Annotated in this window: 40 protein-coding genes (1 of these 40 only partly in view); 36 read left to right on the forward strand and 4 right to left on the reverse strand. The window is 30.6% G+C overall.

The features are described 5' to 3' along the window. Window positions 1–204: 204 nt before the first annotated feature. Entirely contained in the window at window positions 205–684 is a 480-nt protein-coding gene (locus B5D16_RS06280) for an S-ribosylhomocysteine lyase (RefSeq protein ID WP_078766128.1), read from the reverse strand. A gap of 176 nt (window positions 685–860) precedes the next feature. On the opposite strand from B5D16_RS06280, the gene B5D16_RS06285 reads away from it, so the two are divergent. From B5D16_RS06285 to B5D16_RS06305, 5 genes are all read left to right on the forward strand, one after another. Next, entirely contained in the window at window positions 861–1,787 is a 927-nt protein-coding gene (locus B5D16_RS06285) for an N-acetylmuramoyl-L-alanine amidase family protein (RefSeq protein WP_159444309.1), read from the forward strand. Between the two features lie 150 nt (window positions 1,788–1,937). Next, window positions 1,938–2,366, forward strand: coding sequence for a GNAT family N-acetyltransferase (locus B5D16_RS06290; RefSeq protein ID WP_078766130.1), 429 nt, complete (start codon window positions 1,938–1,940; stop codon window positions 2,364–2,366). A 60-nt stretch (window positions 2,367–2,426) separates the two neighbouring features. Beyond that, complete coding sequence (locus B5D16_RS06295) at window positions 2,427–4,343, forward strand: DNA gyrase/topoisomerase IV subunit B (RefSeq protein WP_078766131.1); 1,917 nt, start codon at window positions 2,427–2,429, stop codon at window positions 4,341–4,343. 107 nt (window positions 4,344–4,450) lie between these two features. Next, complete coding sequence (locus tag B5D16_RS06300) at window positions 4,451–6,853, forward strand: DNA gyrase/topoisomerase IV subunit A (RefSeq protein WP_078766132.1); 2,403 nt, start codon at window positions 4,451–4,453, stop codon at window positions 6,851–6,853. Window positions 6,854–6,986: 133 nt separating this feature from the next. Continuing rightward, on the forward strand, window positions 6,987–9,632 hold the full coding sequence (locus tag B5D16_RS06305; RefSeq protein ID WP_078766133.1) for an Ig-like domain-containing protein: 2,646 nt from the start codon (window positions 6,987–6,989) through the stop codon (window positions 9,630–9,632). A 60-nt stretch (window positions 9,633–9,692) separates the two neighbouring features. Here the strand turns inward: B5D16_RS06305 and B5D16_RS06310 are convergent, their stop codons facing one another. Next, window positions 9,693–10,469, reverse strand: a complete 777-nt coding sequence (locus tag B5D16_RS06310) for an HAD family hydrolase (RefSeq protein WP_159444310.1) — start codon at window positions 10,467–10,469, stop codon at window positions 9,693–9,695. Between the two features lie 150 nt (window positions 10,470–10,619). Between B5D16_RS06310 and B5D16_RS06315 the strand changes: the two genes are divergently transcribed. The 15 genes from B5D16_RS06315 (at window position 10,620) to B5D16_RS06385 (ending at window position 32,082) form a co-directional block, all read left to right on the forward strand. Continuing rightward, complete coding sequence (locus B5D16_RS06315) at window positions 10,620–11,159, forward strand: ECF transporter S component (RefSeq protein WP_159444311.1); 540 nt, start codon at window positions 10,620–10,622, stop codon at window positions 11,157–11,159. Window positions 11,160–11,208: 49 nt separating this feature from the next. Beyond that, window positions 11,209–14,175 carry a YfhO family protein gene (locus B5D16_RS06320; protein ID WP_078766136.1) on the forward strand — a complete coding sequence of 989 codons (2,967 nt, stop codon included), beginning with the start codon at window positions 11,209–11,211 and terminating at the stop codon, window positions 14,173–14,175. 437 nt (window positions 14,176–14,612) lie between these two features. Further along, window positions 14,613–15,701, forward strand: a complete 1,089-nt coding sequence (locus B5D16_RS06325) for a hypothetical protein (protein WP_159444312.1) — start codon at window positions 14,613–14,615, stop codon at window positions 15,699–15,701. 279 nt (window positions 15,702–15,980) lie between these two features. Beyond that, the gene (gene argJ / locus B5D16_RS06330; protein WP_078766138.1) at window positions 15,981–17,225 is read left to right on the forward strand and encodes a bifunctional glutamate N-acetyltransferase/amino-acid acetyltransferase ArgJ; all 1,245 of its coding nucleotides are present in this window, start codon (window positions 15,981–15,983) and stop codon (window positions 17,223–17,225) included. A 131-nt stretch (window positions 17,226–17,356) separates the two neighbouring features. Further along, window positions 17,357–18,283, forward strand: a complete 927-nt coding sequence (gene argB, locus B5D16_RS06335; protein WP_078766139.1) for an acetylglutamate kinase — start codon at window positions 17,357–17,359, stop codon at window positions 18,281–18,283. 241 nt (window positions 18,284–18,524) lie between these two features. Beyond that, window positions 18,525–19,709 carry an aspartate aminotransferase family protein gene (locus B5D16_RS06340; RefSeq protein WP_078766140.1) on the forward strand — a complete coding sequence of 395 codons (1,185 nt, stop codon included), beginning with the start codon at window positions 18,525–18,527 and terminating at the stop codon, window positions 19,707–19,709. A 72-nt stretch (window positions 19,710–19,781) separates the two neighbouring features. After that, window positions 19,782–21,035: a sugar ABC transporter substrate-binding protein gene (locus tag B5D16_RS06345; protein ID WP_078766141.1), complete on the forward strand. Its 1,254-nt coding sequence runs from the start codon at window positions 19,782–19,784 to the stop codon at window positions 21,033–21,035. A 108-nt stretch (window positions 21,036–21,143) separates the two neighbouring features. After that, window positions 21,144–21,770 (forward strand): ComEA family DNA-binding protein, encoded by a 627-nt coding sequence (locus B5D16_RS06350; protein WP_078766142.1) that lies wholly within the window; start codon window positions 21,144–21,146, stop codon window positions 21,768–21,770. A 12-nt stretch (window positions 21,771–21,782) separates the two neighbouring features. Further along, the gene (locus tag B5D16_RS06355; protein ID WP_078766143.1) at window positions 21,783–22,472 is read left to right on the forward strand and encodes a response regulator transcription factor; all 690 of its coding nucleotides are present in this window, start codon (window positions 21,783–21,785) and stop codon (window positions 22,470–22,472) included. Window positions 22,473–22,546: 74 nt separating this feature from the next. Further along, window positions 22,547–24,010 carry a sensor histidine kinase gene (locus tag B5D16_RS06360; RefSeq protein WP_159444313.1) on the forward strand — a complete coding sequence of 488 codons (1,464 nt, stop codon included), beginning with the start codon at window positions 22,547–22,549 and terminating at the stop codon, window positions 24,008–24,010. Beyond that, window positions 23,991–24,938 carry a GerMN domain-containing protein gene (locus B5D16_RS06365; protein ID WP_159444314.1) on the forward strand — a complete coding sequence of 316 codons (948 nt, stop codon included), beginning with the start codon at window positions 23,991–23,993 and terminating at the stop codon, window positions 24,936–24,938. The genes B5D16_RS06360 and B5D16_RS06365 overlap by 20 nt, the downstream gene beginning before the upstream one ends. 137 nt (window positions 24,939–25,075) lie before the next feature. Next, window positions 25,076–27,229 (forward strand): ComEC/Rec2 family competence protein, encoded by a 2,154-nt coding sequence (locus B5D16_RS06370; protein ID WP_159444315.1) that lies wholly within the window; start codon window positions 25,076–25,078, stop codon window positions 27,227–27,229. A gap of 89 nt (window positions 27,230–27,318) precedes the next feature. Beyond that, entirely contained in the window at window positions 27,319–28,293 is a 975-nt protein-coding gene (holA, locus tag B5D16_RS06375; RefSeq protein WP_159444316.1) for a DNA polymerase III subunit delta, read from the forward strand. Between the two features lie 41 nt (window positions 28,294–28,334). Next, window positions 28,335–29,954, forward strand: a complete 1,620-nt coding sequence (locus B5D16_RS06380; protein ID WP_078766148.1) for a hypothetical protein — start codon at window positions 28,335–28,337, stop codon at window positions 29,952–29,954. Window positions 29,955–30,222: 268 nt separating this feature from the next. Beyond that, entirely contained in the window at window positions 30,223–32,082 is a 1,860-nt protein-coding gene (locus tag B5D16_RS06385; protein ID WP_078766149.1) for a pilus assembly protein TadG-related protein, read from the forward strand. A gap of 68 nt (window positions 32,083–32,150) precedes the next feature. On the opposite strand, the gene B5D16_RS06390 is transcribed toward B5D16_RS06385, so the two are convergent. Continuing rightward, window positions 32,151–33,665: a hypothetical protein gene (locus tag B5D16_RS06390; RefSeq protein WP_143405063.1), complete on the reverse strand. Its 1,515-nt coding sequence runs from the start codon at window positions 33,663–33,665 to the stop codon at window positions 32,151–32,153. 10 nt (window positions 33,666–33,675) lie between these two features. Continuing rightward, window positions 33,676–35,175: a hypothetical protein gene (locus tag B5D16_RS06395; RefSeq protein WP_078766151.1), complete on the reverse strand. Its 1,500-nt coding sequence runs from the start codon at window positions 35,173–35,175 to the stop codon at window positions 33,676–33,678. A 178-nt stretch (window positions 35,176–35,353) separates the two neighbouring features. Between B5D16_RS06395 and B5D16_RS06400 the strand changes: the two genes are divergently transcribed. The 16 genes from B5D16_RS06400 to lepA form a co-directional block, all read left to right on the forward strand. Next, window positions 35,354–36,922 (forward strand): FAD-dependent oxidoreductase, encoded by a 1,569-nt coding sequence (locus B5D16_RS06400; RefSeq protein ID WP_200803952.1) that lies wholly within the window; start codon window positions 35,354–35,356, stop codon window positions 36,920–36,922. Continuing rightward, window positions 36,909–38,348, forward strand: coding sequence for a hypothetical protein (locus tag B5D16_RS06405; protein ID WP_159444317.1), 1,440 nt, complete (start codon window positions 36,909–36,911; stop codon window positions 38,346–38,348). Before B5D16_RS06400 ends, B5D16_RS06405 begins: the two co-directional genes overlap by 14 nt. Continuing rightward, window positions 38,341–39,897, forward strand: a complete 1,557-nt coding sequence (locus B5D16_RS06410) for a sulfatase-like hydrolase/transferase (protein ID WP_143405064.1) — start codon at window positions 38,341–38,343, stop codon at window positions 39,895–39,897. Before B5D16_RS06405 ends, B5D16_RS06410 begins: the two co-directional genes overlap by 8 nt. Before the next feature lie 43 nt (window positions 39,898–39,940). Next, window positions 39,941–41,068 (forward strand): 2-aminoethylphosphonate aminotransferase, encoded by a 1,128-nt coding sequence (locus B5D16_RS06415; RefSeq protein ID WP_078766155.1) that lies wholly within the window; start codon window positions 39,941–39,943, stop codon window positions 41,066–41,068. Window positions 41,069–41,161: 93 nt separating this feature from the next. Next, window positions 41,162–42,679, forward strand: coding sequence for an alkaline phosphatase family protein (locus B5D16_RS06420; protein WP_078766156.1), 1,518 nt, complete (start codon window positions 41,162–41,164; stop codon window positions 42,677–42,679). Between the two features lie 15 nt (window positions 42,680–42,694). After that, window positions 42,695–43,990 carry a phosphoenolpyruvate mutase gene (aepX, locus tag B5D16_RS06425; protein ID WP_078766157.1) on the forward strand — a complete coding sequence of 432 codons (1,296 nt, stop codon included), beginning with the start codon at window positions 42,695–42,697 and terminating at the stop codon, window positions 43,988–43,990. Between the two features lie 11 nt (window positions 43,991–44,001). Beyond that, window positions 44,002–44,697 (forward strand): sugar phosphate nucleotidyltransferase, encoded by a 696-nt coding sequence (locus tag B5D16_RS06430; protein WP_200803951.1) that lies wholly within the window; start codon window positions 44,002–44,004, stop codon window positions 44,695–44,697. A gap of 24 nt (window positions 44,698–44,721) precedes the next feature. Further along, window positions 44,722–45,843, forward strand: coding sequence for a phosphonopyruvate decarboxylase (aepY, locus tag B5D16_RS06435; RefSeq protein WP_078766158.1), 1,122 nt, complete (start codon window positions 44,722–44,724; stop codon window positions 45,841–45,843). Window positions 45,844–45,867: 24 nt separating this feature from the next. Next, window positions 45,868–47,991 carry a membrane protein insertase YidC gene (yidC, locus tag B5D16_RS06440; protein WP_078766159.1) on the forward strand — a complete coding sequence of 708 codons (2,124 nt, stop codon included), beginning with the start codon at window positions 45,868–45,870 and terminating at the stop codon, window positions 47,989–47,991. Between the two features lie 17 nt (window positions 47,992–48,008). Then, the gene (locus B5D16_RS06445; RefSeq protein WP_078766160.1) at window positions 48,009–48,203 is read left to right on the forward strand and encodes a hypothetical protein; all 195 of its coding nucleotides are present in this window, start codon (window positions 48,009–48,011) and stop codon (window positions 48,201–48,203) included. A gap of 125 nt (window positions 48,204–48,328) precedes the next feature. Beyond that, complete coding sequence (gene dut / locus B5D16_RS06450) at window positions 48,329–48,772, forward strand: dUTP diphosphatase (protein WP_078766161.1); 444 nt, start codon at window positions 48,329–48,331, stop codon at window positions 48,770–48,772. After that, entirely contained in the window at window positions 48,750–50,660 is a 1,911-nt protein-coding gene (locus tag B5D16_RS06455; RefSeq protein ID WP_078766162.1) for an LTA synthase family protein, read from the forward strand. The genes dut and B5D16_RS06455 overlap by 23 nt, the downstream gene beginning before the upstream one ends. 145 nt (window positions 50,661–50,805) lie before the next feature. Next, window positions 50,806–55,551, forward strand: a complete 4,746-nt coding sequence (locus B5D16_RS06460) for a leucine-rich repeat protein (RefSeq protein WP_078766163.1) — start codon at window positions 50,806–50,808, stop codon at window positions 55,549–55,551. Between the two features lie 229 nt (window positions 55,552–55,780). After that, window positions 55,781–56,044, forward strand: a complete 264-nt coding sequence (gene rpsT / locus B5D16_RS06465) for a 30S ribosomal protein S20 (protein WP_078766164.1) — start codon at window positions 55,781–55,783, stop codon at window positions 56,042–56,044. A gap of 98 nt (window positions 56,045–56,142) precedes the next feature. After that, window positions 56,143–57,060, forward strand: a complete 918-nt coding sequence (locus B5D16_RS06470) for an acyltransferase family protein (protein ID WP_078766165.1) — start codon at window positions 56,143–56,145, stop codon at window positions 57,058–57,060. A 13-nt stretch (window positions 57,061–57,073) separates the two neighbouring features. Next, a protein-coding gene (gene lepA / locus B5D16_RS06475) for a translation elongation factor 4 (protein ID WP_078766166.1) crosses the window boundary here: on the forward strand, window positions 57,074–57,671 show its start. 1,217 nt of this gene lie beyond the right edge of the window; the window shows 598 of its 1,815 coding nt (coding positions 1–598); its start codon is at window positions 57,074–57,076; the stop codon falls past the right edge of the window.

Here is a 57,671-nt window from a genome sequence, read left to right on the forward strand (position 1 = left end):
ATAACAAACCACGACTTACTCGCTAAGTGCTGAGACCCGCAACGGTCCTCTATAGAAAATATCAAATCCGCCAGTGGGTGGATTATTTGCTTTGAAGAGACGAATCTGTGAAGTACCACTTATGTAGTCGTTGGGTTCGTCTAACATCTTGATGATTAGTCGTAGGTTGTGTTTGTTGCTTGTCTGTATTTGTAGATTGCTGTTCTATTCTGGGTAGACGAGGTGGTCGTCGGTTATGTTTGTTAGGACGTTGTCGAGGTATTTCTTGGCGAGATAGTTTGCCATTGGGAGATTCTGGTCTAAGTAGTTGCCACATTCGATTGGGCTTGCTCCTGGGATGTCTCCGGTGTATGTTGATATGAATTTAAACATATCTGTTAGAAGCGGAACAATGTTTTTAGATTCTATATCACCTGCGATGATTAAGTAAAATCCTGTTCTACAGCCCATTGGACCAAAGTATACGATTTTATCTTTATATTCATTATGGTTTCTTAAATATGTAGCGCCAAGATGTTCTATGGTGTGCATCTCGGCAGTATTCATAACTGGTTCCATATTCGGTCTAGTCATTCTGATATCAAATGTTGTAAGAATCTGACCGTTATAATTATCTTTTCTTGATACATAGACTCCGGGAAGGAGCTTTGTGTGATCGATAGTAAAACTTGCTATTTTATCCATTTGTTAATCCTCCGAGTAATTTTTTGATAATAATAAATATAGCATTTAATGGTGGATTGGTCAATTAAGAGGGAACGAATGTTAACATTTACTTAAAAGTACTTAAAACCCTTTGACCATTGGGCAATATTGGTGTATTATATCTGTTGTGAGATTAATTTAATATGGAGGACATTATGCCAAATAAAGAAAAAATGTCTCCTGAAGAACTAAGACGATACAGAAGACGTGTTGAGCAAAGAAGAAGAGAACGTCTAAGAGTTAGGAGAAATAGACAGATTCTTGGCGGTTTCTTAATTATCATAGGGGTGTTAGTTGTTGTATTTGGTGTTAAAACTATAGGAAAGCATTTACCAAAGAAGAGTAAAAGTAATAAAACTAAAGTTGTTCAGACTACAAAACATTATGAAACTCAGAGAATAGAAACAACCGAGAAGACATCGTACAAAGTAAATGATAAATATTCAAAATTAAAAACAGATAAATTAACTGTGTGCATTGATCCGGGTCATGGCGGTAAGGACAAGGGACATGAAAATGGTGATGTTGTTGAAAGCAAACAGATGCTTGAAATGGCAAAACAGGTGTCGGATGATTTGAGTGCATATGGAGTTAATGTTGTTTTAACTAGAGAAGATGATTCGTTTTTGTATTTAAATCCAAGGTCTCAGGTTGCTAATGATAATAAGGCAGATGTTTTCGTTTCGCTTCATAGAAATGAAGATACTGCAAGTGGTGATACATCAGGAATAGAATTATATATTGACAAGGATGCTGATAAAGATACAACAAGATTAGCTACGGCTCTTTATAAGAGGATAAAGAAGGTATCTGGTATGGATATTTCAAAGACAAAGTATGGTTCTAAAGTTGATGAGGATACAAACTATGTTGTAATAGATGGTGTAACAATGCCTGCTTGTCTTATTTATTTTGGATATGTTAGTAATTCCTCTGATAACCAGGCATTTGCTAAGAATATGAGTAAGTATTCAAGCGCTGTAACAGAAGGTATACTTACATATTTATTAAAAAAACAGGAAGAAGAAAATACAATAAAGGAAACAGAAGAAGAAACATATGATGAGTCTTTGTTACCTTAAAAAAAACACAGGTTTATGCCTGTGTTTTTTTATATTCGGTACACATAGGAAACTCTTATGAGTTTGCATTAAACCACAATATATTGTATAATATATGATTAGGTATAACAAAATGGACTTGAAGAAATAAATCTAAAGGCGGATGTATTTATGATAACTTATAAAGTTAATGCACTTACCTTAGAGACTTATCTATTTTTAAGAGAAGAGGTTAGGTTTAAGAATTTAAGCATTAAGCAAGCACAGATGGCAATAGATAATTGCTTGTTTAATGTCGTAGCGTTTGATGGAGATATGCCAGTTGGTATGGGGCGCGTTGTTGGTGATGGGGCAGTTATATGTTATATACAGGATTTAGTTGTGATTCCGGGTTATCAGAAATTCGGGATTGGAGGTAATTTGCTGGATAAATGCGTTTCGTACGTTGAAAGCATTACGCTTGAAGGTACGGAGATGATGCTTGCACTTATGTGTGCTAAAGGTCGAGAGGGCTTTTATCTTAAGCATAACTTTATTGCAAGACCAACAGAAAATCTTGGACCGGGTATGATTAAATATATTTCAAAGAAAGAAGAATAAACATTTAGCAAACATAGATATAAAAAAGAAAGGAAGATCGGGAAGCCGATTTTGATTATTATGGCAACGAAAACTAAGGAATATGATGAAAGTAGTATATCGATACTTGAAGGATTAGAGGCAGTTAGAAAAAGACCAGGTATGTACATTGGTAGTGTATCAACTAAAGGTCTTAACCATTTGGTATATGAAATAGTTGATAACTCAGTTGATGAGCATTTGGCAGGTCATTGTAGTGAGATAACAGTAACACTTGAAAAAGATGGTACAGCTACAATTACAGATAATGGTCGAGGAATTCCTACAGGTATTCACGAAAAAGCTGGGATCCCCGCTGTTGAAGTTGTATTTACAATTCTTCATGCAGGTGGTAAGTTCGGTGATGGCGGATATAAAATTTCTGGTGGTCTTCACGGTGTAGGTGCATCTGTAGTTAATGCTTTATCAGAGTGGTTAAAGGTAACAATTAAGCGTGATGGTAAGGTGTATGAACAAAATTACGCACGTGGAAAGGTTATGTCAAAACTTAAGGAAGTTGGAACATGCAGAAAGAATGATACTGGTACATCTGTAACATTCTTTCCTGATGGAGAGATATTTGAAAAGACATATTTTAAGGCTAGTTCCATAAAGAGTCGTTTACATGAGACAGCTTATCTTAATCCAAATCTTACAATAACTTTTGAAAATAAAAGAGTTGGAGAAGAGGAAAAGGTTGTATTTCATGAAGAAGAAGGAATTAGTGCCTATGTAAAAGCTCTTAATAAGGAAAAAGAACCAGTACATGATGTTGTGTACTTTAAGAGAGCAAGTGAAGGTATGGAACTTGAAGTTGCATTTCAGTTTACAACAGACTTTCAGGAAAACATCATAGGTTTCTGTAATAATATTTGTACACAGGAAGGTGGTACACATATTACAGGTTTTAAGAGTAAGTTTACTTCTGTTATAAATCAGTATGCAAGAGAACTTGGCATATTAAAGGAAAAGGATAATAACTTTACTGGTGCTGATGTTCGTAATGGTATGACAGCGATTGTTGCAATTAAACATCCTGCTCCAAGATTTGAAGGTCAGACAAAGACTAAGCTTGATAATCCAGATGCGGGTAGAGTAACATCAGAAATTGTTGGTGAAGAAACAGTTCTTTATTTTGATAAAAACCTTGATAACTTAAAGGCAGTTATAGCCTGTGCTGAAAAATCAGCTAAGATTAGAAAAGCAGAGGAGAAGGTTAAGACAAATCTTCTTACAAAGCAGAAGTTTTCTATTGATAGTAATGGAAAACTAGCTAACTGCGAAAGTAGAAAGCCAGAAGAGTGTGAAGTTTTCATAGTCGAAGGTGATTCCGCTGGTGGTTCTGCAAAAACAGCAAGAAATAGAAAAACACAGGCTATACTTCCGATTAGAGGTAAGATACTTAATGTTGAAAAGGCTACAATAGATAAGGTTTTAGCAAATGCTGAAATTAAAACCATGATTAACACATTTGGTTGTGGTTTTTCAGAAGGATATGGTAATGATTTTGATATTAGCAAACTTCGTTATAATAAGATTATTATTATGACAGATGCTGATGTCGATGGTGCGCATATTGCGACACTTTTACTAACATTCTTCTATAGATTTATGCCAGATCTTATTAACTATGGGCATGTATATTTGGCAACACCACCACTTTATAAGGTAGTACCTAAAAAGGGTGAGGGTGAATATCTTTATGATGATAAAGCGCTTGAAAAGTATAGAAAGAATCATTCAGGATTTACATTACAAAGATACAAAGGTTTAGGTGAAATGGATGCAGACCAACTTTGGGAAACAACACTTAATCCAGAAACAAGAATATTAAAACAGGTTGAAATAGAAGATGCCATGATGGCAAGTGATGTAACAGGTATGCTTATGGGTAGTGATGTTGCACCACGAAGAGAATTTATTTATACACACGCAAATGATGCGGAGTTAGATGTGTAATGTCATAAGGAGGGGCCCGCTTGTGGGAGAAACCTTGTGACCAGTGCACGCCCATTGTCGAAGACAATTATAAATGCGTGCACACAATACAAATGTAAGGAGTAATTATGTCAGAACAGATAGTAAGAACAGAATATTCTGAAGTAATGCAGAAATCATATATAGACTATGCTATGAGTACTATTTGTGCTAGAGCAATTCCTGATGTAAGGGATGGACTTAAGCCAGTACAAAGACGAGTGCTTTATGCCATGGAGCAGTTAGGTCTAAATCATAATAAGCCTCATAGAAAGTCTGCTCGTATCGTTGGTGATGCTATGGGTAAATATCATCCACATGGTGATAGCTCAATTTATGATGCACTTGTTGTATTATCTCAGGACTTTAAGAAAGGCATGGCTTTAGTTGATGGCCACGGAAACTTCGGTTCAATCGAAGGTGATGGCGCAGCAGCCATGCGTTATACAGAAGCTAAATTAAAGAAATTTACACAGGATGTATATTTAGCAGATTTAGATAAGGATGTTGTAGACTTTGTACCTAACTTTGATGAAACAGAGAAGGAACCTGCAGTATTACCTGTACGTATTCCGAACATTTTAATTAATGGTGCGGAAGGTATCGCAGTAGGTATGACTACAAGTATTCCAACACATAACCTTGCTGAAGTAATTGATGCTATGATTGCATATATGGGCAAGGAAAAAATTACAGTGGAAGAACTTATGGAATACGTTCCAGGCCCAGATTTTCCGACAGGTGGTATTGTAGTTAATAAAGATGAATTATTAGAAATATATCAAACTGGAACAGGCAAAATTAAACTTCGTGGTAAGGTTGAATTTGAACCAGCAAAAAAGAAGAGTGGTAAGGATAAGTTAGTTATTACAGAAATTCCATATACCATGATTGGAGCAAATATTTCTAAATTCATTTCTGATGTTGTGGATCTTGTTGAAAGCAAGAAGACAAGCGACATAACTGATATAACAAATGAATCCTCAAAAGAAGGTATCAGAATTGTTCTTGAATTAAAGAAAGGTGCAGATGTAGAAAAGATTAAGAATCTTTTATATAAAAAGACAAAACTCGAGGATACATTTGGTGTTAATATGTTAGGTATTGCTGATGGTAAACCAGAGCAGCTTAACTTAAAGAGTATACTTGCTTATAATATTGAATTCCAGTATGAAATTTTGACTCGTAAATATACAACACTTCTTGAAAAGGCTTATGAACAGAAGGAAGTTAAGGAAGGTCTTATTAGAGCTTGTAACATTATTGATTTAATTATTGAAATTATTAGAGGAAGCAATAATTTAAAACAGGCTAAGGAATGTTTGATTTCTGGTAATACTGAAGGGATTAAGTTTAAGAATCCGGAGTCAGAGATTTTAGCATCTAACTTAAACTTTACAGAAAGACAGGCTCAGGCTATCTTAGAACTTAGATTATATAAATTAATTGGACTTGAAATCTTAGCACTTCAAAAAGAATTTGAAGAATTAGTTGAAAAGATTTCTGAATATGAAGATATTCTTCATAGCAGAAAGTCAATGGCTAAAGTATTAAAGAAAGATTTATTAGCAATTAAGAAAGAATATGCACTTCCAAGAAAAACAGAAATAACTAATGCTAAAGCAGCAGAAGTAGTTGTTGAAGAGATTAAGGAACAGGAAGTAATCTTTGTAATGGATAAATTTGGATATGCAAAATTACTTGAAGTTTCTGCTTATGATAGAAATAAGGAAAGTGTTGATGCTGAGAATACACATGTATTTAGCTGTATGAATACGGATAAAATTGTTATTTTTACAGATAATGGTAATATGCATCAGATAAAAGTATTAAAGATTCCATCAAAGAGACCTAAGGATAAGGGTGTACCTATTGATAATCTTGGTAACTATAGTAGTGCTGGTGAATCAATTGTAGGAATCTATGCATATAATAATATTAAAGATAATAAGTTGTTATTTACTACTAAGATGGGAATAATGAAGCTTGTTGATGCATCAGAATTTGATGTTAACAGAAGTACAATTTCAGCAACTAAGTTACAGGATGATGATTTATTAGTTAGTGTAAATGCAACTAGAATTACAACTAAGGTTGTAGAAGTTCCTGAAACAGATGAAGGAGATATTCCTCTTATTTTATCAGGTGGATCGGATGATGGATTTGATGAACAGTTAGGTCTTGATTTCGAGGCTATGGGTTATGGTGATATTGATATAGCACCTAAAGAAGAAACACAGTATACAAGAGAAATCTTAGTACTTCAGACACATGAGGGGTATTACTTAAGATTCCCACTTAAGGATGTTCCGGAAAAGAAGAAGAATGCCATCGGTGTTAAAGGAATAAAGCTTACTGAGGGTGATTATGTAAGAACAGTATTTCTTTTGGATGTTGGAGATAATAAGATTGTACAGTATAAAGGTAAAAAGGTAGAACTTCGTAAACTTAATATTGCAAAACGTGGTGGTAGAGGTTCTAAAGGAAAGTAGAAAAAAGACGTAAAAAGGATGAGTGTAGGATAAATACAACCTAGAAAGTGTATTTATATAAGTGTATAGTATTGTGATTTTTGTATAGTATTGTAATAAGAAAATAAGTAAAAATTATTTCAGGAGAATAAAAATGCGGAAAAAGATAATTAAAAAAGCTATGGCTATTTCATTGAGTTTAGCCATATCAGTGGGGCTTATAAATCCCCCTACAGAGTATTTAAACAATAATCTAAGTGTTTATGCAGATGATTTTGAGAATAGTATTAGTGCTTTTCCAGATAGCTATAAACCATATCTTAGAAATTTACACAAACAACATCCTAATTGGACATATACGGCTTTTAATACTGGGCTAGATTTTAATACAGCAGTTGTTGCTGAGACATCAAATAATAGAAGTTTGGTTGAGAATGAATACTCAGATTATTTAAAAAGTAATGCCAAAGGAGATTATAATTCAAGTACAGGTCAATATATTGCCAAGGATTCAGGAAGATGGGTGTCGGCTTCTAAAAATACGGTTTCGTATTTTATGGATCCTAGAAACTTTATAAAAGAAGACACAATTTTTATGTTTGAAAATTTATCATATGATAAAAATAAACATACTCAGTCAGGTGTTGAAGGTGTTCTTTCAGGATCATTTATGAGTGATGTATTTGTTGCATATAATGATAAATCAGGAAACCTTAAAACTATAGATACCAAGTTTTCAAAAGCCATTATGGATGCTGCTTCTGCAAGTAAAGTAAGTCCATATTATATAGCATCCAAAATGCTTCAGGAGATAGGACGTTCGTCATATAGTGGATTTCCAAAAGTAATAAATGGAAAAAAATATGGATTAGGCGCAGGTTCTGCTATAAATGGTAAGCATAAGACTTATCCGGGCATTTATAATTTTTATAATATAGGTGCTAGTGATGGTGATGATCCTGTTAGCAGAGGTTTAAAGTGGGCAAGTAGTGGAAGTACATATGAAAGACCATGGAATACACCTGTTAAATCTATAAAAGGAGGAGCAGTTTATATTGGTGAAAAATATATAAATTGTGGACAGTATACACCATATTTCCAAAGATTTAATGTTAATAGCAAATCATCTTATGATTTATATACTCACCAGTATATGACAGCAATTCCAGCTGTTGCACAGGAAGCTAAAACTACATATAATGCTTATGTAGCAAATAATGGAATTAATACAGCACTTAATTTTGTTATTCCAGTTTATGATAATATGCCTTCTATGGATACAACTATTCATATTGGTAGTGATGGAAATAGAACTGGTACAGTTAATGATACAATTAATACCAGAACAGGCCCTTCGGTAGGTTATGATATTATAGGTAGAATTAAGCCAGGTACAAGAGTTACTATTATAGATTATGTAAGATCTGATACAGCAAATACAAATCAATTTTTAGTTAATCCATATTGGTATAAGGTATCCTATACTGATGGGGATGGTGCTGCAAAAACATCATTTGTTTCGGCAAGATTTGTTGATGTGGATGTTACAGATGAATACTATTTAGGAGTTGCAGCTCCTTTGGACATAGATATCTCAAATGAAGAAAAAGCATACTTTATGACAGATAATCCTGCTGTTGCAACAGTGGATGATGATGGAAATGTAACAGGTGTAAAAGAAGGAACAACTAACATTAGAGCATATACAGTTAGTGGAAAATGTAGTGTTGTTGGTATTAAAATTGTTAGAATAGGTGTTAAATTCTCTAAGAAAAAATATTACATTCCAAAGAATGGAAACTTAAAAATTACAGCTAATGTATATACATTGCTTGAAGATAAGAGTGTTACATATACTGTAGCAAATACTAATATTGCAACAGTAGATGCTTCTGGTAATGTTAAAGGTAAGAATTATGGAACTACTACTTTAACAGCTACAACTAACGTAGATAAAAAGAAAGCAACATGTACTATTCAGGTAGTTAAACCAGTTGAAAAAATCACCCTAAATAGAAGTAAGAAAAATATTTCAGTTGGCAATACTTTTAAGTTAGTTGCATCATTCGTTCCTAAGGATGCATCAGTACAGTTACTTAAGTGGAGTAGTTCAAATAAATCTATAGCTAAAGTATCTAAGGAAGGTTTAGTTACTGCTGTAAAACCAGGAACATGTGAAATTACAGCCAAGTCGGTAGAAGGTGGAAAAACAGCTAAATGTGTAATTAATGTTATACCTAAGGCAATAGCTAATGTAAGTGCTGCTTCATATGGATATGATAGAGTTAAGATAAAATGGGATGTCCAAGCAGGTGTAACTGGATATGTTGTATTTAAACAAAATACGTCAAATAAGAAGTATACAAAACTTGCTACAATTGAAGGAGCAAATAACAACACTTATATTGATAAAGGCTTGAAATTAGGCCAGAAGTATAGATATAAGGTTAAATCTTATATTGCGATTAACGGTAAAGATTATAGAAGTACATACTCAAAGGTAGTTGGTGCAAGACCAAAGCCTGCTAGAGGAAAAATAAAATACCTTAAGAATAAAAGGAGAAGTATTAAGGTTAAATTTAGAGCTGTAAGAGGCGCAACTAACTATCAGGTATTTAGAAAAGATAGTGTATCTAATAAATATAAAAAGATTGCAGGATTTAAGAGCAATAAGACATATTACTTTGATAGGAAAGTGAAAAAAGGCGTTACATACACATATAAAGTACGTGCAATAGTAAAAGTTGGAAAGAAGAATTACAAAGGAAAATGCACAGTAGAAAAGAGTATAAGTAGATAAAATTAAGTCCCAGCACTTTAAGTGTTGGGACTTTTTTCATACATTTGATTAATGTTTAAATTACATTCTAATAACATCTTGCAAGATTGTTGCAACGTCAGGAGCAAGGAATCTTGCTGCACGTCTAATGTCTGGATATGAATCCTGCATTGCATAACTAAAGAATGCATGCTCAAACATATCAAGATCATTATAATTATCGCCAAATGCCATTGTATCTTCTTCAGAAATACCAAAAGCTTCCTGGACTTTAATTAGTGCATTGCCTTTGGTAACGTATGGAGCTGTAATGTCAACCCATCTAGGTTGTGATTGAACAACATATAATGAGTTTCCCCATTCTTTTTGAAGCTTTTTGGCAAAATCATCGATATTTCCCTCTCTAAAAGCTGAAACCTTAATGACTTCTTCTTTAATGTCTCGAAGGTTTTTAATTTCCTCTAATATGTTGTTTAAATCTTTTGTTATGTGATCGGCAAATGATTGGTTTTTTACCTTTGAATATGTTTTTTCCTCACCGGAAATCATTAATTCACATCTAGGTTCTTTTAATATCTCCTCGGATATTTTAAAAGCTGTTCTTTTATCTAAGAAAGATTTGCTTATTAATTGTTCATTGTAAACAACTAAAGCACCGTTAACACATATAAAAACTATGTCGTCTTTTACAGGCTCAAAAAGACGACGCAAGCTTGTGTACTCCCTTCCACTTGCAACAGCAAATAATATTCCCTTTTCCTTAAATTGTTTTATATACTCAATTACTTCCTCTGGTATTTGCGTATCTCCGTTTCTTAGCAAAGTACCATCTACGTCACTTACTACTAGTTTAATCATGTTTCTTCCTTTATTCGTTAATATTGTTGTTTCCAACATAAAAAGTATATCATATCATTATTTTATTAACAAATGTTATTTGAAATATTGTTTATAAAGGATAATTTTGATATACTAGTCAAGGTAAGAAAAGATGTTAGGAGATATGTTATGGGTTTACATGACTTACATCCACATATAAGATGGACACCTAAAAAGATGGCGTTATCATTGGTGTTTACAACGATTATTATGATTGCTACTTTGTTGGTTACAAAGAAAACACCGAATGGATATATACATATGGGCAATGCATTTGTTCTTTTGGTTTCATTATATTTTGGACCAGAGTTAAGCATAGTCCCAGTAGCATTAGGCTCTTGTCTCGCAGACTTGGCGTTACGTATGCCTGAATGGGCTTTATTTACACTATTTATTAAAGGTACAATGGCATTTATAATGTGTGCAATATCAAGAAGAAGACCAAGACTTAAACTCGCAGCAACAACAACATTTGCTGGCGCTGTAGTAGGAAGTGCGTATTGCGTTTTGATGTATACATTGGCATCATGCTTTATGGCAGGTTCTTTTTCAAAGTGGTATATTGAAGCAAAATGGCTTTTATTTGAAGCAGTTGTAGGGGTGATTTTGTTTTATATTTTTGGATTTATTATTGATAAAACGAAAGTTTATAAGATGTTATATAGTTAATACAAAAAACAGCATTTTAAATGCTGTTTTTTAAAGGAAGGAAATTACCATGGAAAAATCAAGGAAACAAAAAGAATCGTTTTTTAGTAAGTATGGATGCTATTTATTAGGATTTTTTATTCCGCTTGCTATTATGATTGTTTTATATATGTTAAAGGATATTTATCCGTTTGGAGATGAAATGTATTTAAGAAGCGACTGTTATCATCAGTACGCTCCTTTTATGCAGGAATTTTATAATAAATTACATAATGGAGGTAGTTTATTATATTCATGGGAGATTGGAACGGGTAGTAACTTTACAGCTCTTTATGCATATTATTTGGCAAGCCCATTAAATTGGTTAGTGTATTTTGCTCCTAAGGGACATATTACAGAAGTTATTAGTTTATTCATTCTATTAAAAACAGCATTATGTGGACTTACATTTACTATATATATCAGTAACCATCATAAGACAAAGAACGTATCGATGGCTGCATTTGCTATATTCTATGCACTTTCATCATATATGGCAGCATATAGCTGGAATATAATGTGGCTTGATTTGATGGTTCTTCTTCCAATTGTTATATTAGGATTGGAAAACCTTGTGCTTAAAGGCAAGTGTATGTTATATATCATATCTCTTGGTATATGTATATTTTCAAATTATTACATAGCCATTATGATATGCATTTACTGTGTAATATATTTCTTTGTGTTGTTGTATGTACATAGAAGAAGGTACTCAGGACACTTTACGATAGTTTCGATGTTTAAGTTTTTCTATTCATCAATACTTGCAGGTGGACTTGGTATGGCGATGGTACTTCCAGAGTATTATTCTCTCCTTACAACGGCATCAAGTGATTTAGAAGTACCAACATCAGTTATGAATTATTTTTCAATGTTAGAAATGGTATCTAGGTCACTCATATGTGTGGAGTGTTCTATATTTGATCCACATAATCCAAATTTATATTGTACGGTATTGGTGTTTTTATTAATTCCAATTTACTGTATTTCAAGAAAAGTAAATTATAAGGAAAAAATCGCTAAAATTGCTGTAGTATTATTTTTCTTACTAAGTTTTAATACAAATGTATTAAACTTTGTATGGCATGGATTTCATTATCCAAATTCGCTTCCAGCAAGACAGTCATTTATTTATATATTCCTTGTTTTGACAATATGTTATGAAGGATGGACGTATGTTGGAGAGGTGAATAAAAAGCAATTATTTGCGATACTAGCTGGTGTATTTTTCTTGTTTATTATGCTTGAGCAAATGTTTGTTGGGGATGATTATCCATTCTATATTGTATACGCTTCATTTGGATTTATTCTTGTGTATACAATTATTTTTAGAACCTATAAAAAGAATTTAAGAAATAATGGATGGGTCGTTTATCTGTTCTTTATAATATGTATTGCTGAAAGTGCTATTAACATGGATGTTACAGGACTTGGAACAACAAGCAGAAGTGCTTATCTTGAAGATAATCATAATATTACTTCTTTACTTGATCATGTTAAGGAAAAGGAAAACGATAAGTTTTATAGAACTGAAAAAGTAATTCATAGAACGAAAAATGATGCGGCTTGGAATAATTATAAGGGTGTTTCAGTGTTCTCATCATCTGCAAGTGGTGGACTTACACAGTTTTATAAGAGAATGGGATTTGAAAATTCATTTAATGCATATTCGTTTTATGGATATACACCGCTTACTGCATCTATTCTTGATGTAAAATACATGTTATCAGATAAGGATGTTCCACCTAATTCATCATTTGAATTATATAGTCAGATAGAAGATGAATTATATGTATTTAAGAATAAGCATGCACTTCCATTAGGATTTATGGTCGGTGAGAAGTTTATTGATAATTTTGATATAAATATGGATAATCCATTTTATGTTCAGAATGAATTTGTTTCAGCAGCAACAGATGCTGAGGAGATATTCCATGTATTACATTCAAATACAACATCACAGGGTGTTGCAAGAACTAGGGTTGATGAATCATGTTATGTGTATATTTATTTAAATAACAGAACAATGGAAAGAGCTACTGTTAATATATATGATGCAGAAGGAACATTAATTGATACATTAAACTTTACGCTTGATAAGAAACCAAGAATATGCAATGTAGGTTATATACCAGCGGATGGAGCTATTGAAATATCTAATCCAGATACTGAAGAGAAAGTTTCAATGAATGCATTGGTTTATTCTTTTAATCCTGAGGCTTATGAAGAAGCTTATAAACAGATGGCAAGTCAGGGTTTGGAAGTAACTTCATTTAAGGATACAAGAATAGAAGGTAAAATTGATGTTAAAACAAGAGGATTAATGTTTACATCTATTCCTTATGATAAGGGATGGACGGTTTTAGTTGATGGAAAGAAAATAAAACCAATTAGTATTAAGGATGGATTCTTAGGCGTATATTTAGATGAAGGTAGCCATAAATTAGAATTTAGATATTATCCTAGAGGACTTAAAGCTGGTTTGTTAGTAACGGTATCAACAATTCTTTTATTATTAGTATACTCATTATATAGAGTGCTTCATGATGATAGAAAGAGTGGTAAAGGAAAACATTCACCGGATGATAATAGACAGTTTAGAAGAAGACCAAGAATTTCTGAAGATAATGAAGTATCTGATGATGATATTAAATATGAGTATTCTGAAGAAAATATGAATAAAGATGATTCTGAGGATGAAGGAATATTAAAGAATCATGTAAAGAGTAATGGAAAGAAGAATTCTAGAAGAGTTTCACTTAAAGATATTGCTACGAAGGAATTTGCTGGAGAAGATGAAAGTGAAAAGGTAACAGAATCAGAGGATGCTGAAACATATGTTGATTCAAAAGATGATAATAGCAAGGATTCTTCATCTAATGATAGTAAAAAAGTTGACGTGGATGAATTCGCTAAGATGGAATTTGAAATGTCAAATGAGATGGAAGATATTGTTATTGAGGTAAATAAGAAGGATAATAAAGAAGGGATATATTAGAAATGGATAAATTAAAGCAAAGTGTAGTGTATAAATATCTTAAAGTTTTATTATGTTTGTTTTTGATGTGTGTGTATCCTTGTGCATATATGTATTTAAGTAATATTGGAGAAACAAAGATAAAAGTGGTGATAGTTCCGCTGTTTATGTTTTATATGATAGCATTTTTTGTATTTCATATAGTGATAATTTTTGCGAGAGATATATATAAATCAGGTACTATAGCGTGTGTATTTATGTTGATCTTTTTAAATTTTAATATTGTATATAAGTTTATAGTTAGTAAAATAAAGATTAATGATATTTTTTTATTGGTTTTGTTTATGTTTTTTTGGTTTGTAATGTCGATATATATAGTACGTAGCAAAATAGATTATGATTTAGTTGTTTTTTGTATTATATTTGCATTTGGTGGGCTTATATTATTTAATCTAATTATGGCAGTTCCCAAATTTACAAAAATGAATCCTAAGAAGAATGTGATTAAAGTAGAACAATATGCTAAAAATAAAAATAATAGACCAAATATATACTATGTTTTGCTAGATGAATATGCAGGAAAGGAAAACCTACAGTACTATTATGATTTTGATAATTCAAAATTTTTAAACGATATAGAAAAAATGGGTTTTAACATTTCGAATACGACATATAATTATGAAGGAATATTAACATCAGAAATAGTACCTAATATATTAAATTTAAATTATGTTACGGAAATAGATGGATTGCAAATGAATAATTTAAACTTGTTGGATAATCCAGTTATGTATAGATTTTTTAAGGATTTAGGCTATGATATTAATATAATTAATCATTTGGGATTATTTGATACAAAAGATGTTAATGTGTTATACGAAACAGAAAATGCAGATAGAGAAAAGGGAGTTGGTGCACATGATGTAGATTATTACTTGATTTTTAATAGTGCTATTGAGCAGATATACCAAATAGTTAAAAAATCGCAAAAAAGCTCGTCATATGATAATTACAGGAATGATTGTAAAAATGCAATTAATATGCTTAAGAATTCTTGTGATTATGTTGATGATAAACCAACATTTACATTATGTTATATGATGTTACCTCATCAACCGTTTGTTTTTGATGAAAAAGGCCAACCTATTGATGATGAAAAAAAAGTGTATAATTGGGAAACACCAGAATTGTATATTAATCAATTAAAATATTTAAATGGTCATTTGGAGGAATTTATTCATAATGTTAAAGAAAAAGATCCAAATGCAGTTATAGTTATTCAAGGTGATCATGGGACTAGATATGCATATTTTCGTATGTGTGATTATGCAAAGGATGAGTATAATGCTGCTTTAGAAACTGAAAAGATGCAAAATGCTTTGAATTGCGTATATTTTGGAGGGAAAAAAATTGATATAGAAGGAATGTCAGCAATTAATACATGGAGAAAAATATTGAATGAATTATATGGGACAAACTATGAAATGATTAATCCTGAAAAGAAATTTGTATATAAATGGAAGTATTGTGTAGGTGCTAATCGATAATATGATTAATCAGTTTAGTATGTTGATGGAGTGATACTTCTTAACTGTAAAAAGCATAGGACTATGATGTCTTATGCTTTTTTTGATGATTTATATACAAAAAATTGAAAGTAAAAGTGTATTTTATGCAGAAATTTATATTTTTATGCATAAAACTTGCATATTATGCATAAAAGATGTATAATTCCATTCAGGTAGTATATTGGGACGAAATATGGTAAAATATATAACTGTATGTGAATTGAAAGAAAGGTAAGATTCTTTGAATCAGGTGAGATTATGGAGATTATAAAAGGTGGCGTTACTGCAGCTAGTGGATTTAAGGCAGCAGGTGCATACGCAGGATTTAAAAAATTAAAAGATAATCAGTTTAAAGAAGAAATAAATGATATGGCAATGGTTGTTAGTGATAAGCCATGTAACATAGCTGGAACATTTACAACAAATGTTGTTAAGGCGGCGCCAGTACAATGGGACATGGATGTTGTTTATAACAATAAGGTTGCTAAGGCAGTAGTTGTTAATAGTGGTATAGCTAATGCAGCAACTGGAGCAGAAGGCATGAAGGCATGCGATGATACAGCAAAAATTGTAGCTGATGCATTTGGTATAGATAAGAAAGAAGTTCTTATAGGTTCAACTGGTGTTATCGGTTATGAAATTCCTATGGAAAAAATCGATAAGGGTGTTGGTCTTTTAAAAGAAAAATTATCAGACACAATTGAAGCTGGAACAATTGCTTCAAAAGCTATTATGACCACTGATACAGTTAATAAGGAAGTAGCAGTTAAGGTTATAATAGATGGTAAAGAAGTAACAATTGGTGGTATGTGTAAGGGATCAGGTATGATTCATCCAAATATGTGCACAATGTTATGCTATATTACAACTGATGCAAATATTACAAGTGAGATGTTACAGAAGGCCTTGAGTTCAGTTGTTCCAGATACATTTAACATGGTTTCGGTTGACGGAGATACATCTACTAATGATACAGTATTAGTATTAGCAAATGGTGAGGCTGGTAATAAGGCTATTGATTCTGAAAATGATGATTATAAGACATTTGCTGAAGCACTTTTATATGTTTGTACAGAGTTTTCAAAGAAAATGGCTGGAGATGGTGAAGGAGCAACAGCACTCTTTGAAGTTACAGTTAAAGGCGCTAAATCAAAGGATGAAGCTAAGGTGCTTGCTAAGTCAGTAGTTAGTTCATCACTTGTTAAAGCAATGATTTATGGTCATGATGCAAATAGTGGACGTATTCTTTGCGCACTTGGTTATAGTGGAGTTAAGTTTGATCCTGAAAAGGTCGACTTATTCTTTGAAAGTAAAGTTGGTAAAATTCAGATTGCAAAAGATGGTAAGGTCTTAAGTATTGATGAGGATTTTGCAACTAAGATTTTATCAGAAGAAGCAGTTACAGCTATTTGTGATATGAAAATGGGCGAAGCAGAAGCTACAGCCTGGGGATGTGATCTTACATATGATTATGTAAAAATTAATGGAGATTACCGTAGTTAATTACTTACTAGATAATATAATGATAATTTAGTATCAAAATACTACTAAGTATGGTAAGTTTCAAATTGATACTAAGTATATAATAAATAATATTATTAGAAAGGCACATTTTGTGATATTGGTAAAACGATATGATAATGAAGGGACAAGAAGACATGGGAATGGAAAAATGGATTGAGAAGGGTAATGTATTAATTGAAGCTCTTCCATATATTCAGAGATTTAATAGAAAAGTAATAGTTGTTAAATATGGTGGATCTGCCATGCTCGATAAAGAGTTTATGATGAATGTAATACAGGATGTTACACTTCTTAAACTTGTTGGTTTTAAACCTATTATTGTTCACGGTGGTGGAAAAGCTATTAGTGCATATATAGAAAAACTTGGTATGACACCTAAGTTTATTAATGGTCTTAGAGTTACAGATGAGGAGACACTTGAAGTTGCTGAAATGGTTCTTTCATCAGTTAATAAACAGCTTGTATCACAGGTTGAATCACTTGGTGTAAGAGCAATTGGTATTAGTGGTAAAGATGGTGCGCTTCTTACATGTAAAAAGAAATTATCAGATGGTGAAGACATTGGATATGTTGGTGAAATCATAAAGGTTAATGCAGACATCTTATTTGATTTACTTGAAAAGGATTTCTTACCAATCGTAATGCCAATTGGCATGGATGAAAACTTTCATGGATATAATATTAATGCAGATGATGCTGCATCAGCGATTGCAAAGGCTGTTAAGGCTAATAAACTTGCATTCCTTACAGATACAGAAGGTGTATATCTTGACCCGAATGATCCAAAGACAGTTATTTCTGAAATGACAGTTTCAGAAGCACATGAACTCATTAAGTCAGGTGCAATTGCAGGAGGTATGCTTCCTAAGATTAATAACTGTATCGAAGCAATTGAACAGGGTGTATCTAGAGTACATATTATTGATGGTAGAATTTTACATAGTATCTTACTTGAGATATTTACTAATAAGGGTATTGGAACAGCTATCTTAGAAGATGGTCAGGAAAAGTTCTATCGTGGTGAGATAGATGATTAATTGTAAATAGAAGGGGCCCACGAAGTGGGAAGAGGTCTGTTTACTCTGTGCACACTCATCACCGAAGGTGATTTTAAATGTGTGCACATCCCGTCTAGTAGATATATAGAAAATCGAAAAATAGAAGGGGCCCATGAAGTGGGACTTGATTAGAATGCCGGCGAAGCCGGAAGTTTCTAATCTAAGAAATGCATGCACATCTCGTATTTTTTTAAAATCCGTTTTTAAAGGAGGTAATTTTATGAATTCACAGGAATATATGAATCTTGCAGAAGAAAAACTTTTGCATGTATATAATCGTTTTAAAATTGTTTTAGATAAAGGTGATGGTGTTTACCTTTATGATGTTGATGGTAAAAAGTATTTAGACTTTGCAGCAGGTATTGCCGTATTTGCTCTAGGTTATAATTATAAGTCATATAATGATGCACTTAAGGCTCAGATTGACAAGGTGATTCATACATCAAATCTTTTTTATAATGTACCTGCTATAACAGCAGCCCAAAAGATTTGTGATAAAACAAAAATGGATCGCGTATTCTTTACAAATAGTGGTACAGAAGCTATTGAAGGTGCTATTAAACTCGCACGTAAGTATGCATATAATAAGGATGGAGCTACAGATCATGAGATTATTGCTATGAATCATTCGTTCCATGGACGTTCAGTTGGTGCTCTTTCAGTAACTGGTAATCCTCATTATCAGGAAGCTTTCAAGCCTCTTATGGGTGGTGTTAAGTTTGCTGAATTTAATAATCTTGAAAGTGTAAAAGAATTAATTAATGATAAGACTTGTGCTATCATATTTGAAACTGTTCAGGGTGAAGGTGGTATTTATCCAGCTGAAAAAGAATTTATCGAAGGGGTTCGTAAATTATGCGATGAAAAAGACATCGTTTTAATATTGGATGAAATTCAGTGTGGTATGGGACGTACGGGAAAAATGTTTGCTTATGAACATTATGGTGTAAAACCTGATATTGTTACTATGGCTAAGGCACTTGGCTGCGGTGTCCCTATTGGTGCATTTGCTGCTACAGAAAAAGTTGCGTCAGCAATGGTTCCAGGTGACCATGGCACAACATACGGAGGAAATCCACTTTGTACAGCTGCAGTTAATGAAGTGTTTGACATTTTTGAAAATGATAAGATTTTAGATAATGTTGTAGAAGTTTCAAAATATTTAGAAAGTGAGCTTGATAAATTAGTTGATGATTTTGATGTGATTAAGGCTCGTCGTGGTAAGGGACTTATGCAGGGCTTGGTTGTAGATGGTAAACCAGGTGATTACGTAACAAAGGCACTTGAAAATGGACTTATTGTTATTTCTGCTGGAAGTGATGTTTTACGTTTCGTTCCACCACTTATTATTTCAAAGGAAAACGTTGATGAAATGATTTCTATTATGCGTAAAGTGTTGGCATAATATATAGTTGCAAAATGATACTAAGTATTGTATTATGAACATAACTATATTATATAATTATGGAGAATTTATATGGATAAAAGAGCTTTGAAAAAAGCTGTTATAGACATAGTGTTAATGATATTAATAGGTTGCGTCGTTATTGGCGCAACCATTGTTTATAACAGGAATTATAAGAAGAAATCAAAGGGGAAAGTATTAAATAATGGAGCAGTTAGTGTAGCTTCGATTAATATATGGTTCTGTGATGATTCATTAAAACCATATATTAGAAATATTAAAAAATCATTTGAAAAGGACTATCAGGTAAAGATTAATAGTAAATATGTTGATAAGGATACTTTATTTGAAAGTATAAATGAAGCAAATAAGAATAATCGTAAAGCAGCTCCGGACATGTATTTATTTCCAAGTGAAAAACTTGAAAGTGCATATTTAGGAGGTATGAGTAAGGATGTTAAATTATCTGATGAGGATATGAGTAAACTTAGTGAGACAGGAATTGTTGCTGCAACTTATGATGGTAAAATGAGAGCTTATCCTATCATGTTTGAAGAACCTGTGTTTGTTTACAATAAGGATTTATCATCTACACCTATGAAAACATTTGATGAAATATTAGCTTATGCTAAGCAGTTTGATAATACAAAATTTCCAAATGTAACAGATATTTTAAAATGGGATGTTAAGGAACTTCAGTATAACTATGCATTTGCTGGAGAATACTTAAATTTTGGTGGTAAGTATGGAGATAATGCAGAAGAAGTTGATGTTAATAACTTAAATGTTAAGGCTGCACTTACTTACTATAATAGTTTGAATAATTATTTTGCTACGGATATAAATACTGTAAATTATGATAGTATTGTAAATGATTTTAATGATGGAAAGATTGTTTATACTATGATTAATTCAAAGGATCTAAAGAAACTTGATAAAGTTAATTATGAGGTTACTAAGATTCCGGATATGACGGATATTTTAAAAACAAGAACTTTATCATTTACAACACTTCTTGCAGTTAATCCATATGGTAAAACTGTTAGAGATGATAACAATAAAGAATATGTTGATAAACTTATTTCATATATGCTTTTTGATAAAACTGATATTGTAGAAAAGAAATCAGATTATATCCCATGTGTTAAAAGTAACACTGACAATACTAAGAAAGCAATATATGAACAATATGAGGCATCTATTGGTCTTCCTAAGTTTGAATATGCCAGTGGTTTTTACGTTTCGCTTGAAATTGCCATGGGAAAGGTATGGGAAGGTAAGAATATTGATGAAACTGTTGCAGAATTTGAAGACAGTTTAAAATAATGCTAAAATATTTTTTGCAATTTACATTTAACACATAGATTTTTATTTTTAATTGTGATAGAATAATAATTAGTTAATCATACGCCCGAATAATTACAAGGAGGGCGTATGAGATTTTTTGGTGTCTTAATACTTGTCTGTGCTTTTGGATTAACTTCATGTAGTAAGAGTGAAGTGAGTACTAAATTGGAACAAGTAGAAACATATAGAAAAAGTGATAATAATAAGAAATCATTAAGTGACAATGAAAAAGTGGCTGGTTCAATAAATGAAACAGGAGAATTGGTGCCGAATGGAAAAATAATGGTATATATTTATGGGGAAATAAAAAAGCCTGATGTATATACGTTAGATGAAGGGGCAAGAATTTGTGATTTGGTAGATATGGCTGGTGGTTATACAAAAAAGGCTGCCATATATTTAAATCTTGCAGCAAGACTTAATGATGGTGATCAGATTAAGGTGTTATCAAAAGAGGAGTATAAGAACAATAACGGGCAGATTATTGATGATAAGCAGTTTGAAAATGTTGAAGAACATAGTGGAAAGATAAATATTAATTCTGCAGATGCAAATAAGCTTATGGAGTTATCTGGTATAGGACAAAGTAAAGCTAATGCAATAGTGGAATATAGGGAGAGTAATGGTGGCTTTAAAAGTATCAGTGATATTAAGAATGTATCTGGTATTGGTGAAGCTTTATATGAAAGAATAAAGGAAAAAATAGAAATCTAGAAGAGGTGAGTTATGGCAAGTAAGGTACTCGTTGTTGATGATGAAAAATTAATAGTTAAAGGTCTTAAATTTTCTCTTATGCAAGATGGCATGGAGGTTGATTGTGCATATGATGGTTTAGAAGCGGTTAATTATGCAAAGAATAATAATTATGATATGATTTTATTAGATGTAATGCTTCCAAAACTTGATGGATTTGGAGTGTTACAGCATATTCGTGAATTTTCAAATGTTCCAATTATCATGCTTACAGCTAAGGGTGATGATATGGATAAGATATTAGGACTTGATTATGGTGCAGATGATTATATTACTAAACCATTTAATATATTAGAAGTTAAGGCTAGAATGAAGGCTATTTTAAGAAGAAATTCACATGTTGCCAGTGCTCCAGTAGATACAAGTATTATTGAAAAAGATGATTTGAAACTTGATATAGATAGTAGAAGAGTATTTATTGAAGGAGTAGAGGTTAATCTTACTGCCAAAGAATTCCATATTTTAGAATTGTTAGTAACAAATCCTAATAAGGTGTATAGCAGAGAAATGCTCCTTGACACAGTATGGGGCAAGGGTACACCGGGAGATGTTCGTACAGTTGATGTTCACGTTAGAAGACTTCGTGAAAAAATTGAAAAAAATCCAGGTGAGCCAAAGTATGTATATACTAAGTGGGGAATTGGATACTATTACAAGGAATAATGATGAAGGAAAAGAAGTTTTATAAATTAGGACAAAAAGTCATAAAAAGTATATATGTTCATAATTTTTTAATAATGCTAGCGGTAATATTTATACCGCTAGTGTTGTTGTCTATATTCGTTTATACAATTGTTGAATCGACTGTTGTAGGTCAGAAGATGGCGCGTATAGAGACTCAGAATAATATTTTGAGGAACTATATTTTAAGTGAGAATTATATGGATTCAGGAGAATCCATTATTGTAGATACAGAACTTAGCCAGTTGTCAAATGTATATAATGGACGTATTGAAATAATTAATAAGAATTATAAGATTATTAAAGATACATTTGTTACTGATGAAGGTAAATTTTGTGTTACGGGAAGTGTGTTAAGAGCACTTAAGGGAGAACAGTATTCTCATTTTGATTCTGAAAAGAGATACATGGAATTTGCTATTCCACTTGTTAAAGTGGATGGTAATGATAAAAGTAAGAATAATGTAGTTGGCGCTATTCTTGTTTTCTGTCAGGTTGAGGATATCGGTGATGTGAAGGATAAGATGGTTAATTTTATATTCTTTTTCTTCTCAGTTATGATTTTAGTTGTTATAGGTGTTTCAGTATGGCTTTCTATGCTTGAAAAGAAGAGATATCATAAACTAACGAAAGCCATTGATAGTTTAGGTAATAGAGATTTTGATACTAAACTAAACGTGGTTGATAATAATGAATTTATGATTATTTCAGATAAGTTTAATAAGACTGTTGAAAGTATTAAGAGATTGGATGAATCAAGATCTCAGTTTGTTTCAAATGTGTCTCATGAACTTAAAACACCAATCACTTCCATGAAGATTTTAGCGGATTCTTTAGTTGGTCAGGATAACTTACCGATTGAGATATATCAGGAATTTATGACAGATATAGCATCTGAAATTGATCGAGAAAACGAAATAATTACTGACCTTCTTGATATGGTTAAAATGGATAAGAAGACAGCAACTCTTAATTATTCTTCAGTTGATATTAAGGAGTTGATTGAACAGGTATTAAAGAGACTTACGCCAATTGCTAGTGAGAAGAATATAGAACTTGTTTTTGAAAGTTTCAGACCAGTTGTAGCTGATATTGATGAAGTAAAGTTTGGAAGAGCAATTTCTAACCTCGTGGAAAATGCTATAAAATATAATGTAATGGATGGATGGGTTAGGGTTACGCTTAATTCGGATCATAAGTTTTTTTACATTACAATTAATGATTCTGGTATTGGTATTCCAGCTGAGAACATTGATAGAATTTTTGATAGATTTTATAGAGTTGATAAGGCCAGAGACAGGGAGACAGGTGGATCAGGATTAGGACTTTCAATTGTTAAGAACATCATTATTCTTCATGAAGGTGAAATAAAGGTATATAGTAAGGAAGAGGAAGGCACTACATTTTCAGTTAGAGTTCCGCTAAGAGTTCTTAAGGAAAACGAAAATATTGAAGATACAGGCTTTATAGAGATTCCTGAAGAAGAGGAGGACATATATGATGAAGAAGAAGATATGTAGTTATGTATTAATCCTTGTATTGATTTCAGCTTTGTTTTCACAGTCGGCCTGCAAAAAGAAAAAAGATAATGGACTTGTTATATATTATATGAATCAGCAGAGTACAAAGTTATTAACAGATTCTTTTTTTGCAGATTCAAAAAATGAGGAAGAAGTTTTGGTTGAGATGTTTGAAAAACTTCAAAGTAAACCAAGTGATGTTGATATGTTTGAAGCTATACCTGATAGTGTTAAGGTATTAGGTAGTGATATTGATACACAAACCAAAACGTTATCTGTAAATTTTAGTAAAGAGTATTATGATATTGAAAGGTCAACGGAAATCCTTACAAGAGCAGCAGTAGTACTCACAGTTACTCAGCTTGATTCTGTAAATTATGTGGACTTTTTAGTTGATGGTGCAAGACTTGTTGATTCAGATGATCATATAGTTGGATTTATGAGTGAAAATTCATTTGCTGATATATCTGCAGGTAGTAAAATCACCAGTAGTACTAAAAGTGATTTTACAATTTACTTTGCGAATACGGACTATTCGAAGCTAGTTCCAGTTAAGCATACAGGTAGATATTTAGCTGATGCGTCTCTTGAAACTTATATTATTAAAGAAATAATAGATGGACCGGATAGTTCAGAGTATAATGCTACAATTTCAGGAGAAACAAACCTTGTAAGTGCAGTAACTAACGATAATGTGTGTTATGTTATATTTGGTGATGACTTTGAAACACTTAATGCAAGTTATAATTCAGATATACTCATATATTCAATAGTTAATTCTTTAGTAGAACTTCCTTATATTGATTCAGTTAGAATTTCAACATCTAGTTCAAGCGTGGATGGAAGTAATAGTTTTAATGGTATATCGCTTGAGGATAATTTTACAAAGAACCCAGATATTATTGAAGGAGATTTAAATAAAAATTGATAGTTAAACGACCAATGATTATTGCGTTAATAGCCTACGTGCTAACCGAATGTATGGCTTATGCAAATTGTTCGATTAACATTTTTGTATATACATATGCTGTGATTATGTTATTGTTTTTAGCGAATAGACGGTATATGCAAAAGAAAATATTAAAGAATAATAAAAAAGCCGAGCAGAAATCTGTTTCGGCTTTTATTTGTGCAGGGATTCTAATATTTCTTTCAGGATTACTTGGATATAATGTTATGGAGAAAGGTCTAGAAATAAAAGCAGAGGTATATAGACTTTATAAGCCAGCAAGAAATGAAGGGAATTTTGATGAAAGGCGTTATGAATTAAGTATTCAGAATATATTTTTTTATGAGAAAGATGTAAATAATAATAGTATTAAAAATGGAGAAAAAGATAATAAAAAGCATAAGATAGGTTTTATAAATCCTATTATTTATCCTAATGATGGTAATTTTGCTGGTTTAATAAAAAAGAATATAAGTTTTTTTGCAAAGAACTATATGGATAATTTAAGTAAGATAAAGTTGTGGATGGAGTATAAAATAGATAATAATTGTGATGAGGAAACAGCCTCTATTTATAGAGCTCTTTTGATAGGAGATAAAAAATCTATTACAGAGGATGATAAATTAATGTTTCGAATAGCAGGTATTTCTCATATATTTGCTATTTCAGGATTACATATCTCTATATTAGGAATAGGATTATATAATTTATTAAGAAAGAAATTTATGATGCCTTTTTCAGTATTGGTTAGTATCTTTCTGATTGTAAATTATTCTCTTATGATCGGTATTAGTGTTTCTACAACAAGAGCAATAGTCATGTTTGCACTTAGAATGATAGCTGAAGTATATGGGAGAAAATACGATGAAGTAAATGGATATATTATTAGTTTAATGATTGTGAGCAGTATTTATCCTTGGGGATTTACAGGATTTTCTTATCAGATGTCATTTGCTGCTGTGGGAGTATGTTATTTTATTATTCCAAAGGTGACAGGGTTTCTTAAAATCAATAGTTTTGTTTTAAGAACTATTATATCGAGTGCAATTCTAAATATGTTTTTAAGTGTTTTAATTGCTATTAATTACTATGAGATTTATCCATATACTGTATTGACAAATATATGTATATTACCTTTTATGGGGGTTGTTATAGTATTAGGATTTCTTGGATTGTTTAAAATTGGAGGATTTTTGATAAAATGTGGAATGGGATTATGTGATGTAATATGTAGTTTTAAATATAGTCGGATTATATGTGGAAAGATAAATGAATGGCAAATAATAGTAATAATAATTATCTTTATGGTTTACATAATATATATAAAGGTATCAGAGAACAAAGACGAAAGAAATAAAATAAAAACAGGAGATTTTAATGATTATAAGGATGAGAAGAAAACTGCAGTAATAAAATGGATTAGTACAGGATTAATTTATGTAGCGGTATTTGCTAATGTTGGTTTTGGAATACATATTAAGGATTTTTTAATCAATTATTTTAACATATCAGAACGCAAGATTGAGATGGTTATGGTTGATGTAGGTCAAGGGGATTTCTTTTATGTTAAAACCAAAGAAGGACTTAATGTAACAATTGATGGTGGAAGTAGTGATATAAGGGAAGTAGCTAAATACAGGATGGTTCCTTTTTTGAAATATAAGGGAATAAGTACGATTGATTATGCGTTTATTTCACATGGAGACGATGATCATAATAACGGAATAATGGATATTATAACTAATTATGATTTGTATGGAATTAGTATTAGTAATCTTATAGTCACAAAGTTAGATAATATGGATGAGTCGTTAGAAAGGATTATAGATACAGCATATGCTTATGGCGTTAATGTAATAAGGATGGAAGAAGGAGATAAGCTCCTTGATTTTATATGTGTTATGCCATACAAGGAACTGACGTATGAAGATCCTAATGAGGCTTCAATGGTGTTGTCTTATGAAGATAAAGAAACATCGGCATTATTTACTGGAGATTATAATTATGATGAAGAGTATTTGCTAAATAATATAAGCAAATATACGGATGTTGAGTCGTACACTATCTTAAAAGTGGCTCATCATGGATCAAGATTCTCAACAACTGATAGCTTTCTAAAAAAAATAAAACCTGATTATGCATGGATTTCCTGTGGGATAAAGAATAGATATGGGCATCCCGCTAACGAATTATTAGAAAGAATAAGTAAAAATACAAGTGCATCAATTTATGTTACAAAGGAAGTTGGTGAGGTTGAATATAATAAATAATTAGTGCGGAGTTTACGGAAATATGGTATATTATAAGGAGTCGCGAATAAAGCAGAAGTTTAGTTTAACATATGGATTTGGGTTTATTTATGAAAAACATTAATAATGATATTAAAGATAAAAAATTTAAAAGTGTATATCTTCTGTATGGGGAAGAAGGGTATCTTGTAAAGTTATATAAGGATAAACTTATTGAGGCCATTACGAGTGGAGACCCTATGAATACCATGAAGTATGAAGGCGATAAGATTGATATTATAAGTTTGATAGATGATATTAATACTGCACCATTTTTCGCTGATCATAGATTGATTTTGGTTGAGAATACTAATCTGTTTAAAAAGGCGAATGATGATTTGGTTGAGGCAATAGGTAATGTACCTGAGCAAAATGTGGTGGTATTTGTTGAAAAAGAAGTTGATAAAAGAGGTAAACTTTTTAAACAAATAAAATCAAAAGGTTATCCATGTGAATTAAACTATTTAAGTGAAAGTGATTTATTTAATTGGACACTGAAACAGATTAATGGACAGAACAAAAAAATAAGCAAAGATACTCTTAACTTGTTTTTATCGAAAACAGATGGCGATATGTATATGGTAAGTAACGAAATTGCTAAATTAGTTGCCTATGTTGGAGATAGGGAAGTTATAGAATCTAGTGACGTTGAAGTTTTATGCCAGGCACCTGTTGTAGGAAAGATATTTGATATGACTGATGCAATGTCTGTTAAGAATAAGAAGAAAACTATGGAGCTTTATTATGATTTGATAGCAGCTAAAGAAGCGCCAGCTTATATTCTTACTATGTTAATTAGGCAGTTTGATTTACTTCTTACAACTAAGGAATTGGCAGATAGAGGATATGGTGTAGAAACAATTTCTAAAGAGATGAAGATTCATAGTTTTGTTATTAAAAAGTGTTTTAATCAAAGTAAGAATTTTGATGGTAAAACTTTGAAGTTGGCTTATAAGGCATCTGTAAAGATGATGGAAAAAATAAGAAGCGGATTGATGGATGAAAAGGTTGGTGTTGAAATGCTTCTTATGAAGTATAGTGGGTAAATTTAGTTCACGTTAGATTTTTGATAATGAAGGGTGGAAAAATGAAAGAAAAAAACAATGAAAAAGAAACTAATATAATTAAAAACGATGGTGATTTGGATAAAAAGATAATAATTAATAATAAATGTGTTTTGTTGTTATTTGCAGCTTTATCTTTGGTATTTTATGTATTTGTTTTTATGAATCAAGGTTTGATAGACGACGGAGCATTTCATATAGGAAGATTAAAAGCGTTGGCATATGATTTGTCTTTTTCAAATATTAAACCTTGGATTTATACACAAACATATTATGGCGTTGGTTACCCATTAGGTATCTTTTATCCTGATATATTTTTGGTTCCATTTGCTATATTGGTCAAATTAGGTATTAGTGAATATGTTAGCTTTATGATAATGCTTGTTTTTATTAATTTTTTCTCAGGTATAAGCGCATATTATTGTGTGAAGAAAGTATTGAAATATGAGAAATATGATGATGTAGAGTATAAAGCACTTGTAATAGCATTAATGTATTTTATTTATCCATATAGAATATGGGATGTTTTCTTTAGAATGGCAATTGGAGAGAGCATGTCGTTTATATTTATTCCATTGATTATTCTTGGTGTATATGAGATTTTTAAGCGGAATAAATTGGGCGTTTCATTATTCTTTGGAATGACTGGCATAATATATTCACATATATTGTCAGTTGTTATTGTCGCTAGTGTATTGATTGTATATTATTTATTAAATTTCAGGAGAATAATAAAAAATCCTAAAATATTAGTCAACACAATGATTAATGCATGTTTTACTGTTATTTCAACTTTGATGGTTACACTTCCAATTTTGGAGATGCAGTCGTTCACAAAGTTGTATTATCAAACTGGGAAGAAAACATTTGGTTGGTTAAAGGATAATGTTTTATTTGGAATAAAAGGTGGAGATGCAACTTCAATCGTTGTTACAGTGATTTTAAGTGTTGCGTTATGGAAATTATCAACAAAAGTAGGATTAAAAGGAAAACTTGGAATAGCGTTAGGGTATTCAATATTTATTTGCACTGGACTGTTTATATGGGGACCGTTGGAAAGATTGTTTTCGTTTGTTAATATATTGCAGTTTCCATGGAGATTACTTGTTATAGGTGCGATGCCATTTGCTATGTTAGTAGGAATGGCTACGTTTGATAAGAAACCTATTTATATAGCTACGATTGGTATGTTGTGGTTAGCAACAGTGTTTATGTGTTCAACTGCATATATTCCTATAGATGATGTAAATCTTTTTGGAGATTATAGTGTTGGTCGTGGTGAGTATTTGACGGCGGATGAAGAGTATTTCTTCCTTGATAAGCATACTGTTGATGAGATTAAATTTGAGTATGGTATATTGAGAAAAGATAACACATATACTTTTGCTGATTCTATGAATGAGGATCATAGTAGTTATGTTTTACCTTTGGGTTACTATAAGGGATATGAGATAAAAGATAGTAAGAACAATAAGTATGACTACAAGATTTCTGAAAATGGCTTTATAGAGATTGAAAAAAAGGATGATAATATTATAACTGTAAATTATGTTGGTACGATGGTGCAGAAGATATCAATGATTATTAGCATAATTGCTTTCGTTTCTATAATGATATTGATAATAAAAAGAAAAAAAGACTAATAATAAAATATGATTTTCATAGAGTATATTATCAGGTGATTTTGACTTGATAATATGCTCTTTTTTTTATTGATTTTTTTTACTGACTTTTACCAATTTTATAAACTTGTATTGAAAATGTAGTTTCCTTGTGGTACAATAAAATTATACAAAATCCACAAAAAAATGATAGAAACCGATTAAGTAATTGTTAAAAAATAACAAAACCGATTAAGTAAATTACAAAATTATAATAAAATGTTTGAAAAAACAAGAAAGGAGCAAAACTATGAAAAACTTTAAGAAAAACTTTAAGAATAATATGAAAAATGAAAATGGTGCGGTTATGGTTTTGGTAGCTTTGATGATGGTTGTTCTACTTGCATTTGCTTCTTTAGGAATTGATATGGGTTTGGCTTATTATCAGAAACAAAAATTACAGACTGCGTGTGATGCAGCAGCATTGGCAGGTGCGCAATATCTACCTAATACAGTACAGGCAAAGAAATACGCAGAACAGTATTTTAATGTTAACTATAGTAATCATAACGCAGTAAATCTAAATATAGGGTTTACTGTAACTGAGGGAAAATCAAGCATATCAGTTTCAGCAGATACTGATGTTAATTCTGCATTTGGTGGAGTTGTTGGAATAAAGAAAATTAATGTTGCAACTAATGCAGCAGCAAGTGTACAAATAGTAAGTAGTCCTAGTGCACCAGCCGGCAAGGCGGAATTCCCTTATTTATTATATGCACAAACATCAAGTTCACCATTAGCATTAGGTGGTAATTATTTTGAAATTGATGGAGCAGTTCACAGTAATGGAGCAGTTAATGATTATCCTAATACAGGAACAGTTAGACAGATATCTAGTGGCACTACATTCTCATTACAGGGTAATGCGTATGTTAGAGTAGGAAAAGTTGATTTTGTACCTAAAAAAGCTGAAAGTTGGGGACTTGCAGGAATTAATGGAACAATTACAGTTGATCAGATAAAAAATGAAATTGATAAATACTACTTAATACCAGCAGAAGTATTTGATGCATATGGTAATAAGCAGTGGTATATTCAAAGTATAGATTGGCTTAATAATACAGAATTATATACAAGCCAAACTAAGGAAACAAGAGCAGTAGCTCTTCCTCTTTCATCATATATTGATACAGTATTTAAGAAAGAAACATTTAATAGTGATAGTGATGCACCTATTAAGATGATTAAAGAGTATGTAAATGGTGCAGAAGCTAGAATAACAGCTCTAAAGAATAAAGTTAATGCAAAATTTGATGTAATTACAGATGCTTCAGTTAAAAAAGATAATAATAATGCATATTTTGCATCATCACATAATGATGAGGATACAATAGTAGTAAAGAATTCAGGACAGTATTATGTTGGTTCATTACCATCAACGGTAACTCAGAAAAATGTAACTATAGCATACAAAGGGAATAATTATCAGTTTATAAATGCTCAGCCTTCATCATATACTACATATAAGTGTAATACTTTAATATTCTATTCTGATTCAAGTAGTAGTAATGATAATGGTATTGCGGTTAGAAATATGAAAATAACAACTGGAAATATTTATTCTAATTCAAAAATGAAGATTAGAAATGAAGGAGGAAAAGCTCCAGATTTTGTAATAAATGGTGATATATATGCTGATGGAGATTTATATTTATATCATGTGACAGTTAATGGAGATATTTATTGTTCAGGTAATATTAATGCAGAAGGATGTGCTATAAATGGATTTATGGGAGCAGATAAGAATATATCATATAAAGGTGAAAGACCTGATATTATTTCAAATAGTGCATCTAACCCAATGGCATTATCAGTTTTCTCAAGAAATGGTAATGTTGAATTTATAGCAGGAGATGCAGCTATACCTCAGTATGTAGCAGGTGTTGTACTCGCTACAAAAGGAAAAATACAGATTAATTCTAGAATGAAATTTTATGGAAACTTTATAGCAAATAAGATAGAGAATAATTCTGCTGAATTATATGCTTATCCATTAAGTGCTTTAGAAGGATTTGAAAGTGATAATATTCTTACAGTAACAGGTGATGGCGCTGGTGGCGGTGGAGCAGGAGCAGCAGCTGAAGAAAAGAAAGTTTTTCTGGTAGAATAAATCATCTATCATTGTGGATATAAAATAAGGGAGGAGGAGTCATATAATGGCTCCTCTTCCCTTTTTTATTACTGTAGTGTTTTAAAATATGCATATTTTTTATTTGATTTTATTAATAAATATTTGTCAGGTTTTGTGATTAAATAATTATAGAGTGGACAGGATGGATCAACAAAAAAAGCATCAAAGTCATATAAATTAAGTAGTTCATTCATATAATTATCATTTGAAAATTTTTTGTTATTATAATTTTTACATTGTTTTAGTGATTGATAGTTTTTGAGTGTATCTCCAGTATATATATCCGCTCTACCATCAACAAATACATTAATACCTTTATAGATTAAGGCTCCACCATAATTGTATTCGTTAAACAATTTTTGGGGTTTGTCTGATTTGATTAATTTAATGTATTCGTTAGAAACATCGAAGGATATAAGGTTATGTTTTTTTGAATAATTCAATGAACGAATGGTAAATGTTATTATAAATGATAATAATAATACTGATGTAAAGAGTAATAATAACTGGTTATGCTTTTCATTAACAGAATCTTTTTTTTGTTTGTTTTTAAATGGCATAATGTATTTAAAAACAAAAAATGAAGTAGCAATCATAAACAATGAAATAAAACGTTGACTTCTAAAAAACATATATGTAAAGAATCCGTATATTAGGAAATCACACATATCTATTTTATATTGCGTTGCAATTAATATAATCGTTACAAGTATTACTGGCACAAAACAAAGCAGTAAAATGGCTAAATCTTTTGCGTCTGGTGAAGCCCATTCACTTAATACTTTCAGCATCATATCATCTTTCATATTTGTGAAGGGATATTCTAGCATTGATAATCCACGAGGGTTAATGCTAAGAGCAAATGTTGATATTATTGTAATAAGTGATAAGGAAAATAATCTATCTTTTTTTAGTTTGTAGCATTTTAGTTTACCGTATTCATAATCTTTGATTCCAGAAATAATAAAACATAGTGGGAGAATATAAATCAAATTAGAAGAACCACCATGAAAATTTACCCAAATGATTGAAAGAATAGGAATAGTATAAATAAGTCTAGTGTTGTGTTCTTTATATTTATATAGTACATATAATAGATAATACATAAAAATCATATTAAACAGGTGAGGTCTACCGTAAAAAAATTGAGTAATTATTAGTGTAAAATAGAATGTATAAATAATTGACATTAGTAAATTATTAAAATAATAATTGTGATTATATATAATAGTTAGTCCGATTATTAGTATTCCAAGTAGTGCGCAGAATAAATACATACCAACACTTCCAAAAAAAGAATATAAATAATAAAAGAAAACTTCTGTTAACCACTCATGGGCAAACCAGTTAAGGTTATTGGCTTCGCCATACCAAGTGAAAAGTGCGGTAGTCGGAATTTGTTTATGTTTTACAATCCATTCGCCTGAGCGTAGATGCCACCAAAAATCATTACCGGACATACCGCTTAGTTTAAAAGTTAATGATATAAATATAAATACTGAAATGAAAATAAATAGCAGTGTATTTTTATTACTTTTATATATTTTTTTTATTAAATTCATTAAAATCTCCTTATTTAGCTTTAACATATACAGCTTCATTGTTTTCAAATTTAATTTCATATTTATCTGAATGACTATATAAGTATGGTAATAAAGCTGAGGTTGGTTCTATTAAAAAAGCATCAAAGTTATATTTGTTTATAATTTCATCTATATATGTTTTTTTATTATATTTTTTGTTCGCGTATGATGAGAAACGTAAGCAAGTATAATCTTTAATCATATCTCCTTTGTATACATCAGCCCTACTATCTATAAATACTGGAATGTTATTATAGATAAGTGTTTCACCAAAGTTATAATCATTAAATAGTTTTTTTGGATTATCTTTTTTTACATAATTTATAGTTTCTTTGGACAATACTTTTTTTATTAATCCTTTTTTTGAATTGTATGTTGTTTTCATATTAATAAAACCAAAAATAGAAAATATTAAACATAATCCAAATAAAAATCCAATCATAAATTTTTCTTCTTTTTTGCCATCGAAGTTAATGCTTTTTTTAGATGGTATCATATATTTAAAAGCATAAAATGCAGATACAATCATAAAAAATATAATAAAACGTGTACTTCTAAAAAATAGATATGCAAAAAAAACATAATTTAAAAAATCAAAACCATCAATTTTTTTATCAGTAGCTATAAATAAAATGGTAACGCCTATTATTGGAACAAAAAAGAAAAACAATTGAGCTAAATCTTTTGCATCTGGTGCAGCCCACTCAGATATGAGTTTTAACATTAATTTATCACTCATATTTGTATAGGGATATGTAAACATTGAAACCCCATGTGGATTTACACATATACAAATTATAGAGATTAATGTTATGATGCTAAGTTTTACAATATTTGTTTTGCTTGAACGATTAAATTCAATTTTCCCAAATTTAAAGTTTAATGTCATACTTAATAATAAAATGATAGGTAATAAGTAAGCAAGGTTAGAAGAACCACCATGAATGTTTGCCCAGATTATTGAAATAACGGGTAAAAAACAAATAGATTTGCTAGATGAATTTTTCTTGAATCTATATAAAATAATATAGGTGATGTTAAGTAGTAGGTAAGTGAATAGTTGTGGCCTACCATAACAATATATATATACTATGCAAACAAAAATTAGGGTATATATTGTTGATAAAATTGGGTTTGAATCAAAGTTTTCTCCTGCAGCAAAAAAGAATAATACGAGTATTGTTATTGCTATACACAGTGAGAATAAAAAAATACCAATTGTTCCACCAATGGAAAATATCAAAGATAATAGTACTTCTGATAACCATTCATGTGAAAACCAATAGTAGTTGTTAGATGATGCGTACCAAGAAAAAATATCATGAGTAGGTATTTGTTTGTGTGATAATATCCAATCACCAGCTTTTAGATGCCACCAAAAATCGTTTCCATTGATTCCTAAAGAAAAAGCATAGATTAATGTGGCAATGCAAAAGCCGAAGATGATAAATGAAAATAATGATATTTTTTTGTTTTTTTGATTATTCATTTTTAATACTCCTTAATTATATTCACGTATTATTGTACCATAAAAATAGAAGAATATCGCTTATTATTTTAATATATAAGGAAATTAAAAAAAAAGTTGATAATTAAATAAAAAATAGTATAATATTCTTGGGTAAATATGAATTATCATATAAATTTATGTATTTTTGATAAAAGGAATGGATATAGTGGAGAAAGTAATTATAATTGGAGCTGGGCCAGCAGGTCTTACTGCTGCGTATGAGTTATTGAAAAAATCAAAAGAATATGAAGTTATAGTACTTGAAGAAAGTGATGTATTTGGTGGGATTTCAAGAACTGTAAATTACAAAGGTAATCGCATGGATATGGGGGGACATAGGTTTTTCTCTAAAGTACCACAGGTTAATGAGTGGTGGGAGAATATCATGCCGACTCAGGGAAGTATGCCATATGATGACATTAAACTTGGTAGGAAATCTACGATTGTTAGTGGAGGACCTAATCCAGAAAATACCGATCGAGTAATGTTAAGAAGAAATAGATTATCGAGAATATTTTTTAATCATAGGTTTTTTGATTATCCTATTTCTTTAAAATTTGAAACAGTAAAGAATATGGGATTTTTAACAACAATAGTTGTTGGTTTTAGTTATTTGAAAAGTGTGATTTTTAAAAGAAAAGAGAAATCGTTAGAAGATTTTTACGTGAATAGATTTGGGAAAAAACTTTATTCTATGTTTTTTGAAAGTTATACGGAGAATCTATGGGGACGACATCCAAGGGATATTTCACCAGAATGGGGAGCGCAAAGAGTTAAAGGCTTATCAATTATTGCAATATTAAAGGATGTATTTGGTAAGATATTTAATAAGAAGAACAGAAAAGTTGAGACATCTTTGATTGAAGAATTTGCATATCCAAAATTAGGCCCTGGTCAGCTTTGGGAAATTACTGCATCAGAGATTGAAAAAATGGGTGGCAAAATCATAAAAAATGCTAAGGTTGTAGGTTTTGAAAAAAGTAGTGATGATATTATTACTACAGTAAGGTATCTTAGTAAAGATGATAACGATGTAACTAAAGAGATTGAGGGAGATTATGTGATTTCATCAATGCCTTTGAAGGATTTGGTTATAGGAATCAATGATGTACCAGAATATATACAGAATATTGCTAAGGGTTTACCGTATAGAGATTATATGACAGTTGGTGTGCTTGTTAATAAATTGAATTTAAAAAATAAGACAAATATCAAAACAATAGGAAATATTGTACCTGACAATTGGATTTACGTTCATGATAGAAATGTAAAAATGGGAAGGATTCAGGTATATAACAACTGGTCTCCATATCTTGTAAAGGATATTGAAAATAATGTATGGATTGGTCTTGAGTACTTCTGTGATGAAGGTGATTCAATGTGGTCTATGACGGACAGTGAATTTGCCAAGATGGCAATTGAAGAAATGGTAATTATGGGATTGATTAATAAATCTGATGATGTGATGGATTATCATGTTGAGAGAGTAAAGAAAGCGTATCCAGCATATTTTGATACATATGAGCATATTAATGAATTAAGGGAGTATATAGATAAGATTTCAAATTTGTATTGTGTAGGAAGAAATGGCCAACATAGATATAATAATATAGATCATTCTATGTGTACTTCTTTTGAGGCAGTTTATAATATTATTAATAGGGTAGACGATAAGAGCAATATATGGAATGTTAATACAGAAAAGGAATATCATGAAGCGAAATGAAAGAATAAGAAAAAATAGGCAGATTATTCTATTATATGTCTTGGGAATAATAATAATGCTTTTTAATTTGTATATAATTGCTAATCATGAAGCGTGGAGAGATGAAGCCCAGTCATGGCTTGTTGCAAGAGATTCAAGCATTATTAATCTGTTTAATTTAACTTCTGTTGAAGGTCATCCTTTTTTATATTTTGTAATATTAATGCCATTTGCAAAGTTAGGATTCCCGTATGTTACATCAAATATTTTGAGTTGGTTAATTATGATGGTAGCTATTCTTTTGTTTATTGGCAAAGTGAAAGTAAATTTATGGGTTAAGTTTATAGTGATATTTAGTCCAATGTTTGTTTTTTATTATTCAGTTTTTGCTAGAAGTTATGCATTAATAGGGTTAATTATTGTATGTATAATGGTAGTTTATCCTGATAGATATGATAAACCAATCACGTATGGTATTTTACTTGCATTACTCACTCAAGTTCATGTGATTATGTTAGGGTTTGTTATGATTCTTTCTTTATTTTGGTTAATAGATATAGTAAATAGTTTGGTTCAAGAAAAAGATTTTAGGGATAATAGAAAAAGAATAGAAGGGTTATCAATAGTTTTATTTAGTGGTGTTTTTTTGTTGTGGGAGTTTAGAAAGGTTTTTAATACTACAGCACTTGATGAACAAGATATTAAAAGTGGAAAATCGGAAAACGCAGAAATAATAGGTTTATTGGTATTGTTTACTGTTGTTAGTGTGTGCATAATTTATAAAATTGTAAAAAATAGAAGATGTTTTGAGGCGATTATAATTTTGATATGTTCTCATGTTTGGGAATTGATAGTATTGTTGATTTATCAGGGACACATATGGCAGATTATTACATGGCTTTATGTTTTGACTTTTGTTAGTTGTTCTTTGTTACATAACGAAGAAGAAAGAGAAGAAAGGGGAGTGATTATTACTTTAATATCCTTAATTGTATTATCAATACCAGCCATTTTATCTTCTTATAACATAAAACCAATAGTATGGGATTGCAGTGGAATATACTCAGGAAGTAAGGCTACTTCGGAGTTTATTGAAGAAAAAATAGATGACGACGCAGTTATAATATTTAATGATGAAGATTACTGTTTGTCAATAATTCCATATTTGAAAAAAAGAGAATTATTTAATATTTTTACAGGCAGAAGAGCTAGTTATATAGATAGAAATAAAAACATTAGACATAGGTTAACAAAAAAAGAATATGATAGTTTAATTGAAGAATTATTGATGGAACGAAATGAAATATACTTGGTATATTCAATCAAGTCAAATATGATAGAGGGCTTAGATGAAAAAATATCATCTTATGAATTGATTTACGATGAATCAAGTATGGATATTATAACGGAAAAATACAAAATATATAAGATTGTTGGAAATGTTTGAGTTAGTAGTTAGTGGAGATAGAGTTATGGGTGAAAAGGAAATGATTAAAAAAATAATACTGTCGTTATGTGCGGTTTTATTTACAAGTTCATACCCGGTGTTATTTATTTTTTTGCGTAATATTGATGAAGTGCATTTAAGAGATATCGAGTTGCCGTTAGTAACTTATATTATGATAGCAGTTGCTTTTTTCGCAATTTCAATGTTATTTTTCTTTGATGTGGAGAAAGCAAGTATTTATAGTAGTGCGTTAATGATTATATTTATGAACTTTGTTCTTATACAAAATATTATAGTTATGATTATACCTATATGTTCTTTTGCTTTATTAGGGGGTGTTATGCTTATCATAATGTTCCTTTTTGGTTTTTTTTTAAAAAAACAAAAACAAGAAATGGGTACGGTAATAATCATTATAAATATATTATTTATTTCACTGCTATTAATGAATACATTTAGTGCTATACCTGTGGTGATGAGTGGTAAAGAGGAAATTAAGGAAGTTCAAGTTGAGCAATATGCTAATAAAGTAGAGAACAGAAATATTTATTATTTATTGTTTGATGAGTATGGCGGAACAGAAAATTTAAAATATTATTATAACTATGACAATAGTGATATTAAGAATTATCTTGAAAATATGGGTTTTTCTTGGTCGAATAATACATATAATAAAGAGTCTATATATACATCTGATATTGTTCCGAATATATTGAATATTGATTATGTTAGTAGAGTGGGTTCAGTTCCAAGTGGAAATATAAAGTTAACAGAAAATCCCGTATTATATAGATTTTTTAAAAAAATGGGATATGAAATTAATATTGTGAATCAAGAAAAATATTTAAAAGAAACAGGGTGTAATGTATTAACCCAAAAGCAAAAAAAAGGATATGTAGAAAATGAAGCTAAATATGTTTCAAAGATTGTATTTCAGCAGGGTTTAATTTCAGTTTTTTCATCTATTTGTTCAAATGATAGGATAGAATCAAAATCTAAAAATTTTACAACTGAAGGATATACAACAGAATTAGATGAAGTTTTTGATTGCGCATTAAATATTTGCGATAGAGTTAACAAGCCTTCTTTTAATGTGTGTTATATTCTATGTCCACATGTTCCTTTTTTATATAATAATAAAGGTGAGTATATAGAATATAAAGATATGCAAAATTACGATAATAAGGATATATATATAGAACAGTTACAGTATGTTAATTGTAAAATAAAGGAAATGGTTAAGAATATAATAGATAAAGACTCGGATTCTATAATTGTTATTCAATCAGATCATGGATGGAGATATGCATATCATTGTATGAAAAATTATAAGAAAAAAGATTATAATGTAAAAAAAGAAACATTGATGATGCAAAATGCATTAAATTGTGTTTATATTGGTGGAAAAGAAAAACTTGATATTCAGGGAGATTCATGTATTAATACTTGGAGAAAAATATTGAATGAAGTATATGATACTAACTATGACATGATAGAGTGCGAAGAAGATTATAGTTATACGTGGAGGTATACAAACGTAACACAGTAGTCTTGAATTACTAAGAATTTTTTGTAGAAAGATAGGTGTAAAAATGAATATTAAAAGAAATATTTTATTAAACCCAGGCCCATCAACAACAACAGATACAGTTAAAATGGCTCAGGTTGTACCAGATATTTGTCCAAGAGAAGAAGAATTTGCTAATATGATGAAAACATTAAGAAAAGATCTTCTTAAAGTTGTTCATGCTAGTGAAGATAAATATACATCAGTATTATTCTGTGGATCAGGAACAATTAATATTGATGTTTGTATAAATTCATTATTACCAGAGGGAAAGAAAGTATTGGTAATTAATAATGGAGCATACAGTACAAGAGCAGTTGAGGTTTGTCAGTATTACGGACTTGATTATATTGATTTAAAGTTTAAGGAAGATGAAAGACCTGATCTTGAACTTGTTGAAAAGACACTTAAGGAAAATCCTGATATTGCATTGGTTCATACTACACATAATGAAACAGGAACAGGGCTATTAAATCCTATTAGAGAGATTGGTGCATTGGTTCACAAGTATGGTGCAACATTTACTGTTGATACAACTTCAACTCTTGCAATGAGACCAATAGATATTGAAAAAGATAATGTTGATTTTTGTATGGCTAGCGCACAGAAGGGCTTGATGTCAATGACAGGTTTATCTTTTGTTATTGGTAACAAGGAAATAATTGAAAAATCAAAGGATTATCCAAAGCGTTCATATTACTGTAATTTATTCTTACAGTATGACTTCTTTGAAAAGACAGGTGAGATGCATTTTACACCACCAGTTCAGACAGTATATGCTACTATTCAGGCTTTAAAGGAATACTTTGAAGAAGGCGAAGAAGCTAAATGGGCAAGACATACAAAAGTTTTTAATGCAATTAGAGAGGGTGCGTTAAAACTTGGATTTAAGGAAGTAATCAAAGAAGAATGGCAGGCTGGTCTTGTTACTGCATTGGTTTATCCAGATGATTTAAATTGGGATTTCATGAAGGTTCATGATTACTGTTACGAAAGAGGGTTTACAATTTATCCTGGTAAGATTGCTACAACTAAAACATTTAGATTATGTGCGCTTGGAGCGATTGATGAACAGGATATCAAAGACTTTTATGTAGTATTTGAGGAAGCATTAAGACATTTTAATGTACAGATTCCAGTAAAGTATAATTAATTTAATGAAGAGAAAAAAGAAAAAATAAAGAAGAGAATTACTAGCAAATGGTTTAGACATAAATAAAAAAATTATTTGAAGGGAAAAGTAAACATGAAAAAATTTGAAAAAAAACAATTAAGACTTGTAATATTAACATTATTACTAGTGTGTATGTATCCATGCTTTTATATGTATTTTGCTAATATTACAGAAACAACACCAATTCATGTGGTGTTACCAATATTGGCGTTTTGTTTAATTGCAGCTATTATGGAGTATGTTGCGTATAAAATCGTCAAAGATATTTATAAGTCAACTATATTAACAACTATTGGGATGTTATTCTTTATGAATTATAATCTTATGTTTGATATGGTTAATTCTAGATTGAATTTTGTAGGAAATAAGATATTCTTATTATTCTGTGCAATTGTTGTTGGAATTGTATATCTTATTATCAAGAATGTTAAAGATGAACTTGATTGGATTTGCGAGATTATTTGCGTAGTATTTGCTGGACTTATAGTATTTAATTTTGTTGGAGCTGTACCAAAGGCGTTTGCTGCAAAGAACGATGAAGTTAAACCAGTAGTTTTAAAGAATCATGGTAAAGATACAGGATTTAAGGAAAATGTTTATTATCTTGTTCTTGATGAATATGGTGGAACTGCTAATCTTGATTATTTCTATAATTATGATAATAGTAAGTTTTTAAATAGTCTCGAATCAAAAGGATTTACTAATTCAGATACTTCATATAATTACGAAGGTATTTATACAAAGGAAATACTTCCTAATATTTTGAATTTTGAATATGTTGCACATCCTGGAGATGATAAGGATCAGAACGGAAAGTATTTAAAGAATCCAGCAATGTATAGATTCTTTGAAGAGATGGGATATGACATTAATGTAATTAATCATCAGAATTTTATTGATTCTGATTCAGATGAATGTAGAGAGTTATTTGGTTCTGCAAAGAAGAATTTAAAGACAAATCCATTTGGTATTGAGAGATATATTTATGAGAATAGTTTTCTTAAGTCGCTTCAGAAATTTGCTCCTAAGGTAAAGGCTCTTAGCAATTATGATGGATATAGAAAAGAAGTAAATAAGGCTTTTGACATATTCTCACATAGTTATGATTATTCAAAAGATAAACCTACATTCACAATAGCATATCTTATGGTTCCGCATAGACCATTTGTTTTTGACGAGAATGGTAAAGCTATTGATTATAAGGATGCAAGAGATTGGACAAAGAAGAATGTATATATTAATCAGCTAAAATACATTAATAAGAAGGTTGATGCGGCAGTAGATAACATAATAAAAAATGATCCTAATGCTGTTATTGTAATTCAGTCAGATCATGGCGCAAGATATTCATATTTTTGTATGAATGAATACAGCAAGGATGAATTTGATGCAGAAGTAGAATCTAAGAATATGCAAAGTGTTTTGAATTGTGTTTATTGGGGTAGTGCTAATAAACATGATATAGAAGGACTTTCATGTTTAAATACATGGAGAACAGTTCTTAATGAGTTATACGATGCAGATTTTGATATGATAGATGTACCACGTAAACATGTGGTTAAATGGAAATATAAGAATACAATGGAATAGAACAGGGAGAGTTATATGAAAACAGTATATACATGTTTCACAACAGATTATATTCATGAAGGTCATTTGAACATAATTAATGAGTGTAAGAAACTTGGAAAAGTTATAGTTGGTGTGTTAAGTGATGAAGCCATGGTACGTTATAATCGTATGTCTTCAATTTCTTATGAAGAAAGAATGCAACTTGTAAGAAATATAGAAGGTGTCGATGAAGTTGTTGTTCAGGATGACGTTATGTATGATAAAGTTATTGATAAATATCATCCAGATTATGTGGTTCATGGTGATAACTGGCTTGAAGGACCAATGAAAGCTATTAGGGATAATGTTGAAAAATTATTATCTGTATATGGTGGAGAGATTATCGATGTTCCATATACTTATAATGAAAATGTTAAAAGAATAGATACAAGAATTAAAGAAAAGATGGGTATGCCTGAATACAGAAGAAAAAGACTTCGTCAGATTATTAATCTTAGACCAATTGTTAAAACAATTGAAGTTCATAGTGGGCTTACAGGTCTAATTGCTGAAAAGACTATTGTTGAGCATAATGGTGAGATTGATCAGTTTGATGCAATGTGGATTAGTTCATTATGTGATTCAACGGCTAAGGGTAAACCTGATATTGAACTTGTTGATATGACATCAAGATTTAGAACAATTGATGATGTTATGGAAGTTACTACAAAACCAATTATTTTTGATGGTGATACAGGCGGAAAGATTGAACATTTTGTTTATACTGTTCGTACACTTGAAAGAATGGGTGTATCAGCTGTTATTGTTGAAGATAAGGTTGGTCTTAAAAAGAATTCTTTGTTTGGTACAGAGGTATCACAAACACAGGATAGTATTGAACATTTCTGCGAAAAGATTAAGGCAGCTAAAGATGTTCAGCTTACAGATGAGTTTATGATTATTGCAAGAATTGAAAGTCTTATCTTAGAGCAAGGGATGGATGATGCTTTAGAGCGTGCGCATGCATTTGTTGGAGCAGGTGCTGATGGCATTATGATTCATAGTAGAAAGAAAGATCCTGCTGAAATACTTGAATTCTGTGATAAGTTTAGAGAAAAGAATAAGGAAACACCTATAGTTGTTGTACCAAGTTCATTTAATTCTATTACAGAAGCTGAACTTGCTGAACATGGAGTTAATATTGTAATTTATGCAAACCAGCTTACTAGATCAGCTTTCCCTGCTATGGAACAGACAGCTAAGGATATTTTAAAGTATCATAGAGCACAGGAAGTTGATGACAGACTTATGCCAATTAAGGAAATTATTTCTTTGATTGAAGAATTATAAAGGTAATAAATATGGAAAATGCAATTATAATGGCCTCAGGTCTTGGAACAAGAATGAGGCCACTCACTTTGAAAAAACCGAAACCACTTATCGAAGTTAATGGTAAGCCTATGATTGAAACAGTAATAGATAGTTTACTTACAAGAGATATAAATAAAATATACGTTGTTGTAGGTTATTTAGGAGAACAATTTTCTTATTTGAAAGAAAAGTATGATAATATTGAAATTATTGTTAATAAAGACTATGAAACAGTGAATAATATTTCATCAATTTATTATGCAAAAGAAGTTCTTGCGCTAGGCGATTGCTTTATATGCGAAGCAGATCTTTATATTTCTAATGCAGGAATATTTGATGGTGAGATAAAGGAATCTTGTTATTTTGGGAAATTTGTTAATGGTTTTTCTTCAGATTGGGTTTTTGAAACTGGAGATGATGGTTTTATCACAAGAGTTGGCAAAGAAGGAACAGACCTTTATAATATGGTAGGTTTATCTTTCTTTAAATCTAATGAAGCAAGTTCTTTAAAGACATGCATAGAAGATGCATATGCAAGAGGTGGATATGAAGAACTCTTTTGGGATGATGTTGTAAATGCAAACTTGGATAAACTTAAATTGAAAGTTAAACCTGTTGAAGATGAAGACATTGTTGAAATTGATACAGTAGAGGAACTTGAAGAAGTAAACAAGAGATTTAAGTAAATTCATATTAGGGTAGGAGATTATATGAAGGTAGAAAAATTAGTTGAATTAATTGGTGCAGATTTTTATACTGGTGTACCTGATTCACAATTAAAAGAATTATGTAATTATCTATATAATAGATATAGTACAAATGAGAGACATCACATTATTGCAGCAAATGAAGGTAATGCTACAGCGATAGCAGCTGGTTATCATCTTGCAACTGGTAAGGTTCCTGTTGTTTATATGCAAAATAGTGGTGAAGGAAATATTATAAATCCGGTAGCATCATTATTAAATAAAAAAGTATATGGTATTCCAGCAATTTTTATTATAGGTTGGAGAGGTGAACCAGGTGTTCATGATGAACCTCAGCATATTTACCAGGGAGAAGTTACAATTAAACTTCTTGATGATATGGGAATCCCATCTTTTATTATTGGTAAGGATACAACAGAAGAAGCTATTAAGAATGTAATGGTTAGTTTCAAAGAGATACTAAGTAAAGGTGATAGTGTTGCATTTGTTGTAAGAAAGGGCGCACTATCATATGATGAAAAAGTTGAATATTCAAATGATTGTGATCTTGTAAGAGAAGAAATCATTGAACATATTGTTAAAATTTCGGGAGAAGATCCTATTATTTCAACGACAGGAAAGGCTAGTAGAGAGTTGTTTGAAATAAGAGAAAGAGAAGGTCTTTCTCATAAATATGATTTCTTAACAGTAGGTTCAATGGGACATACATCATCAATTGCTCTTGGAGTTGCACTTAATAAACCAAAACAGAAAGTATGGTGTATTGATGGTGATGGCTCTATGCTTATGCATATGGGATCACTTGCAGTTGTTGGAAGTTATAAACCAGCAAATCTTGTTCATATCATAATTAACAATAGTGCTCATGAAACAGTTGGAGGTATGCCTACTGTTGTAGGTGATATTAATGTTGAAAGAATTGCTAATTCATGTGGATATGGTTATGTTAGAAGTGTTGATGATTATGATAGACTTGATGAAGTTTTAGAGGAGGCCAAGGAGTGCGAGGAATTGTCACTTATAGAAGTTAAGTGTGGTATAGGTTCAAGAGCTGATCTTGGTAGACCAACAACTACAGCCATGGAAAATAAAAATGCTTTTATGGATTATTTAAAAGAAATCTAATATAAAGCAATTGGAGGAAAGAAAGTGAAGTTTATTGAAGATGTTCTAAGTGTACCACTTGGAGAGTTAATGTATTTATGTTATAAGTTTATTTCAAATTATGCAGTAGCTATAATATTATTTACATTAATTACGAAGATTATTCTTCTTCCGGTGTCTATTTGGTTACAGAAGAATAGTGTTAAAATTGTTAGAATAACACCTGAAATTAATAGAATCAAAGCAAAATATTTTGGTGATAAGGAAACAATTGCTGAAAAAACTGCAGAGGTATATAAAAGAGAAAAATATAATCCTTTTTCAAGTATAATTCCACTGTTGGTACAAATTATTTTACTTATGGGTCTTGTACAAGTTATATATAATCCATTGACATTTATATTTAAAGTTGATACAAAACCTAGTAATGAAATAGTTAATACCATTGGTAAAATAGAGGATTTAAATTTGGATGAATCATCTGTTCAGATGCAGGTTGTTGATGCAATTAAGAAAAAAGATTATTCAGAAAAATTAGATAAAATTGGACAGAAATATGATATCGAGATGGATGAATTAACTTCAGACATCAAAAAATCAAATATGTCTTTATTTGGAAAGAGCTTGGCTTTAATTCCAGCAAATAGTAAAGGAGTAACTTTATTAGTTCCAATTTTAGCTGCATTAGCAGCATGGTTCTTATGTGCAATGCAAAATGTTTTAAATCCACTTCAGGCTGAACAGGGAAATGCTAATAAATATGGTACTATGATTTTTTCAGTTGGTTTATCATTATTCCTTGCATTTTTTGTTCCAATTGGTGTAGGTCTTTATTGGATTTGGAGTAACTTGTTCTCGGTATTGCAGCAGGTTCTTCTTAATATTGTAATTGATCCTAAAAAACATATTGATTATGAAGCTTTAGAGGATAGTAAGAAGGAATTAGAGGAACTTTCTCAGATAGGTGGATACAAGAAAAAACTTTTCGAGAAAGATCCATATGCAAAAAAAGAGAAAGCTGATTATAAGAGATTTTTCTCAGTTATAAATAAACATCTTGTTATTTATGCTGAAGGTAATGGTTATTATAAATACTTTAAGGATATTGTTGAATATATATTAGAACATTCTAATGTTACAATTCATTATATTACAAGTGATCCAGAAGATAATATTTTTAATCTTGCAGAACAGAATGAAAAGATTAGAGCATATTACATTTCTGAGAAGAAACTTATTACCTTGATGATGAAGTTAGAATGCGATATCTTTTTAACTTCAACACCTGACCTTGAAAACTTCCATTTAAAGAGAAGTTATATTCAAAAGGATATAGAGTATATCTTCACAAATCATGCCATGAATAGTGATAACTTAACACTTCGTACGCATGCGCTTGATCATTTTGATACTATATTCTGTACAGGTCCACATGTTGTAGCTGAACAAAGAGCAATTGAAAAGTTATATAATTTGCCAGAAAAGAAGCTTGTTGAAACTGGATATATTTTACTTGATAATATGAAGAGAGATTACGACTCCATGGAAAAGAAAGAAAATGAAGTTAAGACAGTTTTAATTGCTCCTTCATGGCAGAAAGATAATATTATGGATTCTTGTCTTGATGAACTTCTTGACAGTATTCTAAAAAAAGGTTATAAAGTTATAGTAAGACCGCATCCACAGTATGTAAGAATTTACAAGGAAAAGATTGCTAATATAGAAGCTAAATTCCAACAGAAGTATGGAGATAAGTTTAATTTTGAAAAAGATTTCTCATCTAATAAAACTGTGTATACAGCTGATGTGTTAGTTACTGACTGGTCAAGTATTGCGTATGAGTTTAGTTTTACAACTTACAAGCCAACATTATATATAAATACTCCTATGAAGGTTATGAATCCTGAGTATGATAAAATTGATGTTGTTCCATTTGATATTAAGGTCAGAGAGGAACTTGGTGCAGAACTTGATTTGGACAGAGTAGAACATGCGGGAGAACTCGTTGAAAACTTGATTGAAGATACCGCACAATTTCATAATGACATAGCTAAACTTAAAGAGGAATCATTCTTTGGTCTTGGTGAATCAGCTAAATTAAGTGGTGACTATATTTTATCAAGTTTGAAAGAGAAGATTAGTAAGAAGAAAAATACTAAAAAGAAATAATAAAGTGAGGTAGAAAAATGAATAATTATGTAGCTTATGTAGATCCATCAGTTATGACTTATATTATCCAGGCTGTAGCAGGTATTGTTATTGCAGTTGGTGCTGGTATTGGTATTTATGCTAAGAAAGCTAAAAAGAAAGTTAGCGATAAACTTGGTATTGATGAAAATAGAAATAAAGAAGTTGAAAGTGATGACATTGAAATTAAATAATTTACTATAATTTTTGGCATCAATATACTGCTGACTATATTAGTTAGCAGTATATTTTTTTTGCGTTTAATGGTATAATTGAAAAGGTTTATTGAATATGAAATATTTTGATAAGGAGTAAAGTGATGGCAGTTAATATTAACATTAAGAAATTAAATGAAAAAGCTATAATTCCTACATTAGGATCAGAATATGCAGCAGGTTCAGACCTTTATGCTTGCATAGATGAACCGATTACAATTGCACCTGGTGAAACTGTTTTAATTAAAACAGGATTAGCAATGGAGATTCCAGAGGGTTACGCAGGCCTTATTTATGCAAGAAGTGGACTTGCAACTAAAAGAGGATTAGCACCAGCGAATAAGGTTGGTGTTGTTGATAGTGATTATAGAGGTGAAGTTATGGTTGCGCTTCACAATCATAGTAATGTAAATGCTACAGTTGAAGTTGGGGAGAGAATTGCACAGTTAGTTGTAACACCATTTTTATCAGTAGCATTTTCTGAAGTGGATGTATTAAGTGATACAGTAAGGGGGGCTGGAGGATTTGGATCATCAGGAACAAAGTGAAAAAAAGTTTGGTGAAAAAATAGGTAAATTTGATGTTCTTTTATTATGTTTGCCATTTTTACTTATGACAAACATTATTAGAATAATTTCAATGGATAAAAAAATATACACATACAAACTACCGGTTTTTATTATCGTTGCATGTATAAATGTATTTTTTGATTTATTATTTATATTCTTGATTGTTTCATTAGCGAAGAATTTAAAAGGAATAGCAGGAAAGATTATTTATGCAGTTGCATTTATCTTTTACTACTTTTTCTTTGTAACAAATTGTATATATTATTTTGCTACAAATTATTATTTTAGTATTCACTTGACTCAGCTTGCAAGTGAAGGAAGTGGATATATTTTAAGTACAATTAAGGGGACAAAGTGGTTTGTTTTCTTGATTGCGATTGTGATTTTACTACTTGGTATTTTAGGATTGGTTTCTATGAAGAAATCAACTGAGAATAAGTGGAAAGAAGTAGTATTTACAATTGTTATATTTGGTATAATGCATACAATACTTCCTATGGCATATGGTCAGCACATAGATAAAACGAGTTTGGAAGAGTGGCATATCCCAAGAAATGTATATGATAGTTTTAATGATGCGAATAAATCCATGAAGGTATGCGGATTTCTTGAATATACAGTAAGAGATATTTATAAATTCTATTTTCATGATAAAGTTAAAATAGATGATAATGAAGTTAAGTATCTTGAAAGTGAATATAAGAATCTCTCAAAGGCGCCATCTAATGAGTATACTGGAATGTTTAAAGGAAAGAATGTTATATTTTTACAGTTAGAGGGTATTGATAGTTTTCTTTTTGATGAAAAAACTATGCCAAATCTATGTAATATGAAGAATAATGCATTTGTGTTTAATGATCACTATTCATTCTTTAATGGTGCAGGTTCTACATTTAATAGTGAATTTGCTGTAAATACAGGATTTATATGTCCGATGTCATATTATAAGAATCCTACATTTATGTATAGTAATAGTTTTAAGGATACTATGCCTAGTCTTTTTAGGGATAAAGGATATAGTGTTGAAGCATTTCATATGAATACAAGTGAGTTTTATAATAGGGGACTTAATTATAATTCTTGGGGATATGATAAGTATTACGGAATGATTGATGATTATAAATATGATGATTTGACATATGAATTGGATACTGAATTAATTAATAATACAGATTTTTCCGATAAAATGTTTAAGAAGGAACAGCCGTTTGTTGATTATATAATCACATATACTCCACATACTCCATTTTCAACAAAGGAAGATGTTGGTAAGTTTCTTGCAGAGAAGGAGTATGGTAAAGGAAATGTACCAGATTTTGATGAGGAAGAATCTGTAAGAATGATGGCTACAGAAACAGACAGAATGATTGGTCTTTTGATCGAAAAATTAAAAGAGAATAATTTGTATGATAATACAGTAATAGTTACTTATGCAGATCATTATTTATATATGATAGAAGATAAGAAAATCCTTGAAAAATATAAGGAAACTAGTAATAATTTAATTAATCATACTCCATTTTTAATATGGTCAAGTGATATAGAAAATACAAAAGAAATTGAAAAAACTAATTCACAATTAGATATATTACCAACAGTACTTAATTTGTTTGGTATTGAATATAATGATAATTATTATATAGGTAAGGATATATTAAGTGATGATTATAGTGGATATGTATTCTTTGATGATTATTCATGGTATGATGGAAATGTATATGTAGAAAATGGTTCGGTTACTAATGGAAAAGAAATCGATTCTGATAAGTTAAAACAGATGAATGATAATATTAGTAATTTGACTAAGAGAAATGATTTAACATTAAAGTACGATTTCTTTGGTGATAGTGTTCTAAAAGATAAGTAAATAAAAGATAAAAGCGTGATGTGAAAAGCATCGCGCTTTTTGTTATAAAAAAGACATTTTATATATATTGAACTTGAAAAATTAGTGTGATAAAATATACTATGTATGTGTGTAGATATACATAAAATTTTAAGGAGGAATTGTAATGAGAAAAACATTTAAAAAGACTATGTGTGTTGTTTTATCATCAGCTATGATATTTACATCTGGCGATTTTTCAAATGTAAATGTTCATATGCCATGGGATTTTAGTGTTTCTGTTAATGCTGCTAAAAATGTTGATGACATTGATCCAACAACAGAAGTTTCAACAGCCATAGTCAAGGATACTACTTTATTAAATGCCTTAAAGCAGATTGTAGGCAAGGGTAGTAACATTACTGTAGCTCAGTTAAAAGCTTATGATGGTAACATTGATTTATCAAGTTACACGGGAATTAAAAGTATTGAAGGTTTAGGTTATGCTAGAAAGGCAAAATCATTTAATTTGTCAAAACTTACAGGCGTAACAAAAATCCCAAAAGAGGAATTTTATTCGTGTGCGATGGAAAGTGTTTCACTTCCATCATCAATTACAGAAATTGAAACATATGCATTTGCTGGATGTGAGAAATTGGCTTCAATTAATCTTCCAAACAGCATTACTATGATTCATGAAAATGCATTTGAGAATTGTTATGCACTTAATAATGTAACACTTCCTTCAGGTTTGGTAAAACTTGGTGGTGCTGCTTTTTCCGGTTGTAAATCAATTCAGAGTATAGTAATTCCAAATACATTAAAGACAGATATTACAGATGTTGATAATGATACAGTTAAAACTATGGGAGCTTCAGTATTTGCTAATTGTGAGAGCCTTAATAAGGTTACATTTGGTAATCAGATGAAGAGAATTCCGGATTCAACATTTTCAGGTTGTAGATCGTTAACTTCAGTAAGCATTCCATCAAGAATAGTTGATATTGGAGTAGCAGCATTTGCTGAAAGTGGTTTATATTCAGTTGATCTTTCAGGATGTACTGGTTTGGTAAACTTAGGTGATTCAGCGTTCTCAAGATGTACATCTATGACTTCTGTTTCATTACCAGCTAGCTTAAGAAAAATTAATAATCATACATTTGCAGCTTGTACTTCATTAACAACAGTTAATATTGCTGCTAATAGTAATATTACAACGATTGGTATGGATGCATTTGGTAGTACTAGAAGTCTTACTAATGTAACATTTATGAAGGACTTGAAAAAGTTAACAACAATTGGTGAAATAGCATTTGCAAATGGTAGTGTTAAATCTGATGCTAAAGATATATATGGAAGAAACATTTATGTTGGTGGTCCAGAATATGTATATATTCCTGGTACTGTAACAACTATTGGACAGGGAGCTTTTCAGGAATGTAGAAATCTTGAGGAAGTATACTTCGCAGATATGACGACTATTCCTGATGGTACAACTGTTAGAAAAATTGGTGAAATCGCATTTTTAAATGACTGGAATTTAACTAAGGTTACTTTACCAGAACAGAATAATACAAATGCAAGGGTTTCTGTTGAGATTGGAACTAAAGCATTTCAAAATTGCAATTGGTTACAGACAATTAATTTTCCAACTTGCTTAACGAAAATTGGTGAGTATGCATTTTCTGAAGCAGGTTTTGGCAAAAAGAATAATAATACAAAAGAATTTGATATGAAGGGACTTAAGAATATTGATTTATCAAATAACACAAGACTTGTTGATATTGGTAGAAATGCTTTTGAAAAATGCTATAACTTAGACACATTTAAGTTTCCTAAAAATATCGAAAAGATTCCAAATTTTGTATTATTTCAGTCAGCTATTAAAGATTCAACAACTAATGTAAATACAAAGTGGTATGGATTAGACTATGTTGATTTAGGACAGAGTGTTAAGGTTATTGGTCAGGGTTCATTTAAAGAGTGTGCTAAATTGAATTTTACAAATGATTTATTCCCAAAAACACTTATTACGATTGGAGATGAATCATTTGCTACTTGTGCAACAGGTGGTTCACTTACATTCCCAGAGAATCTTGAAACTATCGGTAAAGGAGCATTCTCAAAATGTAATTTCTATTATAGTGCAAATGATTGGAGTAATTGGTTCTCTGATCCTAAGTACGGATTGAAGGAAGTTAATTTTGGTAAGGCTAAAAAACTTAAGTCAATTGGACAGCAAGCATTTGAATATACTCCAATTAAATCAGTTGAGTTTGATGCATCAGCTCCACTTGATTCAATTAAGCAGGATACATTCTATGGATGTTTAAATCTTGAAACAGTAAAATTAAGTGACAGTGTTCAGGATATCGGAGCAAGTGCTCTTGGTGCTTGTAAAGTATTAAAGACATTAAATACTCCAGCAACTACAATTTTGGATCGTCAGGTTGTTATGACAAAGTCAAAATCACCTAATGTTCCAAAAACAAATATGTTTACATTTGTTACAAGAGTACCATCTAATAAGATTAATGTTAGAGTTAATGAACATGATGAAATGGGTATTTATTCTCTTGTATACAATGATAAGAGTCCAGTTCCAGGATATGATACAACATTTAGTAAAGTGACAATCAATAATAGTTCATTTAAAGCAGATGAGGATGGTAATTCTCTAGTTGCAGAAGGTACATATGGTACATTACCAATTACTCCTTCTATAGGTAGATCTGAAGTGAAAACTGAAGGTTCAAGTAAGAGTTATAGTGTAAAAACATTAGAATTTGCTGGCAATACAGAAACAAAAAATGTTCCTGTTGAAGTAAGTCTTAAATTAGTTTTGCCGGTAACTCAGGGAGACAGTACAACAGTTCCTTCTGTTATACCTGTAACAGGTAATATTGTATATAATGTCGATGTTACAAAGGTTCCTTGTGAGTCAATTTCACAGGATGATGTATATATTGGTGTAGATAAAACAAAAGCTAAGAGTAAGGGAACAACAATTACTCCTACAATCACACCTGTAAAAACTACAGATAAACTTACTTGGGAAGTTGATTCTTCAAATAATTTAATTGACCTTGAAGTTGCAGAAGACGGAAAATCTGCTGTGGTATACGCTAAGGGAAATGCTTATGGATCAACTCAGATTAAACTTAAAGCTGGTGCAGTTACTGAATATTTTTATGTATATGTTGCAGCTCCATCAAATGGTTTAAAACTTGATAAGAATACATTAAATATTCCGTATAATACATCAAGTTCAATTACAGCAACGATTACATATAGTAGCAAGGATTATGAAAGCTTTTATCAAAGCAATCCTGATCACGTTAAGTTTATAAGTAATGATGAATCGATTGTTAAAGTTGGTAATGTTACATCAAAAATTGGAAATACACCATCTAGTGGTAATACATTTACATGTGAACTTATTGCTGGAAAGATTGGAACAACTACATTAACAGCTATAGCTGAAGCATCAGGGAAAACTGCTACATGTAAGATTTCAGTTGTGGCATCAAATTTAAAGACAACATTAATTAATGTTGATGATGACACAAGAATTAATCATGGTGATTCTATTACTCTTTATAGAATTAATGCATCTGTACATAAGGATGTTGTTGATCAGGGTACAAAGACATTTTTATATGATTTTACATCAGATGATCTTGCATCAAATGATATAGAATATATTGTAGATAATGATAATATTTGTAAAATTGAAAGTTATAGTGCTGCAAATAAGACATTTAAGATTTCAGCTAAACATGCAGGTACAACAGATGTAACAATATGGCCAAAAGGTTTTGATGCTGCTGTTAATGGAGTTACATTTAAGGTAAAAACAACAGCAGATATTAATGGACTTAGACTAAAAAATAAGACTATTAGATCAGGAAATGTAGAATGTATAATTGATAATATTTCAAATAAGTTTGGCGACGTTATTAAGAATGGTGCAGCAGATCCTTCAACAATTACAAATAATTCATTAGAATTTGTATCATCAGATAATAGTATTGCAACTGTTGATGGTAAGGGATTCGTTAATGTTAAGGGTGCTGGGCCGGTAGTTATAACATGTAATGCATACGCACCTGATGGTACTCTTCTTAAAACAGCTACTTGTACTGTGACAGCTAAGATTGGTGTTAATGATTTAGAAATTAGTTCTGTTCCAGATACAGTTTATACAGGTAATGATATTAAACCTGTAATTACTGTAAAGGGAAGAGGAAAAGTGTTAACATTAGGTACTGATTACTCAGTTGAATATAAGGATTGTAAGAATGTAGGTACAGCTAGAATTAAAGTTAGATGTAAAGGAAATTATGATGGTGAAAAAGAAATAACATTTAAGATAAATCCTAGAAAGGTTACAAATCTTAGACAGGTAGGTTCAGCTAGTAAACCATCAATTACATGGACTGCAGTTCAGGAAGCTAATGGCTATGAAATCTTTACATATTCAAAAGGAAATTATACTAAGATTGGTACAACAACTAGTGTTAAATATGTATTAAAGAAATTAAAGAAATATAAAAACTATAAGGTTGCTGTTAGAGCATACGCAAAAGGAAAAGATGGAAACCTTTATTATGGTGATTACACAACAATTTCAGTTACTCCTGGTATGACAGCAGTTAAAATTACAAAGTTAAAAGTAGGCAAGAGAAAGATTACAATTTCATGGAAGAGACAGAAGAACATTAATGGTTATGAAATATATATGTCTACTAAGAAGAAAAAAGGCTTTAAGAAGATTGCAACAATCAAAAAAGCTAAGAAGGTTAAGTTTACAAAGAAGAGACTTAAACGAAAGAAAGTATATTATTTTAAGATTAGAGCTTATAAGAAGGTTGGAAAAGCAAAAATTTATGGACCATTTTCCAAAGTTAAAAAATCTGGTAAAGTAAAATAATACTTAATTAATAAAAGGGTCATCAGGTTAATCTGGTGACTCTTTTGTTAGCATAAAACGTATATGAAAATATGATAATTACGTATTGACATATAATGAGAAGTATAATAAAATATATCTTGTGTCTGTATGTTGGTCCGCATAAAAACATTCATACAGATAGGTTTAGTGATGATTTCTGAACTCTCTCAAGGAAATCATAAGTAAACATATATGGAGGTAATATACCATGGCTAACATTAAGTCAGCTAAGAAAAGAATTCTTGTTAACAGAACTAAGTATGAAAGAAATAAGGCAGCTAAGTCAGCAATTAAGACAGCGATTAAGAAAGTAGAAGTTGCAGTTTCAGAAGGCAATAAGGAAGAAGCTACAAAAGCACTTGTAAATGCTACAAAGATTATCGACAAAGCTGGTTCAAAAGGAATTATGCATAAGAATACAGCTGCTAACAAAGTTTCAAGACTTACAAAACTTGTTAATTCAGCTAAATAGTGTTTAGTGAATAAATAAACTCTGCTCTGTATTTGAGCAGAGTTTATTTTTAGTATGAATATGTAAATGGTTATTGTAAAAAGAGGTTAGTTGATTTTATGAAAATTAGAGAAGAAAAAATATTAAAAGGTTTAGCTAGTATAATAATTATTATGTGTCATATGGATGTTAGAAATATTTTTACATCATGTGGTTATTTGGTTGTTGGCGTTTTTTATTTTTTTTCAGCATATAATTTATGTTATTGTACTTTAAAAAAAGATTATTACTTGGAAGGATTTATTAATAAAAAAGTTGTAAGTATATTCTTGCCATTTTATATAATGACAGTATTGTATCAAATTGTTCAGAGTTTTACTTTAAAAATTTCGTATTTTTATAAAGTATTTATACCAACATATGATTGCAAATATCTATGGTATATTAAAAGTTTAATATATATATATATTGTATATTTTATTGCTTTTAATATTATGAAAAAGATTAATAAGGTGAATTATATTGCATTAGGATGGATTGTATGGTGTATTTCGGGAATCTGTATGATTTCATTTACTCATGATCCAAATAGGTTTATGCCATCTGCTTTTCTTGCGGGATGGTTTATATTTTTGAATGAAGAAGTTATTAAGAATTTTATTAAAGATAAATATATGCTGATTATGATAGAATTTATTATAATAATAGTGTTACATTTATTATTGTTTTATAGATATAATAACATAACAGTTTATATTTTGGCACAATGGGGAACTCCTTGTATTTGTGGATTATTTTGTTATTCGATATGTGTTAATTTTGAATTGAAGAATAAAGTATTGTTGTCTTTAGGAAAGATATCAATGGAGGTTTATTTGGTACATCCGGTAGTACTAGAATTTTTGAAAAAATATAAAATGAATAGTTATATATATATATATATATTGGTATATTTTCTTGGTATTATGATATTAGCTATTTTGTTAAATACAATAATGAGAAAGGTATTATTGAAAAAAAATAAACAATATATATAAGAAGGAGTATTTAATGTCTAAGATAGATAAAGAACATATAAGAAATTTTTGTATAATAGCTCATATAGATCATGGTAAGTCTACACTTGCTGATCGTATTATTGAAAAGACAGGCCTTCTTACTGATAGGGAAATGCAGGCGCAGGTTTTAGATAATATGGATTTAGAACGTGAAAGGGGAATTACAATTAAATCTCAAGCTGTTAGAACTATATATAAAGCAAAGAATGGTGAAGAGTATGTATTTAATTTGATTGATACTCCAGGGCATGTTGATTTTAATTATGAAGTATCAAGAAGCCTTGCAGCATGTGATGGAGCAGTTTTAGTAGTTGATGCTGCACAGGGTATTGAAGCACAAACGCTGGCTAATGTTTATATGGCACTTGATCATGACCTTGAAGTATTTCCTGTTATCAATAAGGTTGATTTGCCTAGTGCAGAACCAGATAGAGTTGCAGCAGAAATAGAAGATGTTATTGGTCTTGAGGCAGAAGATGCTCCTAGAATTTCAGCTAAGAGTGGTCTTAATGTAGAAGAAGTATTAGAACAGATAGTGGAAAAAGTACCAGCACCAAAAGGTGATGATAATAAACCACTTTCAGCACTTA

Source organism: Eubacterium uniforme, assembly GCF_900167115.1.
Lineage (GTDB): Bacteria > Bacillota > Clostridia > Lachnospirales > Lachnospiraceae > Eubacterium_S > Eubacterium_S uniforme.

Bases quoted from the DNA above. Each gene is read 5' to 3' on its own strand.
- B5D16_RS06380 (WP_078766148.1), top strand. From the start codon at position 28,335: ATGAAAGAAAAAAACAATGAAAAAGAAACTAATATAATTAAAAACGAT.
- B5D16_RS06405 (WP_159444317.1), top strand. From the start codon at position 36,909: ATGAAGCGAAATGAAAGAATAAGAAAAAATAGGCAGATTATTCTATTA.
- aepX (WP_078766157.1), top strand. From the start codon at position 42,695: ATGAAAACAGTATATACATGTTTCACAACAGATTATATTCATGAAGGT.
- aepY (WP_078766158.1), top strand. From the start codon at position 44,722: ATGAAGGTAGAAAAATTAGTTGAATTAATTGGTGCAGATTTTTATACT.
- B5D16_RS06410 (WP_143405064.1), top strand. From the start codon at position 38,341: ATGTTTGAGTTAGTAGTTAGTGGAGATAGAGTTATGGGTGAAAAGGAA.
- B5D16_RS06285 (WP_159444309.1), top strand. From the start codon at position 861: ATGCCAAATAAAGAAAAAATGTCTCCTGAAGAACTAAGACGATACAGA.
- B5D16_RS06315 (WP_159444311.1), top strand. From the start codon at position 10,620: ATGGGTTTACATGACTTACATCCACATATAAGATGGACACCTAAAAAG.
- B5D16_RS06295 (WP_078766131.1), top strand. From the start codon at position 2,427: ATGGCAACGAAAACTAAGGAATATGATGAAAGTAGTATATCGATACTT.
- B5D16_RS06390 (WP_143405063.1), bottom strand. From the start codon at position 33,665: ATGAATTTAATAAAAAAAATATATAAAAGTAATAAAAATACACTGCTA.
- dut (WP_078766161.1), top strand. From the start codon at position 48,329: ATGGCAGTTAATATTAACATTAAGAAATTAAATGAAAAAGCTATAATT.
- B5D16_RS06430 (WP_200803951.1), top strand. From the start codon at position 44,002: ATGGAAAATGCAATTATAATGGCCTCAGGTCTTGGAACAAGAATGAGG.
- B5D16_RS06355 (WP_078766143.1), top strand. From the start codon at position 21,783: ATGGCAAGTAAGGTACTCGTTGTTGATGATGAAAAATTAATAGTTAAA.
- B5D16_RS06290 (WP_078766130.1), top strand. From the start codon at position 1,938: ATGATAACTTATAAAGTTAATGCACTTACCTTAGAGACTTATCTATTT.
- B5D16_RS06385 (WP_078766149.1), top strand. From the start codon at position 30,223: ATGAAAAACTTTAAGAAAAACTTTAAGAATAATATGAAAAATGAAAAT.
- B5D16_RS06320 (WP_078766136.1), top strand. From the start codon at position 11,209: ATGGAAAAATCAAGGAAACAAAAAGAATCGTTTTTTAGTAAGTATGGA.
- B5D16_RS06345 (WP_078766141.1), top strand. From the start codon at position 19,782: ATGGATAAAAGAGCTTTGAAAAAAGCTGTTATAGACATAGTGTTAATG.
- argJ (WP_078766138.1), top strand. From the start codon at position 15,981: ATGGAGATTATAAAAGGTGGCGTTACTGCAGCTAGTGGATTTAAGGCA.
- holA (WP_159444316.1), top strand. From the start codon at position 27,319: ATGAAAAACATTAATAATGATATTAAAGATAAAAAATTTAAAAGTGTA.
- B5D16_RS06470 (WP_078766165.1), top strand. From the start codon at position 56,143: ATGAAAATTAGAGAAGAAAAAATATTAAAAGGTTTAGCTAGTATAATA.
- rpsT (WP_078766164.1), top strand. From the start codon at position 55,781: ATGGCTAACATTAAGTCAGCTAAGAAAAGAATTCTTGTTAACAGAACT.
- B5D16_RS06460 (WP_078766163.1), top strand. From the start codon at position 50,806: ATGAGAAAAACATTTAAAAAGACTATGTGTGTTGTTTTATCATCAGCT.
- argB (WP_078766139.1), top strand. From the start codon at position 17,357: ATGATAATGAAGGGACAAGAAGACATGGGAATGGAAAAATGGATTGAG.
- B5D16_RS06395 (WP_078766151.1), bottom strand. From the start codon at position 35,175: ATGAATAATCAAAAAAACAAAAAAATATCATTATTTTCATTTATCATC.
- B5D16_RS06370 (WP_159444315.1), top strand. From the start codon at position 25,076: ATGCAAAAGAAAATATTAAAGAATAATAAAAAAGCCGAGCAGAAATCT.
- B5D16_RS06445 (WP_078766160.1), top strand. From the start codon at position 48,009: ATGAATAATTATGTAGCTTATGTAGATCCATCAGTTATGACTTATATT.
- B5D16_RS06350 (WP_078766142.1), top strand. From the start codon at position 21,144: ATGAGATTTTTTGGTGTCTTAATACTTGTCTGTGCTTTTGGATTAACT.
- B5D16_RS06325 (WP_159444312.1), top strand. From the start codon at position 14,613: ATGGCAGTTCCCAAATTTACAAAAATGAATCCTAAGAAGAATGTGATT.
- B5D16_RS06305 (WP_078766133.1), top strand. From the start codon at position 6,987: ATGCGGAAAAAGATAATTAAAAAAGCTATGGCTATTTCATTGAGTTTA.
- B5D16_RS06400 (WP_200803952.1), top strand. From the start codon at position 35,354: ATGGATATAGTGGAGAAAGTAATTATAATTGGAGCTGGGCCAGCAGGT.
- B5D16_RS06420 (WP_078766156.1), top strand. From the start codon at position 41,162: ATGAAAAAATTTGAAAAAAAACAATTAAGACTTGTAATATTAACATTA.
- B5D16_RS06415 (WP_078766155.1), top strand. From the start codon at position 39,941: ATGAATATTAAAAGAAATATTTTATTAAACCCAGGCCCATCAACAACA.
- B5D16_RS06340 (WP_078766140.1), top strand. From the start codon at position 18,525: ATGAATTCACAGGAATATATGAATCTTGCAGAAGAAAAACTTTTGCAT.
- B5D16_RS06280 (WP_078766128.1), bottom strand. From the start codon at position 684: ATGGATAAAATAGCAAGTTTTACTATCGATCACACAAAGCTCCTTCCC.
- B5D16_RS06300 (WP_078766132.1), top strand. From the start codon at position 4,451: ATGTCAGAACAGATAGTAAGAACAGAATATTCTGAAGTAATGCAGAAA.
- B5D16_RS06310 (WP_159444310.1), bottom strand. From the start codon at position 10,469: ATGATTAAACTAGTAGTAAGTGACGTAGATGGTACTTTGCTAAGAAAC.
- B5D16_RS06365 (WP_159444314.1), top strand. From the start codon at position 23,991: ATGAAGAAGAAGATATGTAGTTATGTATTAATCCTTGTATTGATTTCA.
- B5D16_RS06360 (WP_159444313.1), top strand. From the start codon at position 22,547: ATGCTAGCGGTAATATTTATACCGCTAGTGTTGTTGTCTATATTCGTT.